The sequence below is a fragment of the Streptococcus sp. V913 genome, assembly GCF_054353455.1.
The window spans coordinates 345364-403034 of the sequence record NZ_JBTHHX010000001.1; the positions used below are offsets into that span (position 1 = coordinate 345364).

Here is a 57671-nt window from a genome sequence, read left to right on the forward strand (position 1 = left end):
TAGCCGCTACTTCATAGGCTTGATCCACAGAACCATTCAGGTAAAGTTCGAGAGCAGATTCAACGAAGTTTTTCACATCGCGCCCCATTTTTTTGATTTCTTCCTCAACGGCAGGGATGCGTTGTTCCCCCTTCATACGAATAGTTGCTTTTGCGATTGACACCGCATGGTCTCCCATACGTTCCAGGTCCGATACTGCCTTGAGAACGGTCAATACAGTACGGAGGTCTTGAGAAACAGGTTGTTGAAGCGCGATCATTTCAAATGATTTCTTTTCAAGTTTCACTTCATATCCATTTACTTCTGCATCTTCCTCAATAACTTCTTTTGCCAAATCACGGTCATGTGTGACAAAGGCACGCACTGTACGATTGATTTGTGAGAGCACTTCTTGTCCCATGGCATAGAACTGGTTGTGCAATTTCTCCAAATCTTCTTCAAATTGAGATCGTAACATCATTCAACTCCTTATCCAAATTTTCCTGTAATATAATCTTCTGTTTCCTTGTTTTGTGGGTCTAGGAACATTTTCTTAGTATCGTTAAACTCGATCAAATCTCCATCTAGGAAAAATCCTGTTTTATCAGAGATACGAGAGGCCTGTTGCATCGAACGCGTTACCAAGAGCATGGTGTATTTATCTTTCAGACCATACAAGGTTTCCTCAATCTTACCAGCCGAGATAGGATCCAAAGCTGAAGTTGGTTCATCCAAGAGAATAATCTTGGGACTGGTTGCTAAGACACGAGCAACACAAACACGTTGTTGTTGTCCACCTGAGAGACCAATGGCTGAATCATGCAAGCGATCTTTGACCTCATCCCAAATAGAAGCGCGTTGCAAGGCCTTTTCCACCGCTTCATCCAAAACATGTTTATCCCTGACTCCATTGATACGTAGGCCGTAGACAACATTTTCATAGATAGACATAGGGAAAGGATTGGGCTGTTGAAAGACCATACCGATTTCCTTACGCAATTCAACCGTATCGGTACGTGGACTGTAGATATTGTGGCCATTATAAATCACTGTTCCAGTTGTTGTCACCTCAGGATTTAGATCGCCCATGCGGTTGATGGCTTTGAGCAGGGTGGACTTTCCTGATCCAGAAGGACCAATCAAGGCTGTTATTTCCTTAGGTTGGAAAGAAAGGGAAACACTATTCAAAGCCTTCTTTTTATTGTAATAAACGGACAGGTCTTTAACCTGCAAAATCGGTTCTGTCATACTGCTTCCTTTCTAACCAAAGTGTCCCGTTACATAGTCATTGGTTGACTGTAACTTTGCATTTTGGAAAATATTGGATGTCTTATCATACTCGATCAAATCGCCCAAGTAGAAAAATCCTGTGTAGTCACTTGCACGCGCTGCCTGCTGCATACTGTGGGTCACGATAATGATGGTAAAGTCCTTCTTCAACTCCAACATGGTTTCTTCCAGCTGGGCTGTCGCAATCGGATCCAAGGCTGACGCTGGCTCATCCATCAAGAGGATGTCTGGCTTGACAGAGATGGCGCGAGCAATACAGAGACGTTGTTGCTGTCCACCAGAGAGCATCAAGGCTGATTTGTGGAGGTCATCTTTGACCTGATCCCAAAGGGCAGCCTGTCGGAGAGAGGTTTCGACAATTTCATCCAAGACTTTCTTATCCTTGACTCCTGCACGTTCATGAGCAAAAGTGATGTTGCGGTAAATAGACTTGGCAAATGGATTTGGACGTTGGAAGACCATTCCGATATGCTTGCGCATCTCATAGACATTGATTTCTGGACGGTTGACGTCAATCCCTTGGTAGAGGATTTGACCTGTGACCTTGGCAATATCAATGGTATCATTCATCCGATTGAGACTGCGAAGGTAGGTAGATTTCCCAGATCCGGAAGGACCAATCAAGGCCGTTATTTTATTTCTTTCAAATTGCATATCGATGCCCTTGATGGATTCATTTTTACCGTAGTAAACATGTAAATCCTTGGTAGAGAGGGCCACTTTTTCTTCAGGGAAGGTGATGATATGCTTTTCATCCCAGTTATATTTTGACATGGCTTCTCCTTTAGGCAGCGGTTAATTTCTTGTGTAGATAGCTTCCGAGTTTGCGTGCTCCAAAGTTAAAAATCAAGATAAAGATGAGGAGCACAGCGGCAGAACCAGCAGATACAATGGTAGCATCAGGAATGGTTCCTTCACTGTTGACCTTCCAAATGTGGACAGCCAAGGTTTCTGCTTGACGGAAGATTGAGATGGGGCTGGTAACACTGAGGATATTCCAGTTAGACCAGTCAAGGGCTGGAGCGGATTGTCCTGCCGTATAGATAAGAGCGGCGGCCTCACCAAAGATACGGCCAGAGGCCAAGACAACACCCGTTACGATGCCTGGAAGAGCTTCTGGAATGACGACATGAACTACAGTCTCCCAACGAGAAATTCCAAGAGCTAAGCCAGCCTCACGTTGTGTATGGTGAACGTGTTTTAAACTGTCTTCAACATTTCGAGTCATCTGAGGGAGGTTAAAGACCGTCAAGGCCAAGGCACCTGAAATGATTGAAAATCCATACTCAAACTGGACTACAAAAATCAAGTAACCAAAGAGACCCACAACGACTGATGGTAGAGAAGACAAAATCTCAATACAGGTTCTGACAAAATTTGTCACAGGACCCTTTTTTGCATATTCAGCTAGGTAAATCCCAGCCCCCATAGACAAAGGTACAGAGATAATCAAGGTAATGACTAAAAGGAAGAAGGAATTGTAGAGCTGAATCCCGATACCCCCACCTGCTTGATAAGAGGATGATTTTCCAATCAAGAAAGACCAAGAGATGTGCGGTAACCCTCTCACCAAGATATAGAGAATCAAGGATGCCAAGATGGCAACGATGATACCAGCGATGGTATAGAGGACAGCTGTTGCAAGTTTATCTAATTTCTTAGCGTGCATAGTTTTTCTTTCCTCTTTCTTTCGTAATCAACTTAATCACACTGTTAAAGGCCAAACTCATCAAGAGCAAGACTAAGGCCAGTGACCAGAGAACGTTATTATCAACCGTTCCCATGACGGTATTTCCAATACCCATAGTCAAAACAGAAGTCAAAGTCGCAGCTGGTGTTGTTAACGAGGTTGGGATAACTGCTGAGTTTCCGACAACCATCTGAATAGCAAGAGCTTCACCGAAGGCACGCGCCATCCCAAAGACCACTGCAGTGAAAATACCTGAACGTGCTGCTTTCAAGGTCACACGCCAGATAGTTTGCCAACGAGTGGCTCCCATAGCCAAACTAGCTTCACGGTAATGACGAGGAACAGCACGCAAGCTGTCTGTTGTCATAAAGGTTACAGTTGGTAGAATCATGACAAAAAGAACGAAAATCCCTGACAAGATTCCAAAACCAGTTCCACCAAAGATGCTACGAACAAAAGGCACCACAACTTGCAAACCGATAAATCCATAGACGACTGAAGGAATACCGACGAGAAGTTCAATGGCTGGTTGCAAGATTTTTGCACCCTTTGGTGATACTTCTGTCATAAAAACTGCTGCTCCAATAGCAAAGGGAGTTGCGATGAGGGCAGATAAAATCGTCACAATAAAGGAACCCAAAATCATCGGAAGGGCACCAAATTGTTTCCCTGAAGGATTCCAAGTTTGGCCAAAGAGGAAATCAAAGATATTAACCCCATTGACAAAGAAGGTCGACAAACCTTTTTGGGCTACAAAAATCAAAATCATCGCTACAATGATGACAATCAAAGAAAGGCAAGTGAAGGTCAAACCTTTACCAAACTTCTCAAGGCGAGAGTTCTTTGAAGGAGAGAGTAATTTTTTCGATAATTCTTCTTGATTCATTATTGACCTCCTTCTACTGCTGTAACGGTACCTGAAGCATCCTTTTGGACTTTCATTTCATTGATGGAAATATAGCCCATCCCTTTAACAATTCCATTTTGGGCTTCATCTGAGAGGACGAAATTCAGGAATTCAGCAGCTAACTCATTTGGCTGACCAAGTGTGTACATATGTTCATAAGACCACAAAGGCCAGTTGTTGGTCGTTACATTCTCAGATGTAGGTTCATACCCATTCAGTTTCATGCTTTTCACGGAGTCATCTACATAGGCAAAGGCTAGATAAGAAATGGCTCCAGGTGTTTGGGATACAATCGACTTGACCATCCCGTTAGAATCCTGCTCTTGGCTCTGCATTGCCGATTGGCCATTCATAACCACCGTATCAAACGTCGCTCGTGAACCAGAACTTGCTGCTCGGTTGATGATTGAAATTGCTAGGTCCTTGCCTCCAACTTCTTTCCAGTTGGTCACTTCACCTGTAAAGATTTTGCGAAGTTGCTCGGTTGTGAGATTTTCGACAGTCACTTCCTTATTTACAATCACTGCAAGACCAGCCACTGCAACCTTGTGGTCCACTAGTGATAAAGCATCGATTCCATCTTTTTCCTCTGCAAAGACGTCAGAGTTCCCGATGTCTACTGCTCCAGACTGGACTTGAGATAGTCCTGTACCCGATCCACCACCTTGAACATTGACTGTTTTTCCGATGTTTCTAGAACCAAATTCATCTGCTGCTGCTTCGACAAGAGGTTGAAGAGCTGTTGAACCAACAGCTGTCATGGATTCTCCACGATCAATCCAGCTAGCACATCCTGCTAGAGAACCTGCCATCAAAAGAGCTGCAAGAGACATGACGAGCTTTTTTCTTTTTTTCACTGTTTTTCTCCTTGAACATAATGATGAATGTTCTGATTTCTTCCGTTTGTCCTGATCATCCAATTATCATCAATGATTGTCCCGCTTTATTTTTTAAACATTCTTAGGGGCGGACAATTCCATCGTATAATATAAGTAATAATAAAAGACTATCAGAAAAAACTCATAACTCCACTATAACATAGAGTAGGCTCTTTGACTAGCTTTTTCACCTGAATCTGAGTCCTTTTGGATAATAATTTTTCAAAACATTTCCTGTTACCTTGGCAAAGCCTAATCCGTTTCCTTGAACCACAACTTGGTACCAGCCATTTGGTCGAGCTTCAGACAATTGAACAGTCTCACCAGCCACATATTTTACAAAATCCTCATCATTGATTTCGACCCTTTGTTTTACTTGACTTGGTTTCAAGGCTAATCCCAGAGCAAAGCTTGGTTCGAAGCGTTTCTTCTTAAACGTCCCCAGATGGAGCCCATTTCGGGCAATTTTGAGCTTCCCTAGATCAGGTAGCATCTCTGGCAAGAGATAGAGCTGATCTCCAAAAGTCTGCAAGATACCAGTTAGATTGACCCGCAAGTGTTTTTGGGCAAAATCATGCCACAAGGCCAGCTGTTCACGACTGAGATTGCTCTTGCTGGCTTTGAATTTAGGTGCTGGATTTTCTCCCTTAAACTGCAGGTGGGCAACAAACTGACCTTCTCCCTTGAAATGATGAGGATACATCCGTGCCGTTTCAGGAAGGCCAATTCCTTCTACCATACCATTCAAATGCTCAACTGGAAGCAGTTCAAAATCATAAGTATCCAGCAACCAGTGGACGATTTCTTCATTTTCCTCAGGTGCCCAAGTACAGGTCGAATAGACTAAACGGCCACCTTCAGCAAGCATAGTCACTGCATCTTCTAAAATTTCTCTTTGGAGACCAGCACATTGGCAAGGATAATCGGTACTCCAATAATCCATGGCATCTGGCTGCTTACGAAACATCCCTTCACCCGAGCAAGGTGCATCAAGGACAATCACATCAAAGTAACCTTTAAAAACCTTGGCTAAGCGGTCAGCAGATTCATTGGTCACGACAACATTTGTCGCTCCAAATCGCTCCATATTTTCCACTAAAATCTTAGCACGCTTGCTTGAAATTTCGTTGGAAACAAGGACTCCTTGATTAGCCAGATAAGCTGCTAGTTGAGTGGATTTTCCACCTGGTGCTGCCGCCAAGTCCAAGACCTTCATGCCAGGACTTGGTTGAGCTACCTGGGCCACCATTTGGGCTGCAGGCTCTTGTGAATAAACGAGACCCGTAACGTGCACTGGAGATTTCCCAGAAACTTTTCCATAGTGCCCCCAAGGTGTACGAGGAATGGCATCAGCAAACGATAGCTGACTTTCTTTTAAGGGATTAACCCGAAAAGCCGAAACCGCTCCCTGCTTAAAAGAGGCAAGAAAATCTCTTGCCTCATCTTCTAGTATCGCTTCATATTTTTCAACAAATCCTTCTGGAAATTGCATTTAGTTCTCTTTCCTTTCGTAGATATAAGACTGAATCTCTTCTTGCATCTCGATTGGCACCATCATGACAGGCTGACGCGTTTTAAAATCAGCGGGCTCACCTGATACTGTAAGAAGTCGATAGCCCAGACTTTCCCCTAGGATACTGGCCGCAGCGTAATCCCATGGCTGCAAGTAGGTAATATAAGTCAGAAGACGACCCGATAAAACCTTAGCAAAACTAATGGCCGCACTGCCGTAGACACGGACTCCCAACGCTGCTCGGCCCAAATCCGCCAAGCCCCACTCATTGGTTTCAAACATACCTGAGTTACCGGCAACTAAAAATTCTTGAAGAGGTTTCTTTTTAAAAGGCGGTAAGGGATCATTATTACGACAAGGAGGAAAGGCACCACCACCATGGTAACAATCACCTTTCATGACATCATAGATGATGCCAAATTTGCCCACACCATCCTCAAAATAAGCCAACATCACGGCAAAATCTTCCTGCTGGGCGACAAAGTTATTGGTACCGTCAATGGGATCAATCACCCAAACGGAACCTTGACCGACTGCAGCACGTAAACAACCCTCTTCCGCGCAAATCAAGTCCTCAGGATAGATGGACTTGATCCGATCAACCAAGAGTTCCTGGACCTCCTTGTCCAAACGTGTAACCAAGTCAGTAGGGGAAGACTTGCGCTCAACCTGCAAATCTTCTTTCATGTGAGCCAAAATATAGTCAGCAGCTTCCTGCACAATCTGTTTGGCAAATTCAAATTTAGTTTCCAAGAGAAATCTTCCCTTCCCCTTTTTCCTTGGCAGCCTGAACTGCTCGGTAAAGCGAATAGCCACTAACTGTTTCAAATTCTCGTCCCAAACGCTTCTCTTCACTCTTGCTTGGCACAACCAATTTGAATTCCTTGTAAGACTCTAGCAGTTTTTTTGCTTCTACCTTATCTTCATAAGCAGCTTCAACATCATTAAAAAAAGAAAGCACTGAAGCAAGTTCTTCAGTGCTCCACGACAAATCTAGTGGGTAACTATACTGTTTGTTCATCTATCCTATACCAGCTCTCAATGTTGCTTCTTTCAATTCTTGTTTACGGTAACTACGAGGGAGAAAAGCACGAATCTCATCTTCATTAAAACCAATTTGCATGCGTTTGGTATCTGTAATAATTGGGCGACGCAAAAGACTAGGATATTGCTCAATCAACTGAAGCAACTCCGATACCGAGATACTCTCTACATCAATATCCAATTTTTGAAAAATTTTTGAACGAGTTGAAATGATGTCATCAGTACCATTTTCGGTCAAGGAAAGAATATGTTGTAATTCTTTTCTTGTTAAAGGACTAGTCATAATATTATGCTCTTGAAAGGGCACTTTATGCGTCTCTAACCAAGCCTTTGCCTTACGACATGATGTACAACTCGGTGATAAAAATAGTGTAATCATGCTTTTCTCTTCTTTTATCTATACTTGCTATTTCTATTATACAAAAAAATAAAGCGCTTGACTAGGTATTTTTAGAAAAAAAGCCTATTTTTTCATAGAAAATAGACTGTTTTCTGCAAAAATCTCCTGCTTTGCAAGTTTATCTTTAGGATAACCTAACAATAAAAATGGAAGCGATTAGATTTCCTCAATTTTTATTAAAAATACAGAATGTTAACAACTATTTCCTTAAAGCTTTGACAAGAAGGAAACCGAACATTCCTTCATACAAGGCAAAAAAAAGTAAAAAAGCATGGAGGAAGAAAGTCTCTGGCAAAATCCAAATAACGGGATCCTTTGCTGGATCAAAAAGCCAGGTATCGTCTCCCACAAAGAGAATCTGATGGAACAGAGTAAAAAATTGCTCAAAACCAATCAACACTCCCACAAGCCCAATGACTAGAGGCAATAGCACTAAAGTCAAGATACTTTTACGATATAGGGGCAAAAAGCCTTTTTTCACAATCTTTCTAACAAAGAAATAAAAATTTGGTAGCGTCACTAGGGCAACTAGCTGAACCAAGTGAAAGAGATTCTTCACCACCGCAAAGTGGTGTAAACCTGCAGCTGATGAGCGGAAATCAGGCATCTGCAAGACCTGATTAAAAGGATTGGTCAGGTAATTCATCAAGATATGAAAGTTGTACTGAATCGTTTCTGGCTTTAGATAGACTCGACCCGCTAAATTCAGCCACTTAATCTCCATGGGATAGAAAACCCATGCCAGATAAATAGTCAGTAGGATAGAAAGGGAGAGGAGAAAGAGCATACTTCCCCAAAAGGTTAGTTTAGTTTTCATCAAAATCCCACTCCGCTAGGCTAGAAAGCACATGAGTCGGGGCGATTGGCAAGTCCGCCACTTCTTCTGCTTTGGTGAAACCTGTCGTCACCAAGAGCGTTGGAATGCCATTGTCAATCCCTGCTCGAATGTCCGTCAGATAGTTGTCCCCGACCATGAGCAAGTCTTCTCGATTCAAGCCCAAGTGCTGAACTGCCTTGTCCATGATGATAGCATTTGGTTTCCCGATATAAACCGGTTTCACTCGTGTTGCTACTTCAAGAAGGGTAATTAGTGAACCAGCACCAGGCAAAAGACCACGTTCCGTCGGGATATTGAGGTCAGGGTTGGTTCCGATAAAGTGAGCCCCCTTTTGAATGGCTAGAGTCGCCGTCGCAAATTTTTCATAGTCGACTTGCCAGTCCAGTCCAACTACCACATAGGCTGGATTTTCCTTGTCTTCGACATAACCGGCTGCCTTGATGGCATCCTTGAGCCCCGCTTCTCCGATGACATAGACTGTCTTTTCCAGTCCCAAGTCGTTCATATAGTCGATGGTTGCCAGAGTTGCCGTGTAGACAGTTGATAGAGGCGTGTCGATATTAAAATTCTGAGCCAACATCTCTTGAACGCTCTCAGGAGTACGAGTTGTATTATTGGTTACAAAGAGATAGGGAATTTCTCGCTTTTGCAACTCATGCACAAAAGCCTCACCTTCCGGAATCCGGTCTTTCCCCTTGTAGATAGTCCCGTCTAAATCAATTAAATAACCTTTATAAGTCATATCGTCCTTTCTAATTCGCTTCAATTTCTTGCCAAGTAATCATAGCTTGGGCATTAATCTCGCTATCACTGATAATCTCATGCTTGCTTTCTAGTCCCTTGAGTTCATAAGTTGAAGCAATCATGCCACCTGGTCGCACTTCTTTTACATATTTGAGATTGATTTTCTTTGGAATATACTTGGTCAAAAAGTCTGCTCCCATGACCTCAAAAATCCAATCCAGGTATTTGCTATTATTGACATGACCATTCATATCCAAGTCGTAAAAACGAACATGGTAGTCTTTGCTGATCGGATCTTCTAGATTTGCATACTTTGGCCCACGGATGAGTTTTTTATCAAACTCAGACTGATAAGGAGCAACAATCTCCGGTTCAACAGCATGAACTTTACGACTATCTCTGTCCATAAGAACAAAGGTTGCTACCATGCGAATGATTTCTTGACCTGCTTCATCATAGATAGTGAAACGGCGGTAGCAAAAAAGACGATTGTAAGTCAATGCTTCTGTTTCAATCGTAATCTCTTCAGCAAAGCAAGGCAAGCGCACCACGTCAATCGCATAGTCTGTAATAATCCAGACCAGATTGTAACGTTCTAACATATCTCTGTCGCTAACTCCCAGCTCAATTGACTGCATACCTGATACTTGCAAGGACAGCAAAATCACATCTGGAAGTTTGATATGACCGTTCATGTCCGCCATATCAAAAGGAATTTTCATTTTCATTTGATAAGTTAAGCCCATTGTTCTACTCCAAAATAAATCGTTCTGCTACAGTGTCTCCCAAGAAGAGACCCCTCTTTGTCATTCGGACACGATCACCGTCGATCTGCATAAGACCTTGTTGAACCAAGTCTCTGATGATTTCGCCATAAAGTCCATCAAAGGACCGTCCGAATTTTTCCTCAAATCGTGTCATGGAAACCCCGGATTTCTTGCGGAGTCCCAGGAACATTTCTTCTTCCATCTGCTCCCTTTGATTCAGGTGTTCTTCTGTAATGCGAGCATTTCCTGCCTCTACCGCATTGAGATAGTGGCGGATAGGACCGTGGTTTTTATAACGAACTCCATCCACATAACCTGACGCACCCGCACCGATACCATAATATTCAGCATTGTCCCAGTACATGAGATTGTGGCGACTTTCAAAACCAGGCTTTGAGAAATTGGAAATCTCATAATGCTCAAAACCAGCTCGCTCCATCTCTGCGATGATGTACTCAAACATCTCAGCTTCTAACTCTTCCTTAGGCAGGGGCAATTTCCCACGTCGCATGCGGTTCATAAAGACCGTATGATTCTCCAAAATCAAGCTATAAAGACTCATATGAGGAATATCAAGCGAGATAGCCTTAGCTACATTGTCCTTGACCTGAACCATAGTTTGACCTGGAAGAGCATAGATTAGATCGATGGAGATATTGTCAAAACCAGCCAGTTTCAGGCGGTCGATATTTTCATAAATATCCTTCTCCAAATGACTACGCCCAATCTTTTTCAGCATTTTGTCATCAAAAGTCTGCACACCCAAGGAAACACGATTGACTGGCGACTGTTTCAAAACCGCAATCTTATCCGCGTCCAAGTCGCCTGGATTGGCTTCAATGGTCAACTCTTCCAAGACAGACAAGTCTAGATTTTTAGTCAAACCATCCAGAAGCACCTCTAATTGCGAAGCGGACAAAGCCGTTGGCGTCCCACCTCCAATGTAGAGAGTTCGTAACTTTTGGATATCATAAAAACGAAACTCCTCTAGCAAATGCTCCAGGTAACTATCTACTGGTTGATTCTTGATAAAGACCTTTGAAAAGTCACAATAATAACAAATCTGTGTGCAAAAGGGAATATGCACATAGGCGGACGTTGGTTTTTTCTGCATAGTACTTATTATACCACAAAGACAGGCTTGCAGATAAAAATCACCATCTCCAAAAACCAGAGATGGTGATGCATTATATTTCAGTAATATCAATGATAATTTCTTCTTGGCTTTCAGCGACGTCTGGAGTTGCTGACTGTTCTTGCTATTGCTCCTTGAGATTGTTAAAGGTTTCCTTTGACGCTTCTGTCGCTTGTCGAGCACAGTTTTTAGCTTGGTCAAGGACACTATCAAAAGTAATTTCACCAAATTCTACTTGTTCCTTTGTTTTCAGCACAAAGTCAGTTGCCTGTTCCTTCACTTCTGTTAGTTTTTCACAAACCTGCTCTCTAGCATATTCTGGATCTTCTCTCAAATCATCTAGAAAATCCTGAGCTTGACTACAAACTTGCTTACCCTTGTCACTTGTCAAAAACAAAGCAAGAGCCGCGCCTGAAACCGTACCTAAAAGGATAGAGGATAGTTTTCCCATAAGATTTCTCCTTTTTTATTTTTTGAAAAATTTACTTGCGACACGAAGAGCGGACAAGCCTGCACCTGTTTTAATGGTCTTTGAACCAGCAGATGAAGCTTTTTTGCCTAAGACACGTGCATGTTGGTTGAGGTCAGATACTGACTCAGACAAGTCCGCCACCGCCGTAAAGAGTGGATCAATAGTCGCAACTTTGTCGTTAATATCGTCTGCTAACACATTAACCTTAGCCAACAATTCATTAGTCTGATGCAAGGTAACGTCCACATCTGAGCTCAATATTTTGATGGTCTTCTCTGTCTCATCAATCATACGACCTGCTTTTTGAATCGTGATTGTCAAATAGACTAAACAGACAATCAAAGCAATCGCAACAAGTATATATGCAACTTCTAACATTTATTTTTCCTCCTCAGTATGATAGAAAGGGGCTTTCTTTCGATTTTGATAAAGTATGATAAAAATACCGAGTCCGATAAGAACAACTGATAACCACTGGGAAACTCGCAGACCAAAGAACATGAGACTATCCGTCCGCATGCCTTCGATAATCATACGACCAAAGCCATACCAAATCAAGTAGAATGCCGTAATATGACCACGTCTGATTCCCTTTAATTTTCGTCTAAAAATCAGAATCAAAGCAAATCCGATCAGATTCCAAACCGACTCATATAAGAAGGTCGGCTGACGGTAGCTGCCATCAATGTACATCTGGTCACGGATAAAGCCTGGCAAATAATCCAGACTATCTACTGCTGCACCGTAGGCTTCTTGGTTAAAGAAGTTCCCCCAGCGTCCTAAACTCTGGGCAACCATGACGCTCGGTGCTGCAATATCTAAGAAATCCCAAGTATTAATCAGCTTTCTATCTGCAAAGATATAAAGGACAATAGCGCCCGCTATCAAACCTCCATAAATGGCCAAACCACCATTCCAGATGGCAATGATTTCACCTGGATTTTGCAGGTAATAATCTAAGCGAAAGAGTACGTAGTATAGTCTAGCACCTAAAATCGCAACTGGAAAAGCAATCAGAATGAAATCCAAAATATCATCTGACAGGATTTTCTTTTTAGGAGCTTCCTTCATGGCAAGGTAGACTGCCAAAACCAAACCAGCCACAATACACAAAGCATACCAACGAATAGAAAAAGGACCGATTTCAAATGCGACTGGATTAATCATTTTTCACCTCATTTTGAGCGATCAGACTTGTCAAGCGTTCTTCAAATAAACGTGTCGCATCAAAGCCCATTTCCTTAGCACGGTAGTTCATGGCAGCCGCCTCAATGACAACAGAAATATTGCGTCCTGTTTTTACTGGGATGCGGATACGTGGAATGGCTACACCAGAAATCTCGATTTCTTCAGCATTATTTCCTAAGCGATCGAAGGTCTTATGCGTATCATAATTTTCCAAATAAACTGCTAGTTGAACTTGTGAAGAATCCTTAACTGCACTTGCTCCGTAGAGACTCATCACATCAATAATCCCCACTCCACGAATCTCAAGTAAATGCCTCAAAATTTCAGCTGGCTCTCCCCAAAGGGTCATTTCGTCTTTTGCAAAAATATCTACACGATCATCTGCCACCAAACGGTGTCCACGTTTCACAAGTTCCAGACCAGTTTCACTCTTACCGATACCGCTATCCCCTTGGATCAAGACACCCATGCCATAAATATCCATCAAGACACCATGAACACTGGTCCGTTCTGCCAAACGAGAATCCAAATAGCTAGATAATTCTCCTGACAGGCGACTAGTAGCTGTTCGACTGGTTAAAATCGCAATCTTACATTCCCTAGCAGCTTTCAACATTTCTTCCGGAACTACTAAACCACGCGCAACAATGACCACTGGCGTTTTCGGTTGAAACATCTTGGTCAACACCTTATAACGGTTGTGAGAAGACATAGCGACCAGATAAGACCATTCCTTCATTCCCAACAGTTGAAGTCGCTCCGGAGTATAGTAATCAAAATAGCCTGTCATTTCAAGACCTGGTCGAGAAATGTCCGCAGTATTGATTTCTTTTTCAAGTAAATCGCCTTCACCGTAAACAATGTCTAATCTGAGCTTTTCAATGACTTCTTTTACTAAAACCGACATAATTTCCTCCTTCAATCGAGTTCTCCCTACTATTATATCAAATTGTGGTAGGAAGTTTCCTTTTTTTGCAGGATTTACAGTATTTATTTGGAAAGAAAAAAGGCTAGACAAGTCTAGCCTTTCATTTCAAATTAGAATTTTTTACGTTTACGAGCTGCTTCTGATTTACGTTTACGTTTTACAGAAGGTTTTTCATAGAATTCACGTTTGCGTGTTTCTTGAAGAGTACCAGCTTTAGTAACCGCACGTTTGAAACGACGAAGTGCATCGTCAAGAGATTCATTCTTACGTACTACTGTTTTAGACATTTTTTTCACTCCCTTCAAGTTCAAGATCTATTCCATTTTACACACAAAGTGAATAATTGTCAAGAGAAAAGCGACCATAAACTTTTATTATTTTTACTTTCTTCTTTTGAAGATGAAATAAATCACTAAGATGCAGAGAATCAATCCTAAAACAGCTGGTTTTACAATCGATATGCCACTTCCTCCACTAAATAAAAGACTATGGGCAACCTTCAGAAACGCTCCAATTACTACCGTTGCTAATAATCCATACCAACGTCTACTCCATGTTAAGGATATAATCGCCGTAAAAAATGCTAGAATTGTTGCCAGAATGATAACTTTTTCAATACTCCATCCGCTCGTAAAATAAGTCTTCTCAAAATTCAAAAACTCAATTACTTTTACATCAACTATTTCCGGCTTTGGGAACCAGAACATACTAGTAAATAGGCAAAATATAGAAAAGAAAATCAGGCTATAGGATTTTTTATAAGCTCCCATTACAACTGGAATAATAAAGAGAGGGCGAATATACCAACTCAGAGTATTCTGGTGTCTAGTAAACGCCCACTCAAAAAAGCTCCTATCTGATAAAAAAACGACAATGATAGCAATCGTTAGAAACAAGAAAACAACCCCGCCTATTTTATCTAACGTTTTTATTTTCATAACTTTTCCCTTCTTGAATTCATAAAATTAATTCATCCATAGCAGATTCCCACCAAGTGAGTTATCAACTTCTAATCGTTTTATTGGTAAAATATTACTGTTCTTCCAACCACGCTTTTATTCTATTGTCAAGATATCTATTTGCTCATCGTTAACGATGATTGCTTGGCGGTTATGAAGTGGTAGCAATTCAAGCTGCTTTTTATAGGTTTCAAAGGTCTTTTTGCTACTATCAGTAAAAGGTTCCTCGCCATAATGTGGAAGGATATAAAAATCCACTTCATCCAATCCTGCTGTATCAGATAACTCTGTCGCTACCGTCTTATCGTCCATGAGTTTATTGTAGTCAATATCCTTGGCTGTAATGATAGCCCCTGCTGATTCTCCCACATAGACCAGTCCATCTCTTATTTGCTCTTTGATGAGAGATAGGAGTTGTTTTTTCTTTAATTCTTGCAATAAATAAAAGGTATTCCCGCCTGAGATATAAAGAATCTTGCTTTGGAAAATCTTTGCCTGAGCAGTTTCTCGATCACAAGAAGCAATATCCAGAACCTCTATCTCAAATCCTAAATCCCTGAATGTTTGCTGAGCCTCATCGATATAGGCAGTATAGTCCTCTTTGTTCCCAGCGGTAGGAATAAATAAAACCTTGTTTTCTAGATTCTTTTCCTTTGCATAATCGCTAAAAAGCTTTTTGACTCCAGCAAAGTATGAACATAAAAATAATTGTTTCATGATTGTACCTCCATTAGTTTTTAACAATTTTATAAAGGATCCATGATCCCTTTCTTTGACTAGTTACGAGCTCAAAGCCTACTGATAACAAAAATCGTCTAAATGCTTCTTCACTTTGGACCTCTGGTAAAAGTAAGACAACTTGTTATATTCACAAGCCAGTAAGAGCATCCCGTCTGATTTGAGTATTCTTCGAAGTTCCATAAAAGAAGCCTCTAAATCCTGCCAATGAAAATGAGTTTGAAAAGCTGTGATTAAATCAACACTTTCATCAGAAAAACCTGCCTCCCTAACATCTCTTCGTTCAAAATTTAGATTAGTCATCTCTATCTGTTTGGCTTGAGCTATTGCAGTATCTGAAATATCAATTCCAGTTATAGTACTTTACGGAAAAGTTTCTTTCAGTAGGATGGTTGAACGGCCATTCCCAACTCCTACATCTAAGATTGCAGGGTAAAATGTCCTATCCAGATGACGAATTGCCCATACAAACATGGGAAGGTAGGCTCTATTCCACAATTTCATCATTCGTTTTCCTAGAAATCCCGAGGGGTTCTTTGATTGCTGAATTAAGTGACTAAATAGTAACATTAAAAGTAAAAAAACAAATAAAACTGAATATATAAATCAAAATCGAGCCTCCTCGTATAGCTATATTATACCACTTTAGCAGGATAGTGAACATTTGAAGTAAAAAGCCACTCACTCCAAAGAGCAAGTGGTTCTTGTAATTTTACTTTTCAAGCAAGCTGAGCGCTTCAGAATCCGCAATAATAGTCACATCAGGGTGGTTTTGGAGGCTACTTGCTGGTAGACTTTCAGTTACTGGGCCTGATACTGTTCCAGCAATGGCTTCTGCTTTTGACTCACCATAAGCAAAGAGAATAATTGACTTGGCATCCAAGATATTTTTTATCCCCATTGAAATGGCTTGAGTTGGGACATCTTCAATCTTGTCAAAGAAGCGAGCATTGGCTTCGATAGTAGATTGATCAAGTTCTACTAGATGCGTTTGACTGTCAAATGGAGTGCCTGGTTCGTTAAAGCCAATATGTCCATTGCGACCGATTCCCAAGATTTGCAAATCAACTGGATGGTCAGCCAAAATTTGGTTGTAGCGTTCTACTTCAGCTTCAGCATTGTCCTTAATCCCACGAGGCAAGAAACTTTCTTTAAATGGTTTTTGGTTGAATAAGTGTTCTTGCATAAAGTGGCGGTAAGACTGAGGATTGTCTCCGTCAAGTCCTACATACTCATCAAGGTTTACACTGGTTAGATTTGAAAAATCAAGGTCACTCTCAACGATTTCCTTGTAAAACTCAAGTGGACTGCTCCCTGTCGCAAGTCCTAATGTTTGAGCACCATTGGCCAATTTTTCCTTCAAAATCTCAAAAGCAACTTTTCCACCTTCAACTTGATTTTCAACTTTAATAACTTTCATCTTTTCATCCTCCGTTTTAATCTATATTCATTATATGGTATAGACCAATTTTTGTCAAGTGAAAACGATTTAATTTCTAAAAAAAGAGCACCCAAACTTTAAACGTGTTATAATGGATAGGATTAGAACTTAGAAAGAATGATGAAAAAATGAATACAGCTGATTTTGATTTCTACTTACCAGAGGAATTAATTGCCCAAACGCCACTTGAAAAACGGGATGCGTCTAAACTCCTTATCGTTAATCGTGAGACGGGAGAAATGCAGGATAAACACTTCCACTCTATTATTGATATGCTGGAACCTGGTGATGCTCTTGTCATGAATGACACCCGTGTTCTCCCTGCCCGCCTCTATGGTCAAAAGGAAGAAACTGGAGGCCATGTGGAGCTTCTCCTACTCAAAAATACCAGTGGAGATGAGTGGGAGGTTCTCGCCAAACCTGCCAAACGCCTCAAGGTCGGAACTCGTGTCAACTTTGGTGATGGTCGCCTCAGCGCTGTCATCACGGAAGAATTGACCCACGGGGGCCGCATTGTCCGCTTTGAATACCAAGGAATTTTTCTAGAAGTCTTGGAAAGTCTCGGTGAAATGCCACTACCGCCCTACATCCACGAAAAACTAGATGACCGTGAACGCTATCAAACGGTCTACGCTAAAGAAAGTGGCTCTGCTGCTGCACCAACTGCTGGCCTCCACTTCACCAAAGAACTGCTAGCAGAAATCCAAGCCAAGGGTGTCCATTTGGTTTATTTGACTCTCCACGTTGGTTTAGGAACTTTTAGACCTGTTTCTGTGGACAATCTGGACGAACACGAAATGCACTCCGAATTCTACCAACTTTCTGAGGAAGCAGCTGCCACCCTTCGCTCTGTTAAGGAAGATGGAGGCCGTATCATCGCTGTCGGAACCACCTCTATCCGCACGTTAGAGACTATTGGTTCCAAGTTTGATGGGCAAATCCAGGCTGATTCTGGCTGGACCAATATCTTTATCAAACCTGGTTACGAATGGAAGGTTGTGGATGCCTTTTCAACCAACTTCCATCTGCCAAAATCAACTCTCGTCATGTTGGTTTCTGCCTTTGCAGGCCGTGAATTAGTCTTAGATGCATACCAGCACGCTATTCAAGAACGCTACCGTTTTTTCAGTTTCGGTGATGCCATGTTTATCTATTAATTTTCATAATCAAAAAACGCATAGAATCAGATTTGATCCTATGCGTTTTGTAATGGATAACTTTATTAGTTAATTTATTGTAAAGGTTGGATCTTTCAAGCTCTGAACACTGGCATTGATAACTGCTCCGATAATCAAAATCTTTGCAATGAGAATAAACCAGAACATCATAACCACCACGATGATGGAACTGAAAAATCGGACATCCACTAGGTGATTGACATAGTTATTAAAATAGACAGAAAAGATATTCAATAAAAAGATAAGAGTTAGCAAGACAAAGACACTTCCTGGTAAAACATAGCGGATTCGTGGTGTTTTTACTTTTGGAAGGAAATAGTAAATCATGACTAGAATGGCAAAGATCAAGGCATAGACTAGAGGGCCTGTAAAATCTTGCAGGTAAGAGAATAGCGGACTGTCTGATTGCCAGTAAGTTTTGAGGAGGTTGAGCAACATACGACCAAACATACTCAAAAACAAGGCTAGGGCAAAAAGAATCTGCAAGCCGAGGCTAACAAGCAAACTCATCAACTGATGGGAGATAATCCCTCGACTTTTGGTCACCCCATAGGCTTTGTTAAAAGCTTTTTGGAGGAAATCCATTGATTTTGAAAAGGTCCAGAGTGCAGATAAAACGGCAAAACTCAGCAAACCAGTCGATGGTTGAGTCAGAACTTCTCGGACAATCTTAGCGATCACATCATACACCGTATCAGGTAAAAATTCCTTGATCGTAAGTAAGAAATTTGAGACCGGAATCTGAAAATAAGGCAAGATATTGACTATTATCATGATCAAAGGAAAGATTGAAATCAACCAATAATAAGCAACTGCGACACTGGTCAACTCGCTATCAGATGCTTGATAATAATGCAAAAAAGCTTTCAATAATGGCCTGTCCATCAACTCTTTCCACCACTTTTTCATATCCCATCCTCCGTCATTTTCTTCATCATCTAAGTTCTTCTGATTAAATCTACCATATCATAAGGCAAGGTATTTGCGGCCTCTTTCAGAGAATAATTCTCTAAATTATTCACATTTTGGCGTAGTTTTTTAGCATACTTGGCTGTCATCAGTTTAGCTTCTTCGTATTCAAAGATTGCCTTACGTTCGAGATAGTAGCCTCGTAGCATTTCATCGATATTGTTTGGCTTGATGCGATTGATAACCCGCTCAACAAAGGCACCACTTCCGATAATGGCCGTCTCGCGTAGACGAGACTCTTGCATAAAGCTAATCAGAGAACTCTTGTAAACGCCTTTGAGGTTTTCCAAACTCTCGATAATCAGCTCTGTATTTTCCAAATACAACTCTGAAATCTGATCATAGTCAACTGCTAGTAGTTTACGAGATTCTTCATTCATCCAACTACGGAAAGTTTTGCCAAAGGTAAACATTTCATGGAGTAGAAAGCGCAGTATCCGTAAGGAAACTAGAAAATAATAAGTCACTCTAGAAGCGAAATTCCGATTGATACTCTGCTCCATGTTTTTTAGGTAACGTTGGTAAACTCGATAGCCACGCTCACTGATTCTATTTTCTTCATAGGCTTGCTCCAAACCATCACTCTCAATACTCAAGATAAGAAGTTTGAGGGACTCCCAGTCCTCTTGGACTCTCTTATTTTCCAGACTAAGGATGAGGTTTTCAACCCGACCATGATAGTTATCAATAGCTGCATAAAGAGGAAGTTTGTTCTTGTGATGGTCCAGCTCTTTTTCTAATTCTGCAGCTACATCATTCAGAATCGCAATATGCATCAAATGATCCTTGCTTTCCTCTTGTTCCTCAGATAAGTGAGGGAGAACCAGTAAACCCGTTAAAAAGCTCAATAGTGTAACGCCTGCTACAAGGAAGAGTAACAGAGGATATTCCTGCTCCAAATGACTTGGTATGAGGAGAATGGTCGCGATAGATACTGTCCCTTTGACACCAGAGAAGGTCAAAAGAAGCATATCTTTCATGTACTTATGAATTTTTTTCTTAAGTCGACGCGTTCTCACAAAGTAAAAACCAGCAATCATGACAAAGCGGATCGCAAAAAGCAAGAAGGTCAGAACGACAACTGAAATCAGCAAAAGAAGGGGATTGTAGAGCGAATTAGACAAAATCGGCTCCACTATCAATTCTAACTCCATTCCCAAGAGAACAAAGACTGATCCATTTAGCATAAAGGTCACGGTGTGCCAGACGGTCTCCGTCACGGTGTCAACTTGAGCCTCAAGGAGCGTAATCTTCTTAAAGCGACTAGCCTTCAAAATACCTGCTACCACTACTGCGATAATCCCTGAAACATGGATTTCTTCAGCTATAAAGAAAGTCATAAGAGGTAAACTTAGCTCTAGCAAGAGTTCACTGGCTATATCTATTGCTCGCACACTCAGTAAAAAGCTATGCAAGAAACGATTGACCATAGCCGTCACAAAACCGACTACAAAACCACCAAGAATAGAAAGTGCTAGGGAAGTTCCTGCTTGGCTGAGAGAAAAAGTTCCTGTTGTCCAAGCAGCCAGAGCCATCTGAAAGGCAACCAAACCAGAAGCGTCATTTAAGAGCCCCTCCCCTTTTAGGATATTGGAAACCCGTTTAGGAAAACGAAAACGTTCAGAAAGAGACGCAAAGGCAACCAAATCTGTTGGCCCAAGTGCCGCTCCAACTGCCAAACAGGCAGCTAACGGAAGAGTCATCCAAAGGAAGTGAGCCATGCCCCCTAAGCTTAAGGTCGATATAAAAATCACAGGAAAAATCAGAAAGACGACAATCCGCCAGTGCTTCAAAATGGACGTAATATCTGCTTCTTCTGCCTCCCGGAAAAGTAAGGGACCAATAACCATGGCTAGAAACAGCTCTGTATTGAGATGAAAGTCCGCATCGGGAACAAATAAGCCAATCCCAATCCCCAAAAGGATTTGCACAAGAGGAAGGGGTAAAAATGGGAGAAGTTTATTGGTCGTAGTTGAAATGATTAAGACAAATAAAAATAAAATCAAGTAAATGAGTAATTCCACACAATTCCTCCTTAATCTTTTTTACAACAAGATTCAAAAATCTCCTTTTGCTCCTGGATTTTCTGATCAATCTTAGAACAGTCTTTGTGCTCAATTTTTTTCTGGCATCGTTCCATTTCAAGAGCCACTAATTTTTTCTTGATTTTAAGCATTTTCTTACTCATATGTGCTTCGTCGAGCACCCCGACTGCTCGCTCGTGATGCGTTGACTCGACAAAATTTTGGCGCATGGCCTCTAATTTCTCACGAAGGTATTGTTTATCCATGTCTATACCTTTCTAATTTTTCAATCATAACTAAAAACGGTGGATTGTTAACTTGGTTGAGTGTCCGGTAAATGGTAGCTGTATACTCTTGTTGGTTCAACTGGCTAACAAAATCCAATACAGCATCCCTCTCGGTATCTCCTCCTTCATGACCATAGTAGACCATGATGGCAATCCGTCCTCCTTTGACAAGCAAATGACACAGCTTTTCTAAAGCTTCGATAGTAGTCTGAGGTTGGGTGATGACGGATTTATCAGCCGACGGCAGATAGCCCAGATTAAAAATCCCTGCCTTAGCTTCTGTCACAAACTGGTCTAGCGTTTCATGGCCTTGCAAGATTAACTGGGCATTTGTCATTCCAGCCTGATCCAAACGCTCTTGGGTTTTCTCCAAAGCCTGCTCCTGGATATCAAAGGCGTAGACTTGCTTGGCTAGCTTGGTTAAAAAAAGGGTATCATGGCCATTGCCCATGGTCGCATCCACTACGATATCCTCTTTTGTCACAACTTCAGCCAAAAAATCATGTGCCATCTCAAGTGGTCTTTTCATTTTTAAACTCCTGTTTTACAGCCTTGCATCCTTGCACACTTCCACGACGGCGCATCTCAGTTTCAATAGCATTTAGCACTTCCCATTTTTTGAGGCTCCACATGGGACCAATCAGCATATCTCTAGGTGCATCTCCTGTAATCCGATGGATGACGATATGCTTGGGAATAATTTCCAGTTGGTCACAGATGACCTTGACATACTCGTCCTGACTCATCAGTTGCAAGCGTCCTTCGTGGTAATCTCGTTGCATACGAGTATTTGTCATGAGGTGAAGCAAGTGCAGCTTAATCCCTTGAATATCGTTATCCGTTACGCAGCGGCGGACATTTTCGACCATCATCTCATGAGTCTCACCGGGCAAACCATTGATCAAATGGGAAACAATCTCAATCTTGGGATATTTCCTCAAGCGTTTTACTGTTTCAACATACAATTCATAGGAATGAGCACGGTTAATCAGGTCAGAGGTTGCTTCAAAGGTGGTCTGTAAGCCCAATTCTACCGTCACATGCATGCGTTCCGATAACTCAGCCAAATATTCGATGGTTTCATCTGGCAGACAGTCTGGCCGCGTTCCAATATTGATTCCTACTACACCTGGCTCGTTGATAGCCTGCTCATAGCGTTCCCGAATCACTTCCACCTTTTCATGGGTGTTGGTAAAGTTTTGAAAATAAACCAGATACTTTTTAACATCTGGCCATTTGCGATGCATAAAGTCAATTTCCTTATAAAATTGCTCGCGGATAGGAGCATCCGGTGCTACGATAGCATCTCCAGAACCTGAAACTGTACAAAAAGTACAGCCCCCATGAGCCACAGTTCCATCCCGATTGGGACAGTCAAATCCCGCATCAATAGGAACTTTGAAAGTCTTTTCTCCAAAAAGTTTTCGATAATAATCATTCAAGGTATTATAAGATTTCATAACTTTCATTATAGCAAAAAACACCCACAATCTCAAAAGCCTGACTTTCCAACAAATTCCCTTGTTTCTCATTTCCTTTAGCTTTTTTTTATGATACAATATGGGTATGATTTTAATGAAAATAGCATCTATTTTATTATTGATATTAACCTTGGTGGTTTGCTTTATTGTCACCAAGCTTTTCGGACTTAGGAAAATAGGATTTAATTTCGCGGATCTAGCTTTTCCACTTTTGGTATTTGAGTACTATCTTATTACTGCTAAAGCCTTTACCCACAACTTTCTACCGCGACTTGGTGTCGCACTTTCTCTCCTAGCAATCCTCCTTGTAATCTTTTTCCTTGTCAAAAAACGAAGTTTTTATTACCCTAAATTCATCAAATTCTTCTGGAGAGCCGGTTTTCTCCTTACCTTAATCATCTATATAGCAATGATTGTCGAATTGATGATGGTAAAATGATCACTAACCCTGTATTTAATTACCGGGTTTTTCTTTTACTCCTTTACCTAAAAAGACCAGAGGTGTACTGACCCCAAAAAGTTAGACAAATAATTTATCCAAAGGATTTAGTTCTGTATTGCACGGGACTAAGTCCTTTTAGTTTTGTCTTAATTCGTTTGTTGTTGTAATAATCAATATAGTCTACAGTGGCTTGTTCCAATTGCTTAAGCGACTGAAACGACTCCTCATAACCATAAAACATCTCCGATTTCAAGATGCCAAAGAAGGACTCCATCATTCCATTACCTGGACTGTTTCCCATTCGTAACATAGATGCTTGAATGTTCTTATTCTCTAGGAACCGATGATAAGAATCGTGTTGGTATTGCCAGCCTTACTCACTTAGAGTGAATTTCCTCAATCCAGTCATTACAATGCTCAAAAAAACCGAAAGTTAGTATTTCCTATCTAACTTTCGGGATATAATTCAATATCTAAGCTTCTCGTTTAGAAGCGAATTGCTTCACGTGTTTTTTCATATGAAGTCACAAAACGATTTGTAACTCCTGGTTCTGCAACTTCCAAGGCTTGAGAAATCTTCTCAAATGATGCCCGATAGTCAAACTCTTTCTCAAAAATTTCAAGTGCTTCGTTGAAAGCCTCTTGGATGCGTTCATCAAATGAACGGTAGCGATTTGAGTATTGAAGAAGTTGCTCTGTCAAAGTTGCATACTGAACAATTTCATATGTTTCTGTCTCAAGTACTACCATATCATTCGTTGCAATTTCAAGAATTCGCTTAACAGATTCAATATTAACCTGCGGTTGTTCTAGCTCCGCCATCAGATCTTCAGTGTTATGACTTGCAGTAAAGAAGAGTTTCAAGAAACTTTGAGGGATTCCTGGTAAGTTTCGCTTCTCCATGTAACGTTTGATAGTGTGCAAACGATTCACATAGACATTTGCTTTTTGGCGAGCATTGAGGTCATCTTTTTCAATTTGCGCAAGTCGTTCGCTCACAGAAATTTGCTCATCTTCAATATCTTTGAGATTGCTTTGAAGCATTTCCAACTGTTCTTCAAGAACAGAATAGGCTTGAGCAGATTCTCTTTGGTCCTCTGTTACTTCTAAAATAGCGGTATCAAGTGCGGCTAATTCTTCTTGAAGTCGGCGGACATGATTCCCATTACTTTCTGGAAGAAGATAAGTTTTATTTAGGCGTTCAAGATCCTGAACAAGCACCTGGTTATTTTCCTTCAAGTGGTTGAGATAGGTTGGAAGTGTTGAGAGGAGATTCTCAACGACTTTTTGAGCCTCAATTTCATGAGTGAAAATATCATAAAGTGCATTGATTTCTTCTTGAATGCGATTATTTTCATACTCTGCATTGTCCAACTCCAACTGACGAATGTTTTCTTGATTATTCTTCAAAGATTCATGCAAAAGTTGGAAACGTGACTCAATATCTGTTTCAATAAAGTGGTATTTGGCATCCAACAGCTTACGATAGCCTTCTTCCAAATCTGCTAATTGGTCTGGTAATTCCTTTGTCAAGGTTTCAACAAGAGCTGGGATCCGATCAACAATATGCGTTAGAGCAAGAATATGATTTTCAGTATCATCTAAGATTGCTGCAGCTTCAACTGGGTCACCTGATGAGTTAAGGGTAACGAATTGAGAGAATTCCGATTGGATATTTTCCAATTGTTTCTCAATCTCAGGAAGAGCTTTCCCATATTTCTCTGAGTCCTCTGCAACCGTATGTTGAAGGGTTTCAAACAAGTCCAAAGCATGTAGGACGCGACCACTGTTCTTAGATTCTTGCTTTTCGAGTTCAGAAAGGGCATTGCGAATAGCTGCAATATCTTCTTCAATCAAACTAATCTGGCTTTCAATTTGATCAATCTTGTGAGCTGCTTTAAAGAAACGGAAAGAATTATTGTAGTTTTCAGCCTCAAAAAGATGATTCTCAATATCAGCAAACGAATTCAGAGATAAATCAACCCATTTTTGGTTCCATTCACGGAAGGTCACCTGACTTTGACCAATCAAGTGCATGTTTTTAACGGCTTCAACCTCATCATTTACAGGAAGATTGTAGAGTTCTTCTTTTCTTTCTTCAAGCGCCGTTAATCTGCTTACATTACGCTTACGTAGAAAAATGGCTGTTACATAAGCTAAAATCAAAATGATCGCAATCGCAACCATTAGATAAATTAGTTGTCCATTAGACATATCAAACTCCTTTTATACTAGAAACAATCGTAATGATTATATCATATTTTTTAAACCAAGGGAACTATTTCCCACATTTTTTAGACGTCAAGTGTACTGTAAACAGCGTTTTCTTCGATAAATTCGCGACGAGGCTCTACCCGATCGCCCATCAACATATCAAAGATTCTATCTGCTTCAGCAGCATCATCTACTGAAACACGCGCCATCAAGCGATGTTCTGGATCCATGGTTGTTTCCCACAATTGGTGGTCATCCATTTCTCCTAATCCCTTATAACGTTGGATAGTTGGCTTTGAGCGCCCTTCACTATGACGTGCTAAGGCTTCTTGGAGTTTAATTTCTTGATCTGTACCCGGCTGGATGTATTCTTTAATCTCACTTCCGACTTTAACCCCATAAATCGGTGGTTGGGCAATATAAACATAACCAGCTTCTAGGATTGGCTTCATGTAGCGGTAAATCAGAGTCAGTAAGAGGGTTCGAATGTGGGCACCATCAACATCGGCATCGGTCATCAAAACGAGTTTTTGGTAACGAGCCTTAGTGACATCAAATTCTGCCCCAAAGCCTGTCCCCATGGCTGTGAAGAGACTCCGAATTTCTTCGTTAGCAAGAATTTTATCCATGCTGGCTTTTTCAACGTTCAAGATCTTACCACGAATTGGCAAGATAGCTTGGAATTCACGGTTACGACCAGATTTAGCTGATCCACCAGCTGAGTCTCCTTCGACGATGAAGAGTTCGGTTTCAGCAGGGTTGTTTGAAGAACAGTCTGCTAGTTTTCCAGGAAGATTGGAAATTTCCAAACCAGATTTTTTACGAGTGACTTCACGCGCACGCTTGGCAGCTACACGAGCCTTGGCAGCCAAAATCCCTTTTTCCACGATACGCTTGGCGATCTGTGGATTTTCCATGAGAAAATCAGAGAAGGCATCGCTGAAGAGGCGATTAGTGATCTTGACCACTTCACTATTGCCCAGTTTGGTCTTGGTTTGTCCTTCAAACTGCGGATTTGGATGCTTAACAGAAATAACTGCAGTCAAGCCTTCACGGACATCTTCCCCTGTTAGGTTGTCTTCATTGTCTTTTAGCAATTTATTTTTGCGGGCATAATCATTGATAACACGTGTCAGCGCTGTACGGAAACCTTGCTCATGCGTTCCGCCTTCATGGGTATGAATGTTATTGGCGAAACTCATGACGTTTTCGTGGTAACCGGTTGTGTACTGCATGGCTACCTCAACTGTGATATCATCCATCTCACCGTCTGTGTAGATTGGTGTATCAAAGATCACATCCTTGTTCTCGTTGATATATTCAACATAGCTAGCAATCCCGCCCTCATAGTGGTAATGTTTAGTCTGTTCGAGACCTTCACGCTTATCTGTGATGGAGATTCGAAGACCTCGGTTCAAAAAGGCTAGTTCTTGAATACGTTTATTTAATTTGTCAAAGTCAAAGGTCGTTGTTTCTGTAAAAATCTCTGGGTCCGGCGTGAAGTGAACTGTTGTTCCGGTTCTATCCGTATCTCCAACCACTTCAAGATCAGCAACGACATTCCCACGGTGGTATTCTTGATAATAAATTTTTCCGTTTTTATGAACCCGAACATCTAGTTGAGTTGAAAGGGCATTTACTACTGATGAACCCACACCGTGCAATCCACCTGATACCTTGTACCCGCCACCGCCGAATTTTCCTCCAGCGTGAAGAACAGTAAAGACGGTCTCAACAGCAGGACGTCCTGTCTTTTCTTGAATGTCAACAGGAATACCACGTCCATCATCCACAACGGTGATGGAATTATCTGGCTCAATAAGGACTTGGATATGGCTGGCAAATCCTGCTAGGGCTTCATCAATTGAATTATCAACGATTTCCCAGACTAGATGGTGAAGGCCTTCTTTTGAAGTCGATCCAATATACATACCTGGACGCATACGAACGGCTTCCAACCCCTCCAAAACTTGAATTTGGCTGGCATCATAATCCTGTGCCTGTTGATTTTTGATTTTTTCTGTCATTTTTTCCCTTTTCTTACATGTCTATTGCTTGTCTCAGTGTCACAACGTTTTTAAAAAGATAGGCATCTAAGCCGGCAGCTTTCCCTGCTTCTACATCAATATTCCTGTCTCCAATGACCAAACCGGATGAGATATGATATTTATCACGTAAATAAATCATAGACTCAGGATCTGGTTTTCGTTTGAAACCGGAACTAGCAGTCACGACTTCTGTGAAATAGTCAGCTATCTGAGTCTTTGCAAGAAGTTCTAGAACTTGGTCATTTCGATGAGAAACTAAGAAATGACGGCCACCCTTGTCAGAAATATCTTTGAGTAGTTCTGGAATTCCCTCAAACAAAACTGGGTATTCTAGCTCACGCGCTTCATTTTCTTTGTAGTTTTCTAAAAAATTCTCGATGGCTGGGGCAAACTTCTCGATAGCAAAAGCTGTCGAAACCTTCAAGGCTTCGTAAACACGGTCGTGTTCTTGCTCTATTCCGTATTGGGCTAAGGTCTCTACAAAGGCTGCTGTAGAAGTCTCATAATTATCCAATAGGGTACCACCTAAATCCCATATATAGTCGTGATATTTCATACCCTTCATTATACCATTTTTTTATGAAAAAAGCGATGATTTCCTAGATTTTTCCAAGCAAAAACGAGAGCCGAACTCTCGTCTTACTGTTGATTTCCAAAGACATCTCGATAGAGCATGCCGTCTCGTAAACTTTCAGCATCTCCTCCCAATTGCTCTACCAACTCATAGGCAAAGGCAAGTGCGGTTGACGGTCCTCGGCTAGTTGTTAGATTGCCATCCACAACCACTGTTTGCTTTCGGTAAATTCCATCACTGATGTTCTCCTGAACACCGTCATAACAGGTGAAGTGCTTGTCTTTCAGGACACCTGCTTGATGAAGAGCGATTGGAGCTGCACAGATGGCTGCAATTTTCTTTCCTGCTTGGTCAAAGCCTTTAATCTGTGAAATAAGGGCTTGATTATCCCGTAGGTGAGCTGAGCCTGGCATACCACCTGGAAGAACGACCAAGTCATAGTCGGACAAATCGCCATCAAAGATATGGTCGGCTTTTACCTGAATGTCATGTGACCCTGTCACCTGCTCTTCAAATCCTACCATATCACAAGAAATGTTTGCTCGACGCAAGACATCGACTACTGTCAAGGCTTCGATTTCTTCAAAACCCTGGGCTAAAATAACTGCTACTTTTGCCATAGTGGCCTCCTTATTTGATTTGTTTTAGGACGACTTTCTTTCGTTTGAATGGAACTTTTCCACTTTTCTCCTCCGCTAGGTTTGTCTGGTAACTCATAGACAAGAGGAGACCGACACCGATGAGGTTGCTAATAATTGCGGAGCCCCCTTGAGAAATGAAAGGCAGAGGAATCCCTGTCAAAGGAAGTAAGCCTGTCACGGCACCGATATTTTCAAAGATATGGAAGAGCAACATCATGATAAACCCAGTCGAAATGTAGGTGTAGAACTGGTTATTTGACCTGATCGTAATCTTCAACATCCGATAAATAAGAAGCAAGTACAGGGCAACGACAAAGACCGAACCAATGAAGCCAAAGTCTTCAGCAATTACGGTGAAAATCATATCACTTTCACGTACTGGAATGAGGAGATTAGACACATTGAAACCCTGTCCAAACAAGCCACCACTTCCAATCGCAATTTGTCCCTGCGCCTGTTGGTAAGTCGTTGTTTGCGCAAAGTCAAAGGGATTGAGCCAGGCCAAAATACGGTTAATCTGGTAGGTTGGCATTCCAATCTGATGCAAGAAGGCACGTCCATCCTTGCTTATAAAGATGGCCATGAAGCCTGCAACTGCAGTCACTCCTGTCGCAAAAACAGGAATGATAATCTTCCACGAAACACCTGAAAGGAGAACCATACCTGCAAAAATAGCTACAAAGACCAAGGCAGTTCCTAAGTCACTTTGTAGGGCTAAGAGGATCAAGACTGGGATGGTAAAGGCAATCATCCAACCAATCAATAGGAAATCCAAGGGAATAGTCCGTTGCCATTCCTTGTGTTTTTGAGTGAATTGTACGATGACTCGAGCCAACATCAAGATATAGGAAATCTTCATGAACTCCGATGGCTGAAAGAGTGTCGTTCCACCAATCGATACCCAGTTCTTGGCACCTGTTGATGCTACAAGATTTGGATTGTAGAAAACAAGAGGGAGGACCATCAAGGCTAGGCCTAAACCATAGAGATAAGGAGTCACCTTCCATAAAAACTCAGTATTGAAGAACATGACCACAAAACCAATGACAAGGCCCAAGGAAATCCAAGCAATTTGCTGGCCTAGTATTGGTAACACATTATTTGGATAGTCATGACTAACTGCTATATAAATGGCCACTACTCCAATCACCAGTAAACAAAACACTGGTAGAAGGAGGCTATAATCGACTCGAGAGTCGAAGGAACGTTTCATATTTTTTACCTTTTCTCTTTCTTGGATTTTTCTTTCATTCTATTGCGACGAGATTGGAGAAAATCAGCTACAGCAGGCTCTAGCTGTTCTCTAGAAAGAACTTGAACAGCCCTTTCTTTTGACAAGGTCTGGGCGATTTGTTTACCATAACGCTTGCTGACGACACGACTGTCTAGGATTACAGCAACCGAACCTTGATCAGGCCGTCTAACAGTACGACCTAATGCTTGTTTTAGCCGAATAATAGCCATCGGCAATTGATAATCATAGAAGGGATTTTTTCCTTCTCGACGTAGTTCTTGGTTTAATTTTTTTGTTAACGGTTCTTGTGGATTTTGGAAAGGCAATCTCGGAATCACTTGGAGTACAAATGGATGGGTTGAAAAATCAACTCCTTCCCAGAAACTACCTGTTCCAAGCAAGATCTGGCGTTCACCTTTTTCAAAACGTTTTTTCAGTTGGCTTGGTTCCCCATTTTTATACTGAGCTAGATGCGGTTGGTCGAGCAGGTCCGAAACTGCCAGCAACATCTCTTTTGAAGTAAACAAGACCAATAAGGGTTCTTGAAAGGCTTGTAACCTTCGAATAACAGAAACCACTTCACTAGCATAGTCAAAAGATGAAACTTCTGTCACAAGAGGAAAGTCATCAATTAGAAAGACTTCTTGTTGCTCCTGCTTTGCTACATCAAGCCTAACAAGCGGAGCATCTGGAAATCCCAATAAATCTGCTAAGGAAACCCGATTGCTGATTTCAAGAGTGGCCGATACTCCTAGGAGCCTGCAATCTTCTGGCAATAGGTCTGCTAGTATAAAGCAGCCTTTTTTGCTTGAACAAATCAAAACATCCTTGCTCGATTTCTCTGCTGGAGCAAGCCAAAATTCACGGTCCGATGTGAAAAAATTTGCAATTTCTCTATACTCTGGGAGAGCTAACTCCGAAAAATGCTGGCGCAACTGTTCAAGAGAATCCAACCACTTTCCATTCTTAAAGCCTGACTGATAGTGCTCTATCAAGTATCGACATTCAAAACCGATACTCTCAAGCAAGCGCTTCTGAACCAAATCTTCCTCTGTCTCCAAGGACTTTTCAATTTGAGTTACAAGCTCCTCAAGGCGATAAGCCTGCTGGGCTAGATTTTCAAGAGCTAGCAGCATTTTTTGAGCTTCATCCAAAATCACCAAACGGTTATCAACAAACTCTGGATTGTCTTCCAAACGAGTGACCAGATAGGCATGATTAGTCAAGAGAACACGACTGGTCTTGGCCTTTTCCTGCCCTCGTTTCCAAAAATCCTCTGTAGCAAATAAACTTTTCTTTGAAAGCTTGCCATCGTGGACTAGTTCTGGCAGAAAATGCTGGTAGCGATAAAGCTGCCCGATTTCGTCCAAGTCACCTGTCTCTGTCTCTGTTAGCCAGATGAGCAGTTGCATTTTAAAGCGTGTGAAGAGGCGATTGGACTCCGTTCGATGGAGAACTCGGTGAAAGGCATCCAATTTCAAGTAATTTTGAGGCCCCTTGAGACTATGAATTTCCAGATGGAAGACCTCTTTTAAGCTCTGACCTTCTTCTTGCATGATTTGATTTTGAAGAATTTTGGTCGGAACGCTCACTAGGATCCCTGCTTGACTCTCCAAGTTCAAAGCTGGGAGGAGATAACCATAAGTCTTGCCCAGTCCCGTTTGGGCTTGGATAAAGGAAGTTTGGTGTTCTTCCAATAATTGCTCAACCTTCTCCGCAAAATCCAGCTGCTGTGGACGTTCCTCCAGCCCCAATAAAGAAATATTTTTAGCAAAATCTTTGGATAACTTTCGTGGGACTAAGCATTTGCTTTCCTTTTTGAGGAAAAGCCCATGAAGCTCCATCAAGTCTGGCGAAGATAAGAGAGATTGTTGCTGATAGACCTCCTCAATGACCAGATAACTTTCATAGAGAAGGTTGTCTGCAAGGTTTAATAAGCTTTCTAGGAGCCCTTTTGGTAACTCAAATAGTTTTTGACGCATGTAAAGCAAGAGTTCAGCTGTTGCCTGAGCATCTGACAGGGCAGTATGGGCATGTTCCAGCTCAATGCCCAACTCTTGACAAAGGATACCTAAGTTATACTTTTCAAACTGAGGATACAAAACTTGGGCAAGCTCAACTGTATCCACCCGCGGTGTGCGCAATTCATATCCTTCAAAAAAGAGAAATTCTGCAAGAAGGTTGGCATCAAACTGTACATTGTGCGCAACAAAAATACCGTCCTTAACCAATTCAAAAATTTTTCCAGCCACCTGAGAAAACTCTGGTGCCGCAGCCAAACGCTGATCGGTCAGACCCGTTAATTCTTTGATATGAGAATCCAAGGATTCGTGGGGATTGACATCGGTCGCATACTGATCGATGATTTCACCATTCTCAATCACCACAATGCCAACTTGAATAATTTTTGCCTTGCTTCCGGTGCTGGTCGCCTCTAAATCAACGACCACATACCGATCATTTCTTGCATTCATCATTAAAAATTATATCAAAAAAAGCATGATTTGACACCCCTCAACTTTGATAACAACCTCGCTTTTCTTTTGAGTTTGAGTAAAAATCAAGACCTTAAAAGTGAGAATTCCTCGTAAGTTCAGCAGTTGATTGCTGGTTCTGAGGTATTTGAAAACCTTATCAACAAACCTACATCAACATAAAAAGACAACCAAGGTATTAACTACCTTTTTGAGATATTTTTTTCATTGTTTTCGGAAGAGCTTTACTAATTTCGGTAGGCAAGACAAGGTAATTTTCTTGAGCTAGTTCTTGCGCGATAGCTGAATGAAGGTGAGCCGCTACCACCACTCTCTCATAGAGACTGACTTGGTCAAACTGACCTGCAAAACCTGCAATCATCCCAGCCAGAGTATCTCCCATCCCACCAGTTGCTTGATAGGGTCCTCCAACCTGTAACTGATAATATTCAGACTGACCAGCTTGCCAGATACGAGTCGCTGGACCTTTCTCGACAAGAATCGTTCCTTGAGGAAAAGCAGAAAGAGCTCTGGCAGTCGCCTCTGTATTTTGATGGTCAAGAACTATACCAGACAGTCTTTCCCATTCCTTTTGGTGGGGAGTTAGGATGAGCTGACTGGAAGGAAATGGTAACTGGCCTTTTGCTAAGATGCCCAAAGCACCACCATCTACAATCAAAATCTGGTCACTTCTGAGGTTGTTAAAAACCCATTTTACGAGTTCTTCTCCGAATGCATCCTCTCGCAAACCCGGACCTAACAAGACAACCTCTGCCTTTTCTAACTGTTCTTTTAACAATTGCTGGTCTTGAAGAGAAAATGCCATGGCCTCAGGTAAATGACTGGGCAGAGCCGGAATGTTCTCCTTATCCGTGCCAACAGTCACCAACCCTGCCCCACTTTTGACAGCTGCAATGGCTGACATGATGATAGCTCCCCCATAAGGATAGGTCCCTCCCAGCAAGAGCAGACGTCCGTAATCTCCCTTATGGCTGTGACGAGAACGTTCAATAATGACTTTTTCTAATAAAGTTTGATCAATCACTTTCATCGTTATTTTCCTCTCACTCTATTATACTACAAAAGGAGGGGCGAACCTCCTTCTATCTATTTCCCCTTAAATTCCGCAAAGGTCTGTAAGATTTTAGCTGCCACTGCTGGAGAAGGTGCTCCTTTTAGCTCTAACGTGTCATCTGCATATGGAGTAAGGCCAGCAAAATCTCCTATCTGAACTGAATAAAGAGATGTCTTAAACAGTTCAATATCGTTTTGGTCATTTCCAAAAGCGATGAAGTTCTCCCCACATAACTTTTCAACAGTTGTTGCCTTATGAGTATCCAAGGGATTAACATAAAGGCACTTTTCATGCGCATGATAGGAGAGATGAGCCTGTCCTAGTCTTTCTAGCTGACCAAGCAGATCATCAAGCAACTCCTCATGGTCGCCCATATAAACGACTACCTTAATCGGAGCCCCCAAGTCCTCGAGTTTCTGATGACAAGCTACCTTCAGGGGATCCACACTGGAAATAAATGGAATCTTCTCCACAATCTGACCACTATAGTCAAAGCAATCATCTACAAAGAAAGGGAGATTATAGGTCTGGCAATAATCCACTAGCGCCTGATAAACTCTAGCATCGAGATTTCTCTCATAGATGGCTTTCCCCAGATAATAGGCTACACCACCATTCAAACCTATAACCAAGCGCTGACTGAGATCGGTACCTAATAAGCCCAAACAATCCCGATATGAGCGAGCTGAGGCAAATACAAGCTCATGCCCATAATCTTCAGCCTTTAAAAGAACCTGCTGAATCTCCTCATCTATGGTCATATAGTCGAAAGACAGCGTCCCATCCAGGTCAAATACGAATTTCATCTTCCTAGTCCTTGTTTAGTGTTCGAAGCGCTGCCTGATAGGTTTGCTCCATCAGCATGGTAATAGTCATAGGACCAACTCCACCAGGTACAGGTGTGATGTGACTAGCAAGTGGTGCAACGGCATCATAATCAACATCTCCACAAAGTTTGCCATTTTCATCTCGGTTCATCCCAACGTCAATGACAACCGCTCCTGGTTTGACAAAGTCAGGAGTCACAAACTTAGCACGACCGATTGCAACCACCAGAATATCTGCCTTAGCAGCCACCTTGGCAAGATGATGGGTGCGTGAGTGAGTCAAGGTCACTGTTGCATTCTTAGCCAAAAGAAGCTGAGCCATTGGTTTCCCAACGATATTGGAACGACCGATAACAACCGCATTTTTACCTTCTAGATCAATCCCATATTCATGAAACATTTCCATAATTCCTGCAGGTGTCGAAGGAATCATAACTGGATGACCAGACCAGAGGCGTCCCATGTTTAGCGGATGAAAACCATCCACATCCTTTTCTGGATCAATGGCAAACAAAACAGCCTCTTCGTCAATATGTTTAGGTAATGGTAACTGAACCAAAATCCCATGCCAAGCTGGATCTTGATTGTATTTGGAAATCAAGTCTAACAATTCCGCTTGGCTAATGGTCTCTGGAACTCGCACGACTTCACTACGGAAGCCAGCAGCGAGAGCTGACCGTTCCTTGTTGCGAACGTAGACTTGGCTGGCAGGATTGTCCCCCACCAAAATCACTACCAATCCTGGAACTAGACCTGTTTCTTCTTTTAGTTTAGCCGTCTTCTCAGCCAACTGTCCTTGTAACTTAGCCGCAAGAGCCTTCCCATCGATAATCTGTGCCATATCTCTTCTCTTTTCTATCAAATATCCTCTATTATATCAAAAAATAACTCGCCATCCTAACACTTCTTGCCTAATGGACCCTATAGTCTGAAACTATAAGAAAAAGCCCTTATCGAGCTTTTATGCCTATTTATACTAGGTAAATTTGTCATGCTTTCTTTTTGACTTTTGGAGCCGGTAAGACTTCATACATATCCTTAATTAATCTCGTTAGAAATGACTTATCTTCAATGTCTTCTATCACAATCATCTCCTTGGCTCCTTCATAAGGACGTTCAAGCCTAATCTGTTCCAATTGATCCATGACCACCTTCACAGGCTTCAGTAACAAACGATTATCATAGATTCCCCCAATAATCTTCCCACGATAATAAAGGATATACTCTCCCATCATTGGACGATAACTCATCTCCTCTAGCTCTGATAGCTGTTCGAGAATAAAATCTAAATATTCTTTACTAGAAGCCATGATGCCTACTCCATTTCTTCTAAAATGAGGTGTTACAAAACCTTACTCAAAAATTCCTTGGTCCGTTGTTCTTTTGTTTGATCGAAAATCTCTTCTGGAGTTCCATCTTCGACAACAACTCCATCTGCCATAAAGATAACACGGTCTGCTACCTCACGCGCAAAGCCCATTTCATGCGTCACAATCACCATGGTCATCCCCGACTTGGCAAGGTCTTGCATAACAGCTAGGACCTCTCCAACCATCTCAGGGTCTAGGGCTGAAGTCGGCTCATCAAAGAGCAAAACGTCTGGCTCCATAGCAAGTCCACGTGCAATGGCAATCCGTTGTTGCTGACCACCTGACAAACTCTGCGGATAGGCCGTTGCCTTATCTGGCAAGCCAACTTTTTCTAGCAGTTCCTGAGCTCTCTTCTCCGCTACTTCCTTGCTTTCTCCTTTGGTTTTAATTGGTGACAAGGTGATGTTTTCCATGACCGTCATATTTGGAAAGAGGTTGAATTGTTGGAATACCATGCCCATCTTTTCACGCATGGCAAAAAGGTCATTTTTCTTATCTGTGATATCAACTCCTTCAAAGATAACCTTACCTTTACTTGCTTCTTCAAGGAGATTCATAGAACGAAGGAGAGTTGACTTCCCGCTCCCGGACGGACCGATAATGACCACAACTTCTCCTCGCTTAATCTCAAGGTTGATGCCCTTTAAAACTTCATTTTTCCCAAAAGACTTATGTAGTTCTTCAATTTTAATCAAGGGTTCTGTCATTATTTCTTGTCTCCTTGTCCAATATGTTTTTCAAATGCTTTCAACGCCACTGTCAAAACAGAGGTCATAATCAAATAGTAAAAGGCTGCAAATAAAAGGGGAGTCAACGGTAAATATGTTGTTGTTGCCACAGTCGTTGCACCATTCCACAACTCCATCACCCCAATTGCCGACAAGAGGGAACTATCCTTGATAATGGTGATAAATTCATTTCCCAGCGCTGGAAGAATATTCTTGATAGCTTGTGGCAAAATGACATAACGCATGGCATTTTTTGGACGAATACCAAGAGAATATGCGGCCTCTAACTGCCCTTTAGGAACCGCATTGATCCCCGCACGAACAGTTTCTGAAACGTAAGCTCCACTGTTCATAGAAATAATCAGAATACCAGGAATCAAACGAGAAAGATCAACTCCTAAAATTCCCACTTGAATAGTCGGAGCATTGATATGCATAAGAGCAAAGGCAATCATAATCTGAACCATCATCGGAGTTCCACGGAAGATCCAAACATACACATTTGCAAACCAAACGAGCGGTTTAAAGCGTGATCGCTGAGCAAAGGCCAGTAACACACCTATAATAGTTCCTAAGCAGACGACAAGAATGGAAATCAATACGGTGATCAGAGCACCATAGTTAAAATATGGTAAATACTTTGGTAAAAAAGAAAAATTCATATTCAATCAACTTTCTATGTGTTGGATTGTATGATTATAACATGAATTGAATTAAAATTCAATCCTTTTTCACCGATTTTAACAATTAACTTGATAGAATGGAGAAATAGAAAGAAATCACAGTTTTTTTCTAGTCAACTACCTCTTGTTTATGGTAAAATAGAAACGATAAGAAATGGAGGAGAATCAAAATGGAATCACATTTGGTTAGAATCATTAACCGCCTAGAAGCAATGACAAAAGATGGTGGAAATCTAAAACGTAATTTTGAACGTGAAGGTGTTGTTGTCGCAGAAGTTGCCTACAGCCACGACGAAGAAAACGGATCACTCTTCACCCTTCGCGATGTAGAGGCTCGTGAAACTTATACCTTTGATAGCATTGATTTGATTGCAATGGAGATCTACGAACTCCTTTACTAATATAAAAACAACGGGCAGTAAGGCCCGATGAATGAGAATCCTTTTTGTCACCGCAAATGGGATTTTTTCTTACCTTCAATGCCGCTTAATCCTCCATAAATCCTTCTTTTAAAAACGACCACTTCCCAATCTTTTTACTTGCTTTACACCTTAATCATGCTATAATGAAAGTATAAAACTTTGACTATTATTGACCTTTTTTCTTAGGCCAAGAATAAGAATGAAATGAGGTAGATGTTATGCTCTGTCAAAACTGTAAAATTAACGACTCAACAATTCATCTGTATACCAATATCAATGGACAGCAAAAGCAAATTGATCTCTGTCAAAATTGCTATAAAATTATCAAAACAGATCCAAATAATACCCTCTTTAAAGGAATGACTGATTTAAACAATCATGACTTTGATCCTTTCGGAGACTTTTTCAATGATTTGAACAATTTCAGGGCTTCTTCAAATAACGTCCCTCCAACTCAATCCGGTGGGGGATACGGAGGCAATGGGGGATACGGACCTCAAAACCGCGGACCTGTTCAAACACCTCCTCCTAGCCAAGAAAGAGGGCTCCTAGAGGAATATGGTATCAACGTGACTGAAATAGCTCGTCGAGGAGATATTGACCCTGTTATCGGCCGAGACGAGGAGATTATCCGCGTTATCGAAATCCTCAACCGTCGAACCAAAAACAATCCTGTCCTTATCGGAGAACCAGGTGTTGGTAAAACAGCTGTTGTTGAAGGTCTAGCTCAGAAGATTGTCGATGGTGATGTTCCCCATAAACTCCAAGGCAAGCAGGTCATCCGTCTGGATGTGGTTAGTCTAGTTCAAGGAACAGGGATTCGAGGCCAATTTGAAGAACGCATGCAAAAACTCATGGAAGAAATTCGCAAACGCGAGGACATCATCCTCTTTATTGACGAAATCCATGAAATTGTTGGTGCAGGATCTGCTGGCGATGGCAATATGGATGCAGGAAATATCCTCAAACCAGCCCTTGCCCGTGGTGAATTGCAACTGGTCGGCGCCACTACTCTCAATGAATACCGTATCATTGAAAAAGATGCTGCCCTCGAACGCCGTATGCAACCTGTCAAAGTTGATGAACCAACTGTCGAAGAAACCATTATCATCCTCAAAGGGGTTCAAAAGAAATACGAAGACTACCATCACGTCAAGTACACAGACGCTGCTATCGAAGCTGCTGCAAATCTTTCCAATCGCTATATCCAAGACCGCTTCTTGCCAGACAAGGCTATTGACCTGTTAGATGAAGCTGGTTCTAAGATGAATCTGACGCTGAACTTTGTTGATCCTAAAGTGATTGATCAGCGTTTAATTGAAGCTGAGAATCTCAAGGCTCAAGCTACACGAGAGGAAGACTTTGAAAAAGCTGCCTACTTCCGTGATCAGATTGCCAAGTACAAGGAAATGCAAAAGAACAAGGTGACCGGTCAGGATACTCCTATCATTAGCGAGAAAACCATTGAGCACATCATCGAGCAGAAAACTAATATCCCTGTTGGGGAGCTAAAAGAAAAAGAACAGTCTCAGCTTATCCATCTAGCAGACGACCTCAAAGCTCATGTCATTGGTCAAGATGAAGCTGTCGATAAGATTGCCAAAGCCATCCGTCGTAATCGTGTTGGACTTGGAACTCCTAACCGCCCAATCGGAAGTTTCCTCTTTGTCGGACCAACTGGTGTCGGTAAGACAGAACTTTCCAAACAACTAGCCATTGAGCTCTTTGGCTCTGCTGACAGCATGATTCGCTTTGATATGAGTGAATACATGGAAAAACACAGTGTGGCTAAATTAGTCGGTGCCCCTCCAGGTTATGTTGGCTACGATGAAGCGGGTCAGTTAACGGAAAAAGTTCGTCGTAATCCATACTCACTCATCCTTCTCGATGAGGTCGAGAAAGCCCATCCAGATGTCATGCACATGTTCCTTCAAGTCTTAGATGATGGCCGTTTGACAGACGGGCAAGGACATACAGTTAGCTTTAAGGATGCCATCATCATCATGACCTCAAATGCCGGTACTGGTAAGGCCGAAGCCAGCGTTGGTTTTGGAGCTGCTCGTGAAGGTCGAACCAACTCTGTTCTCGGTGAACTCGGCAACTTCTTTAGTCCTGAGTTTATGAACCGTTTTGACGGCATTATCGAATTTAAACCTCTCAGCAAGGACAACCTTCTCCAAATCGTCGATCTCATGCTAGCGGATGTCAACAAACGCCTTTCTAGCAACAACATCCATCTCGATGTGACAGACAAGGTCAAGGAAAAGTTGGTTGACTTGGGATATGATCCAAAAATGGGGGCACGGCCACTCCGTCGTACCATTCAAGACCATATTGAGGATGCTATCACAGACTACTACCTTGAAAATCCAAGTGAAAAAGACCTCAAGGCAGTTATGACAAGCAATGGTAAGATTCAAATCAAATCTGCAAAAAAAACTGAAAAAACAGAAGAGGTTACTTCTGAAAGAGAAGATTAGAACTCATAAAAAAGAACAGGGAATCTTGTTTCCTGTTCTTTTTTAATTCTCTTCTTGAACTTGATAGCGAAGGATTGTTTTTAATTTGCTTGGCTCCGTTCGATGAAGATTATTAAGATAAATTTCTCGGTGGACTTCCGAAGTTCTTTTGAGTTTATGAAGTTGACAAAAATGCTCCATCTCTGCAAAAGTCTCATTTTCAGTATCAAAAGGTCCTACATGAAGCATAGCAAGGCTTGGGCCTTCTTCTATCTTTTCAAAACGAACAGCCTCATAGAGAATATTTGGCTTCTTGATTTTCACCTCTTCCAAAGCTTTTTCAAATAGTTCTCTCGTAATAAAATCGGGTTGCCCAATCATAATACTATAAGAAAGCTCACTTTTTACCAGTTCTCCCTCCTTCTCCTTTTTCCATACACCTTCTAAAGGAAAGACAGTAAAATCAGTATAAACCTCATCCAGAGGAGCTTTTTTATACTTCATCTTTATCGCATAGGCTAAGGTATATAAGGCCCCTACGCGTTCTGAAAAATCTTCTTGATTTGGATCGCCTTTACCATCAATCACGATATAGGATTGACCTGGCACCTGCAAGATGCTGGGCCTAGCCTTCACTTGATAAAGAGCTTTTGCTTCTTTTCTCCATTCGTATTTCATTTGGTTCTTCTCCTTTCTGTCTCTAGTATAGCACCAAAACCCTGACATCTTTTGTCAAGGTTTGTAAAGTTTTTGGATTTTTTCTACTCTAGAAAGCAGTTCCTTCTTCACATAATCGGGTTCGAGTATTTCCACTCCATCTAGATAAGACAGGAGGTACGTATACAGACTTTCATGCTCTGGTAGGACTGTCTTGACATAATAACATCCATCTTTCCCCAAGCTAATCTCATCTTCTGAAAAATCTTCATAAACCCGGAAAGCAAGCTTGGGGCTAAACTTCAAGGAAACTTCGATTTGATTTGCCACTTGATCTGAACTATCGACGCAATCCAGCACATTTTTCTGCTTCATAGTTTTAGTTGTTAGGTGATAATTCCTAATTCTGGATAATTTGAAAAAACGCCACTCTTCTTTCAAACAACAGTAGGCATAAAGATACCAATCTCTCTTTTTAAATATGAGTCTAAAGGGCTCGACTGTACGAATCGTTTTCTGACCACACCCACCTAGATAAGTAATCACCAGTTGCCTTTTCTCTAGAATAGCATGTTTGATGTTATCAAATAATTCTTTTTGACCTTCTCGCTTCCTCCAGTCAGTCAAGTCTACTTCTATCCAAGGGCTAGTAGAAACTTGAAAAATAGATTCCAATTTTTCAAGTAACAGGTCTTGCCTATCATCGGTCAGGGCTTGAATTCCTTGCAAAGCTGACAGAAGTTCTAATTTTTCATCCTCCGATACGAGAGTACGATCCAGAACAAAGTCTTTCATTAAAAAGATCCCACCTGCCTTTCCAGGAACTGAATAAAGAGGAATTCCCGCCATACTCAACCGCTCAATATCGCGATAAATCGTTCGTACAGATACTTCAAACAATCGAGCTAATTCAGGAGCCGTTGTACTGCCTTTTTCTAAAAGTAGATATAGGATACGAAATAGTCTTGCTTCTGCCATAAAATCACCTCTCTTTTATTATACCAGTTATAGTGCTAGGGTTGGAAAGTTTAACGAGACAAGGATTGACCAAGACAAAGTAGCTTTTTCTGCACAAGTTCGTTGGTTTATTCTTGACAGCTAGTCCCTCGTCCATTATGATAATAATAAAGATACTAGAGAATGAGGAAAATGCAATGGCAAACCCAACTTTTGGTGAAAAAAAAGAGAATGTGACCTACCAGCCCCGCTATGGAGTTTACGCAGTTATTCCGGATGCGGAGAAAAAACAAATTGTCCTAGTTCAAGCTCCCAATGGGGCTTGGTTCTTGCCAGGTGGAGAGATTGAAGCAGGCGAAGATCATCAAGAAGCACTGAAAAGAGAACTAATCGAAGAACTTGGCTTTACAGCTGAGATTGGAACCTATTATGGGCAAGCTGATGAGTATTTCTACTCTCGCCACCGTGATACCTACTACTACAACCCAGCTTATCTCTATGAAGCTACTTCTTTCCAAGAAGTACAAAAACCATTGGAAGATTTTAATCATATTACTTGGTTTCCTATTGATGAAGCAATTGAAAAACTCAAACGTGGTAGCCATAAATGGGGAATTGAAGCTTGGAAAATCCAGCATGGAATTGACTAAATTGCACGATTTTATCCAAAAAGTGCTATAATAGAGTTAGAAAATCGGAGGAACTGTTATGAAGCTTATCAACACGACTAATTCACACTCGCAACTTGTTAAAAGCCAATTAGAAAGTACTGACGCAACTCTTGTTGAGGTCTATTCGGCCGGAAATACAGATGTGGTTTTCACACAAGCCCCGCTTCACTATGAAATCCTCATTTCGAACAAACACCGTGCTATTCGTGAACCCGAAATTGAAACCATCCAAGACTTCTTCTTGAAACGTAAAATCGACAAAGAAAGTATCGATGAAGCAAATATCAAAACCCTCTATTCGGATAAATTGATTGAGATCTCAATCCCTATAAAATAATAAGACCAGCTTTTAAGCTGGTTTTCACTTGCAAAAAAGATTGGTAGTACACAACTACCAATCTTTTTTATTTTATTTCACAGCTTCTTTCAAAGCCTCTACCTTGTCCAAACGTTCCCATGGAAGGTCAATATCTGTACGTCCCATGTGTCCATAAGCCGCTGTTTGACGGTAAATTGGACGTTTAAGATCCAGCATTTGGATAATTCCTGCAGGGCGAAGATCAAAGGTTTGACGCGCTGCTTTTTCAAGTTTGCTTTCAGCTACTGTTCCTGTACCGAAAGTATCGATACGAACAGAAACAGGCTGTGCCACACCGATGGCATAGGCCAATTGCACTTCTACTTTCTTAGCAAGACCTGCTGCCACGATATTCTTGGCAATGTAGCGAGCTGCATATGACGCAGAACGATCCACCTTAGTCGCATCCTTACCAGAGAAGGCACCGCCACCATGACGAGAATAGCCACCATAGGTATCCACGATGATCTTACGACCAGTCAAACCTGAGTCTCCTTGAGGTCCACCGATTACAAAGCGGCCAGTCGGATTGATGAAGAATTTTGTTTGCTCATCCAAGTAAGAAGCTGGAATAACTTCTTTGATAACCTTGTTAATCACATCTTGATGGATTTGTTCATTAGTAGCTTCTGGATCGTGCTGAGTTGAAATAACGACTGTGTCCACACGTACTGGACGATCATTTTCATCGTACTCAACTGTAACTTGTGATTTGGCATCTGGACGAAGATAACTGATTTCACCAGACTTACGAAGTTCTGCCAAACGACGAACCAACTTGTGGCTGAGTGAGATTGGCAATGGCATGAGTTCTTCTGTCTCATCCACTGCAAATCCAAACATGAGACCTTGGTCACCAGCACCAATCAAGTCAAGCGGATCTTGATCTGCACTTCCACGGACTTCCAAGGCTTCGTTAACACCTTGGGCGATATCCGGCGACTGCTCAACAAGCGATGGATGAACTCCAACTGTTTCCGCAGAAAAACCATATTCTGCATTCGTATAACCAATCTCTGCAATGGTATCACGAACCACACGGTTGATATCCACATAAGCATTTGTAGAAATTTCACCAAAAACATGGACAGAACCAGTGTATACAGCTGTCTCAGCAGCAACGTGCGCCTCTGGATCCTTTGCTAAAATAGCATCCAAAATCGCATCTGAAATTTGGTCTGCAATCTTATCCGGATGCCCCTCAGATACAGATTCAGACGTGAATAATTTACGTTCTGACATAAAAATGTCCCCCCTTAAAAAATATTGTTATAGAGTTACAAAGTACTGATAGAAATTTTCTATTGTCTAAGAGTTACGACGCGAAAGAAATAAAAACGATACTTTTTTATTTCTGAAGCTAGTAAGGCGCATAGGGTGACCGCATGATAGCGGCAACCGTAGAATGACGAGCGACTTTGGAGCCATCATTCTTTGCGAGTTACAAAGTACTGATAGAAATTTCTACCATCTTATCGGGACTATATAACCTTATCATTATACCACTTTTTACTCATTTTTGCATTCTTTTCGAAAATTTATAAAACGAAGGTACAAAAAGGAGCCATTCAGCTCCAATTTTGTTCTTAAAATGTTTGGCGTTTGGCTTTCCGCTCTGCACGGCCACGAGCACGATTTTCAGCACGCTTGGTTTTGCGACGTTTTTCATCCACCGCCCATTTAATCTTCTTCTTGTAGCCTGGTTTGACTTTTTTCTTTTTCTTTTTAACCAAGCCAATCATTTCGATATCAAGCTTGTCCTGCTTCTTTTCACGATTGGCACGACGATCACGGTCATAGGTATCTTGAAACTCTCCGTCTTTGACCATCTTAGGAGTAAACTTGATACCTAATTTTTCCAACTCACGGATATCCGAGTCATCACTAGGCTGGTAAAGGGTAATAGCCGTACCAGGCAGTCCGTTGCGCCCAGTTCGTCCAACACGGTGAACAAAGAAGGACAAGTCTTGCGGAATGGCGTCATTGATAACATGGCTGACACCTTCAATGTCAATTCCACGCGCTGCCAAGTCCGTTGCGACAATATACTCAAAATCTAGATTTTTCACCTGATTCATAATCCGCTTGCGTTCACGAGGGGCAATATCTCCATGAATCTTTGCTACCTTCAATCCTTGAGCAGTCAAATATGCATGCAATTCATCAGCACGCGTTTTAGTGTTAACAAAAATCATTGCCAAATACGGTTGCATCAACTGAGTCAACTGATAAATTTGAGCATTCTTGTCGCGACCCTTGGTCGAAATCAACCAGTTATCAATTGTATCAGAAATGACTGTCTTGGTCTTGATTTTTTCCATGACAGGATTTGACAAGTATTTTTTCAAGAACGGTTGCAATTTTTGTGGAATGGTCGCTGAAAAGACCATGAATTGCAAGTCTTTTGGAAGGCTCCCTGCAATCTTATCGACTGTCTCCAAGAATCCCATATCCAAGGTCATATCGGCTTCATCAACTACAAATGTCTTGGCCTTATGAATGGCTAAATCACCAGATTTGACCAAGTCATAGATGCGACCTGGCGTTCCAATAACGATATGTGGTTGGTTGCTGGCAAGTTTTTCAATCTGACGCGCCTTATCCGTACCACCTACATAATTAACCACACGAACTTCGACATCTGAGTGGGCTGCGATTTGACGGGCTGCTTGGTATATTTGAGTGGCCAACTCACGACTTGGTGCAGTAATGACCGCTTGAACACTATCGCTAGTTTCATCTAATTGCTGAAAAATGGGTAATAAGAAAGTATGAGTCTTTCCTGAACCTGTTTTTGACTCACCGACCAAGTCACGACCTGCCAAGACAATAGGAATCAACTTTTCCTGAACTTCGGTAGGAGTCGTAAACTTCAACTCCTCCAATGCCTTTTCTATATAGTTTTTAAACTGAAATTTCGTAAATGACATATTATCCTCGATTCTATTCATCTAACCATTATACCATATTTTGAACATTTTCAGTAGTCCAGTTCGAGAATCAAAAAATGAAAGGAAGTAATTCCTTTCATTTTTATTTCCAGTTTAAAATAGCATTCAAACCATAGTGGTCACTGACTTGTGGACTATTTTTTCCATCAAAAACTACATGCAAACTTTCTACTTCTAAGTCTTTTGTCGTAAAGACATAGTCGATTCGTAGCGGCTCGGTATTGCCTTTCCAGCCATCAATTTCTGGTGGAACGGTATAGCTACCACTTCTTTCTTTCGCAACTTCAAACGCGTCTTGTAATCCTAATGGACTAGCTAAAATCGCTTGATAGCCTTCCTGACCAGCTGGATTATTAAAATCACCTGCTAAAATCAGAGGTTTGTTCAACTCTTTTAATACAGCCTCAAATCGTGCCCATTCTTCTTGGAAACCTTTATCCCACCAAGAGAGATGGACGCTTGCAAGAGCAAGTTCCTTGCCTTCAACCTCTGTCTCAGCCAAGGCAACACGGCGAGTATGGTAGTCCGTTGGATCATCTACATCTGATACTAAAATCTCACGCGCCTTAATAGGTGTTTTGGATAAGATAGCTACACCTTCATGGTAGCGGTCATAGCCAATATGATTATAAGCCCAAGTCCAGTAGTAGTTTTTCCCTTTCTCAGCCAATTTTTCAACCAGAAGTCGTACATAGTGATCCTGATGAATAGGTTCTGCTGATGGCAAAGCTTGATAGTGATTGTTAACCTCTACCTCCGGCGAAGTCATTTCTTGATTAATTTCTTGAAAACAGATCAAATCATAATCTTTGTCAAGAATATCTTGGAGCAAGAGCTGGAATTTTTCCTCTGCTTCTTTTTCCATCCAACTATGAGTATTGAGTGTTAAAAATTTCATGCTTTTCTCCTAAAACAAGAGGTTGGAAAACAGCTTCCAACCTCGAGTATATTACAATTCTACTTTAGCAACTGCTGTTTTAGCTGCAAGAGAACCTGTTTGTTCTAATTTAACTGATTTGATAGCATCACCATTTGTAAAGACAACCACTGTTGATGTTTCACGACCTGCTGCACGGATAGCATCCAAGTCAGCTGTAACAAGAAGATCACCTGCTGCAACCTTTTGTCCTTCAGAAACGTGAACAGTAAATGGTTTTCCTTCAAGGCTTACAGTATCCAAACCAATATGAACAAGTACTTCAAGACCTGATTCAGTAACAAGTCCAAGTGCATGTTTTGTTGGGAAGATACTTGATACAGTACCTGTAACTGGAGATACAATGTTTCCATTTGCTGGTTCTACTGCAAAACCATCACCCATCATTTTTTGAGCAAAGACTGGATCTTTCACTTGTTCCAAGGCAATAACTTGACCGTCAGCTACTGAGTAAACTTCCTCAGTTACACCTTTAAAATGTACAGTATTTTTTTGAGCTTCTGTCATTTGGCTTGGAAGAGTTTCAGGAATTACTTCACCTGAGTCAAGGATGTCTTGGATATCAGATTTCAATACGTCAGCTTTTGGTCCGTAGATAGCTTGGACACCTTGTCCTTTCATGACAAGACCCATAGCGCCTTCTGCTTTCCATTGTTCCTCAGTACCAACACGATCTGCATCCTTAACAGTTACACGAAGACGAGTCATACATGCATCTACATCTACGATGTTTGCACGACCACCAAGAAGGTTAATGATATTTACAGCTTGAGAAGCTGCTGCAACTTTTGTTTCTCCTGGAGTTGCATCTTCTGATGCTCCTTCAGCAGTTTCATAGTTTCCGTTACGTCCTGGAGTTGCATAGTTGAATTTCTTAATCATGAAGTTGGCAATGAAGTACATGATGACTGCAAAGAGGACAGTTACCCAGATAAAGTTAATGATATCCATACCAAGACCAGCGTTGATAGCTAGCGGAGTACGAGTCAAGAATTCAATTGAACCGAATGAGTGCACACGAAGGTGAACAATATCAGCCATAGCGAAGGCAGCACCTTGAACAACAGAATATACAAGATAAAGAGGTGTTGCAACAAACATGAACATGTATTCGATTGGTTCAGTAACCCCTGTCAAGAAAGTTGCAAGAGCTGTTGCAATCATCATTCCTTTGTATTGGTGTTTCTTGTCTGCTTCAACATTGCGGTAGATAGCAACGATGACACCCATCAAGATACCGAATGAACCGATCATTTGACCAACTTTGAAACGAGCTGGGTGAACAGTATCTAACAAGTGTTGGTATTGACTAGCATCAGTACCTTTAAGGTTTACAAGGTCTGTTACCCATGCAAGCCATAGTGGGTCTTGACCGAATACTTGAGTACCTTTAGCTGCACCAGTTAAAATGTCATAAGTACCACCAAGAGCTGTATAGTTCATTGGGATAGTCAACATGTGGTGAAGACCAAATGGCAAGAGCAAACGTTCCAAAGTACCATACAAGAATGGTGCAAGAACAGGTGCTGTTTCTTGTGAATTGGCAATCCAGATACCAAAGTTGTTGATACCTGTTTGAACAACTGGCCAGAAAGCTGCAAGTACAATTGCTGCAATAGCTGAACGAAGGATGACAACGAATGGTACGAAGCGTTTCCCATTGAAGAATGAAAGCGCATCAGGAAGTTTACGGTAGTTGTAGTATTTGTTAAAGGCAGTTGCCCCTACAAAACCAGAGATAATCCCTACAAAAACACCCATGTTCAATGCTGGTGCTTCAAGAACACTGATGAAGTAATCAGAAACTTTGATTGAGCCTCCAAAGAGGGTAGTGACCATAGCCTCAGGGTTTTTCAGCATATCACTTGTAACTCCAAAGATAGTACCAGTGATACGGTTGATTAAGATAAAGGCAAGTCCTGCTGCAAATGCACCGCCTGCACGTTCTTTAGCCCAGCTACCACCGATAGCAAGAGCAAACAAAATATGAAGGTTACCGATAACTCCCCAACCGATTTGCTCAAGAATTCCACCTGTAATAACAAGTGGGGCAAGATTTGGGTCAATCAATGCAAGCGACTTACCGATTGAAATCATCAATCCAGCCGCTGGCATAACAGCGATAACCACCATCAATGCCTTACCGAATTTTTGCCAAAATTCGAAAGACAAGACATTTTTGAATGTATCTTTCATCATTCAAATCTCCTTTATATTTTTTAGGCAAACGTTTTACGAAAACGTTTGCACTTATTTATAATTCAATTATACCACTTTATTTTTTTTTGTAAAGGCTTTTATAAAAAAATTGTCTACTTTTTTTAATTTTTAGAAGAAAAAAGAGAAGTTTACGAAAACTTCTCTTTTAAAAATGTATCATTTTTCTGATTTGTTCTGCAATTTGCATTTATATCCAATTAGATTTTCAAGAATCGACGCATCGAAATTCCTGAACCAATTGAACCAATGAAAATTCCGATTACAAATAGTAGAACTGTCATCAAAGGGACAAACACATCTGGCGTAATCATTGATAAGTTTTGACCTACCAAGGATTTATTGACCGATTGATAAACGATATTGTAAACAAAGAATACAAGAACTGAGGGAATCGCTGCGCCAAGCAAGCCAATAAAAGCACCTTCTAGCAAGAATGGGCCACGGATATAACCATTTCTCGCTCCAACAAGACGCATGATCTGAATCTCACGACTACGTGAAATAATGGTAATACGGATGGTATTGGAAATGAGGAAGACTGCGATAAAAATCAAGAGTCCTGCAATAACCAATCCCCAAACACGGATAAAGGAAGCCAGTTCGAAAAGTCGTTGAGTGTTGGCTCCACCATCTTGAACTTCTGATACTCCCTCAATTTTCTTCGCTTCTTCAGCTACTGTTTTAACATCACTTGGAGAATTTGTATCGACGATATAGGCATCATAGAGAGGATTTGCATCCCCTTCAAAGACCTTCCAATCGTCACCCATGGTTTCCGTCAGTTTCTCGTATTGTTCTTCTTTACTTGAGAAGGTAACACTTTTTACAGCAGGCATCGCCTTCAAAGCATCATAGACCTTGTGGTAGTCATTATTGGTAACTGTCTGACCTTCTTTTTCAATCGTTTCACTGTTATCTGCTACATCCTTACGAATGTAGACCATAACACGAACGTTGTTTTCAATATCGGTAGCCAGTTTTGCTGTATTAAAAATTACAGATGCAAACAAGGCAACGAGTGTTAAGGTAATCATAACCGAACTTACTGCTGCTACTGTCATCCAGCCATTTCGTTTTAAACTCTTTAATGATTCAAATAAATGGCGAAAAAATCTACTAATCATCGTATCCATATTCTCCTTTAGCTTCGTCACGAACGACACGGCCGTTTTCAATGGCAATGACACGGTGGCGCAAGGTATTTACGATCTGGCTGTTGTGGGTCGCCATCAAAACAGTTGTACCTTGAAGATTGATGCGTTCCAACAGATTCATAATTTCCCACGAATTATCTGGGTCCAAGTTTCCTGTTGGTTCATCAGCAATCAATACTTTAGGATTGTTGACAATCGCACGGGCAATCGCAATCCGTTGCTGTTCTCCACCTGAGAGTTCATTCGGGAAAGAACGAACCTTGTGTTTTAAACCTACTAGGTCCAATACTTCCATAACACGTTTTTTGATGTTACGGCGATTCTCTCCGATAACTTCCATTGCGTAGGCAATATTCTCATAAACCGTTTTCTTAGGCAAGAGTTTGTAATCTTGAAAGACAACCCCAACACTACGACGTAGAAGCGGGATATCTTTCTTCTTAATTTTAACTAGATTAAAGCCTGCAACTGATAGGCTTCCTTTTTCGATCTTTACTTCTCGGTATAAAGCTCGAATAAAGGTTGACTTACCTGCCCCAGAAGGTCCTACGATATAGGCAAACTCTCCTGGTTCAATGGTGACAGAGACACCACGCAGGGCAGTCGTTCCATTGTCATACTTTTTGACAACATCTCTCATTTCAATGATTGACATATGAGTTCCTTTCTATCTTAGCTGATTCGCCACTTGAGGTAGGCATCGATGAAACCATCAAGGTCTCCATCCATCACCTTATCTACCTGAGCAACTTCAAAGCTTGTACGGTGATCTTTTACCATAGTATAAGGTGTGAAGACATATGAACGGATCTGACTTCCCCATGTGATTTCTTTTTTCTCACCTTTGAGAGAATCAACTTCCGCAGCTTTCTTTTCTTGCTCCATCTGATAGAGCTTAGCCTGCAACATCTTCATGGCACGATCTCTATTTCCATACTGGGTACGATCGACCGTTGATTGGACGACAGTCCCTGTAGGAATGTGTGTCAAACGCACACCTGTTGAAACTTTATTGACGTTTTGTCCACCAGCACCACCTGAACGGAAGGTATCCATTTTGATATCATCTTCACGAATCTCCACTTCGATAGTATCATCCAGTTCAGGCATAACCTCTACGGATGTAAATGAAGTATGGCGACGTTTGGCAGAGTCAAATGGTGAAATACGGACCAAACGGTGAACACCCATTTCTGATTTAAGTAGGCCATAAGCATTCGGTCCTTCAAAAGACAAGGTCACAGACTTGATACCTGCTTCATCACCTGCCTGGTAATCCAAAACTTCTACTTTAAAGCCTTTTGCATTTCCATAACGAGTGTACATACGGAGCAACATATCCCCCCAGTCCTGAGCCTCAGTACCACCAGATCCTGGATGAATTTCCAAGATGGCATTATTATGGTCATAAGGTTCTGACAAGAGAAGGGTCATCTCGTAGTTGGCCATCATCTTATCCAACTCGGTTAGCTGCTCGACCAGTTCATCATGGACTGACTCGTCTTCTGCTAAAAAGTCCAACAAAATCTCAACTTCATCCTGCAACTCTTCCATTTTACGGAAGGTATTGTAGGTATTTTTTAATTCATTTAATTCTTGCGACGTTTTTTGGGCCGCGATATTATCGTTCCAAAAATCAGGTTCTGTCATCTTGTTTTCCAAGATGGCAATCTCTTCCTCTAAGCCTTCGAGGTCAAAGAGACCCCCTAAAAGAAGCTAATTTTTCACGATTTGCGTCAATTTTTTGACGAATTTCTGAAATGTCCATAGATACTCCTTTTCATATCGTTTTATTATACCATAATCTCTTATTTCTTTCCATATTTTGCTTTTCATCGCTTTTTGTGGCAGAAGAAAAGAGGCCCGAAAGCCTCTGGTTTAAAGGACTTTGGCAGAGGTCTGAGTGATTTCCTCCACTTGAATTCCTTCTTTTTCAAACTTATCCTTTAATGAAGTCAAATCGATTTTTCCATCAATTTGAACTTCGATGACTACCTTCCCATCCTTACGTGGAATGTTAACTGTGTGCGAGATATTTAGATTTTCTTCTACGATTAGAGCTACAATTTTTCCCAGTACACCGACTTCATTTTCTGTGATAAAACGAACGCGGATCCCCTCTTCTCCGTATCCAGCGATTTCCAAGAAAGCCTGAAAAACATCGCGGTCTGTAATGACGCCGTAGACCTGATGATTGTCTAAGACTGGTAATATCCCAATTTTATTTTTCAGCATCAGGTAGGTCGCATCTTCTAGACTAGCATAGCCAGAAACCGTCACGACATCTCGAATCATTACATCTTTTACTTTGGTTTTATTCAGAAGATAATTCATCTCATAGATAGAGAGACTGGTTGCTTTAGATGGGCTGGCTTCCGCAATGGTTCCTTCTGTTACCAATCCGACTAATTGATCGTTTTCGATAACAGGTAAACGGTGCAAACCTTGCTCGCGCATCAAATCTGCTGCGTGTGCTACAGTCGTATCTGGACTAATATAAACTACCTTGCGTGTCATAAAATCTTTAACTGCCATGAGACTTCTCCTTCTCTATTTCTACTTTCATTATACACTTTCTTACACAATCAATCAAACGCTGTCAGATCTTTTAAAGATTCTAAAAAAGCTAACCTCTTACAAAAAAGAGCTCTGATTTCGAGCTCTGTGAATGAGGCTTTAATAATCCTCATTCGGTTTTATTTCATCACTTAGGAAATTGCTACGCAATCTTTATCCGCCGACTAAAACAATCTACTGGTTCTGATGATTGCTACGCAATCTCTATCTGCTGACTAAAAAGGTCCCCTGGACGTTAGGGGAATTGCTTTTGCAATTCTCATCCGCCGACTAAAACAATCCACTGGACTATAATGATGATTACTTCGTAATCTCCATCTGCAACCTAAACTAGTCTCCCAGACTAGTTTAGCCACCTAGGTATGCTTTTCTGACTTCATCTGATGCTGCGAGTTCTTTTCCTGTTCCTGATAGGACAATCTTTCCTGTTTCAAGGACATAACCACGGTCAGAGATAGCGAGGGCCTTGTTAGCGTTCTGTTCAATTAGAAGAACTGTTGTTCCTTGCTTCTGAATATCTTGAATGATATCAAAAATTTCTTGTATAAAGATAGGGGCAAGTCCCATTGACGGCTCATCCAAGAGGAGGAGCTTAGGTGTAGACATGAGAGCGCGTCCCATAGCCAGCATCTGCTGTTCACCGCCTGAAAGAGTTGCCGCATCTTGGTTTTTGCGTTCTTCCAGACGAGGGAAACGTGAAAAGACTTTTTTCAAGTTGGCTTGATTTTCTTCACGATTTTTCTTTAAAAAGGCTCCCATTTCCAAGTTTTCCATAACACTCAAACCCGGAAAAACATGGCGTCCCTCAGGAACTTGTGAAAGGCCACCTGCCACGATTTTTTGCGCTGGCAACTTTTGGATTTCTTTTCCTAAAAACTGAATTTTACCAGCACTTGGACGAACCAAACCTGAAAGGGTGCGAAGAATGGTTGTTTTACCAGCGCCATTGGCACCGATAAGGGAAACAACTTCACCTTCATTAACCTCGAAACTTACATCACGAACTGCTTGGATCATACCGTAATGCACAGAGAGGTTTTCAACTTTTAACATAGACATTAGGCTTCACCTCCTAGATAAGCTTCGATAACACGTTTATTCGTCTTAATTTCGTCAGGAGTTCCCTGAGCAATCAATCGACCATATTCAAGAACATAGATACGCTCAGTGACTTCCATAACTAAATTCATGTCGTGTTCGATGAGCATGATGGTAATTTTAAATTCATCTTTGATACGACGGATCAATTCTGTCAATTCAGCTGTTTCTTGTGGATTCATCCCAGCTGCAGGTTCATCCAAAAAGAGGATCTTAGGTTCTGTTGCTAGAGCACGAACGATTTCTAATCGACGTTGTTGACCATAGGCTAGATTTTTAGCAAGTGTATCTGCATCGCCATCCAAATCAAAGATTTTCAGCAAGTCCAACGCTTTACTTTTTAATTCTTCCTCATTCTTATAGAAAGCAGGCAAGCGTAGAAAGCTCGCGAGGACATGTTGTTTATGATGATTGCTAAATGCAATCAAAACATTTTCCAAAACTGTCAGATCCTTGAACAAACGAATATTTTGGAAAGTACGACTGAGTCCAAGTGAAGCAATCTTATAGGGAGTTTTCCCATTTAGGAGGTGACCGTCTAGTGTCACAGTACCTTCGCTTGGTTCATAAACACCGGTCAAGAGATTGAAAAGGGTTGTTTTACCAGCCCCGTTTGGTCCAATCAGACCAACCAATTCTCCCTCGTTCAATTCAAGAGTGACATCTCCAACAGCTGTTAGACCGCCAAAATGTTTGGTTAATTGTTTAACTTCAAGTAGTGCCATTAGTTTTGTCCCTCCTTCTTCGATTTTTTAAAGAAACGTGATAGACTCAATTCCCATGTCCCAAGAAGTCCACCTGGTCTGAAAATCATGACCAATACAAGAGCCAAAGCGTAGATAATCATACGTACACTAGCTACATCTTGAAGGAGCATATTTAAAATTCCTAAAACAATCGCTGAAACGATGGTACCAGTAATAGATCCAAGTCCACCAAATACAACGATAATCAACACGTTGATGGAATTAATAAAGGTGTAATCTTTTGGTACAACAGATCCGATAAAACCAGCCTGAAGTGAACCAGCAATACTTGCTGTAATAGCTCCAAAGACAAAAGCGATAATCTTGATCTTTGTAGTGTTTACCCCAACGGACTCTGCAGCAATCTCATCCTCACGCACAGATAGAGTAGAGCGTCCGATTGGACTACGTAGGAAGTTGAGGGTTGCAATAGTTGTGATAATTACAAAAAGATAAACCATTTGCCAGTTGGTAAAGTTTGGAATACCCAAGATACCAGCAGCACCGTTGGTCAAACTTCCACCATTAATGATAAAGATACGAATGATTTCTGAAACACCTAGTGTTGCAACAGCCAGGTAGTCCCCCTTCAAGCGTAGTGTTGGAATCCCAACGAGCAAAGCGACTGCACCAGAAATCAAGGAACCCAAGACCATTGCTCCAAAGAAGGCACCATAGGTTGGTGATTTTGAACCAATAATCGCTGCTGCATAAGCCCCAATCGCCATAAAACCTGCATGACCGAGTGAAAATTGTCCTGAAAAACCAACGATTAAGTTCAGACCTACTGCAAGGATGATATTAATCCCAATTTGTTCTAAAATTTGAACATGGAATAGATTGAGAACACCAGCAGAAACCAGCACGCTAATCAATCCATAACCCGCTAACAGAAGGAATAACCAGAGAATATTTACTTTAAGATTTGTCTTCATTGTTTACACCTTCTCTTTCACATTCTTACCAAGGATACCCGCAGGTCGAACAATCAGAATCAGAAGCAAGATTCCATAAACGATGGCATCACGGAAATCAGACATACCAAAGGCAGTTGCAAAAGTTTCCAACAAGCCAATCACAAATCCCCCTAGAGCTGCACCAGGAATAATCCCGATACCACCGAGTACGGCCGCAACGAATGATTTCAGACCTGGAGTCACACCCATCAAAGGTTCAAGAGAGTTGTAGTAAAGGGCAATAAGGACACCTGCCGCACCAGCAAGGGCTGAACCCAAAGCAAAGGTAAAGCTGATTGTACGATTTACATTAATTCCCATCAATTGAGCTGCGTCGCTATCAACTGATACCGCACGCATGGCTTTCCCCATTTTTGTTTTTTGAACGATCAATTGCAATAAAACCATCAAGAGTACAGAAACTGCTAAAATCATCAATTGAACATTTGTCAAGCTAATTGGCCCGAAATCAAAACGGACGGTTTCAATTGCTTGAGGGAAGGCACGAGTATTGGCGCCCACGAGATAAACCATTCCGTATTCCAGTAGGAAAGACACCCCGATGGCAGTAATCAATACAGCAATGCGTGTAGAGTGTCGCAAAGGACGGTAGGCAAGAAATTCAATCACAACACCAAGTAGTGCGGTTCCTGCCATTGAAATAATCAAAGCTAAAAAGAAATCCATTTGGAAGGAATTAATCAAAAAGTAACCAATAAAGGCACCTATCATATAAATATCACCGTGGGCGAAGTTGATGAGTTTGATAATTCCATAAACCATGGTATAACCCAAGGCCAAAAGTGCATAAACACTACCCAGAATTAAACCATTCACAAGTTGTTGGAGCATAGCATTCACTCTTTTCTATCGTTATTTTTTAGAAAATTTTCATCATTTTCACAAGTTCATAAACACCGAAACAGGGAGTGAGTCAAAGGCTCATTCCCTATTTCAACTACTATTCTAATGTTATGGTTTTACAACTTCTGCTGCTTCTACTTTACCATTGTTCATAGTCATCATGTAAGCAGTTTTCACTGTATTGTGGTCAGCATCAAAGCTTGTTTGACCAGTTACACCATCAAAATCTTTGGTTTTAGCAAGGTTGTCCTTGATTTCACCTGAGTTTTTAGCACCTTTTGCAGCATTTGCTACTAGGTAAACTGAGTCATAGGCCAAGGCTGAGAAGGTTGAAGGCTCTTCATTGTATTTAGCACGGTATGCTTCAAGGAAGGCTTTAGCTTTTTCAGAAACATCAACTGTAGTTGAGAATCCTGAGATGAAGTAAATGTTTGATGCTTTTTCAGCTGTTGCTTGTTGAACAAATTCTTCACCGTTAAATCCATCACCACCAACGATTGGTTTATCAATTCCCATACCACGGGCTTGATTTACGATTTTACCTGCTTCTGTGTAGTAGCCTGGGACAACGATAGCGTCAAACTCTTTCCCTTTCATTTTAGTAAGGGCTGCTTGGAAGTCTGTATCACCTGCTACAAACGTTTCATCTGCTACAATCTCACCCTTGTAGGTTTCACGGAAAGATTTAGCAATACCTTTAGCATAGTCACTAGCATTGTCAGTATAAAGAACAACCTTCTTAGCATTCAATTTGTTTGTCACATAGTTTGAAATAATCTTCCCTTGGAAGCTATCTTGGAATGTTCCGATAAATAGGTAATCTTGACCTTTAGTCAATCCATCTTGAGTAGCACTTGGTGAGATCAATGGCACTCCTGCTTTGGTAGCGTTAGCTACAGCTGCAGCAGTTGCACCAGATGTCGCAGGTCCTACAATAGCTGCCACCTTTGATTGGGTTACAAGGTTCGTTGTAACAGAAGCTGCTTCAGCAGTTTCTGACTTGTTGTCTTTGTCTACAACTTCGATTTGTTTTCCATCGATACCACCTGCAGCATTGATTTCATCAACAGCAAGTTGAGCACCTTTTTGTTCAGAAGTACCATAGGCAGCTACAGCACCTGTTTCTTCAAAGTTAAAACCGATTTTGATAGTCTTTTCGTCTACTGGGTTACCAGTTGTATTTGACGCTCCTGACTTGACCTCTCCACAGGCAGCGAGAAGAGCTACGCTAGCAAGAGCCACAAAAGATAGGGCAAATTTTTTCTTCATTTTTAATCTCCTTATAGTTGTTTCAAAAATAGTATGTTAAGAATATACCGAATTATCAGAAAATTGTCAACCTTTTTATTCACTTTTTTAAATGATAACGTTTTCTTCATTTCGATAGAGATTCCCAACAAAAGGAGTTTCTAACTCTTGAATGTGACACCGTCTAATTTTCTTGATGTATCTTTCCTTACCTAATCTCTCAACTAAGTCATCTA

At 41.3% G+C, this 57671-nt stretch carries 60 protein-coding genes and 3 pseudogenes (2 of these 63 only partly in view); 6 read left to right on the top strand and 57 right to left on the bottom strand.

Annotation, left to right across the window (positions count from 1 at the left end; translation table 11 throughout):
* The 23 genes and pseudogenes from phoU to ACXYSL_RS01800 all read right to left on the bottom strand — a co-directional run.
* Positions 1 to 457 carry the 5' portion of a phosphate signaling complex protein PhoU gene (gene phoU / locus ACXYSL_RS01690; protein ID WP_000946477.1) on the bottom strand. It extends 197 nt beyond the left edge of the window, so the window shows 457 of its 654 coding nt (coding positions 1–457); it begins with the start codon at positions 455 to 457; the stop codon falls past the left edge of the window.
* Positions 458 to 468: 11 nt separating this feature from the next.
* Positions 469 to 1227, bottom strand: coding sequence for a phosphate ABC transporter ATP-binding protein PstB (gene pstB / locus ACXYSL_RS01695; protein ID WP_000138671.1), 759 nt, complete (start codon positions 1225 to 1227; stop codon positions 469 to 471).
* Positions 1228 to 1239: 12 nt separating this feature from the next.
* Positions 1240 to 2043, bottom strand: a complete 804-nt coding sequence (gene pstB / locus ACXYSL_RS01700) for a phosphate ABC transporter ATP-binding protein PstB (protein WP_009730331.1) — start codon at positions 2041 to 2043, stop codon at positions 1240 to 1242.
* A gap of 10 nt (positions 2044 to 2053) precedes the next feature.
* Positions 2054 to 2938, bottom strand: coding sequence for a phosphate ABC transporter permease PstA (gene pstA, locus ACXYSL_RS01705; protein ID WP_458623795.1), 885 nt, complete (start codon positions 2936 to 2938; stop codon positions 2054 to 2056).
* A complete protein-coding gene (pstC, locus tag ACXYSL_RS01710) occupies positions 2928 to 3845 on the bottom strand; it encodes a phosphate ABC transporter permease subunit PstC (protein WP_001070950.1) in 918 nt (305 codons plus the stop codon). Before pstC ends, pstA begins: the two co-directional genes overlap by 11 nt.
* Positions 3845 to 4723: a phosphate ABC transporter substrate-binding protein PstS gene (locus ACXYSL_RS01715; protein ID WP_458623796.1), complete on the bottom strand. Its 879-nt coding sequence runs from the start codon at positions 4721 to 4723 to the stop codon at positions 3845 to 3847. Before ACXYSL_RS01715 ends, pstC begins: the two co-directional genes overlap by 1 nt.
* A gap of 208 nt (positions 4724 to 4931) precedes the next feature.
* Positions 4932 to 6236, bottom strand: a complete 1305-nt coding sequence (locus ACXYSL_RS01720) for an RsmF rRNA methyltransferase first C-terminal domain-containing protein (protein ID WP_458623797.1) — start codon at positions 6234 to 6236, stop codon at positions 4932 to 4934.
* Positions 6237 to 7010: an inositol monophosphatase family protein gene (locus ACXYSL_RS01725; RefSeq protein ID WP_458623798.1), complete on the bottom strand. Its 774-nt coding sequence runs from the start codon at positions 7008 to 7010 to the stop codon at positions 6237 to 6239. It lies immediately after the preceding gene.
* Positions 7000 to 7278: a UPF0223 family protein gene (locus tag ACXYSL_RS01730; protein WP_093585762.1), complete on the bottom strand. Its 279-nt coding sequence runs from the start codon at positions 7276 to 7278 to the stop codon at positions 7000 to 7002. Before ACXYSL_RS01730 ends, ACXYSL_RS01725 begins: the two co-directional genes overlap by 11 nt.
* Positions 7279 to 7680 (bottom strand): Spx/MgsR family RNA polymerase-binding regulatory protein, encoded by a 402-nt coding sequence (locus ACXYSL_RS01735; RefSeq protein WP_002875821.1) that lies wholly within the window; start codon positions 7678 to 7680, stop codon positions 7279 to 7281.
* A gap of 220 nt (positions 7681 to 7900) precedes the next feature.
* Positions 7901 to 8518, bottom strand: a complete 618-nt coding sequence (locus ACXYSL_RS01740; protein ID WP_458623799.1) for a TIGR01906 family membrane protein — start codon at positions 8516 to 8518, stop codon at positions 7901 to 7903.
* Complete coding sequence (locus ACXYSL_RS01745; RefSeq protein ID WP_096421951.1) at positions 8508 to 9281, bottom strand: TIGR01457 family HAD-type hydrolase; 774 nt, start codon at positions 9279 to 9281, stop codon at positions 8508 to 8510. Before ACXYSL_RS01745 ends, ACXYSL_RS01740 begins: the two co-directional genes overlap by 11 nt.
* A 10-nt stretch (positions 9282 to 9291) precedes the next feature.
* Positions 9292 to 10029 carry an acyl-[acyl-carrier-protein] thioesterase gene (locus tag ACXYSL_RS01750; protein WP_096421949.1) on the bottom strand — a complete coding sequence of 246 codons (738 nt, stop codon included), beginning with the start codon at positions 10027 to 10029 and terminating at the stop codon, positions 9292 to 9294.
* A gap of 4 nt (positions 10030 to 10033) precedes the next feature.
* A complete protein-coding gene (gene hemW, locus ACXYSL_RS01755) occupies positions 10034 to 11164 on the bottom strand; it encodes a radical SAM family heme chaperone HemW (protein ID WP_458623800.1) in 1131 nt (376 codons plus the stop codon).
* Positions 11165 to 11237: 73 nt separating this feature from the next.
* Positions 11238 to 11636, bottom strand: a pseudogene (locus ACXYSL_RS01760) (YtxH domain-containing protein).
* 15 nt (positions 11637 to 11651) lie between these two features.
* Complete coding sequence (locus ACXYSL_RS01765; protein ID WP_096421947.1) at positions 11652 to 12035, bottom strand: DUF948 domain-containing protein; 384 nt, start codon at positions 12033 to 12035, stop codon at positions 11652 to 11654.
* Positions 12036 to 12824, bottom strand: a complete 789-nt coding sequence (gene lgt / locus ACXYSL_RS01770) for a prolipoprotein diacylglyceryl transferase (protein ID WP_045617417.1) — start codon at positions 12822 to 12824, stop codon at positions 12036 to 12038.
* A complete protein-coding gene (gene hprK / locus ACXYSL_RS01775; protein WP_458623801.1) occupies positions 12817 to 13752 on the bottom strand; it encodes an HPr(Ser) kinase/phosphatase in 936 nt (311 codons plus the stop codon). The genes lgt and hprK overlap by 8 nt, the downstream gene beginning before the upstream one ends.
* 131 nt (positions 13753 to 13883) lie before the next feature.
* Positions 13884 to 14060, bottom strand: coding sequence for a 30S ribosomal protein S21 (rpsU, locus tag ACXYSL_RS01780; protein ID WP_000048054.1), 177 nt, complete (start codon positions 14058 to 14060; stop codon positions 13884 to 13886).
* A 93-nt stretch (positions 14061 to 14153) separates the two neighbouring features.
* The gene (locus ACXYSL_RS01785; RefSeq protein WP_458623802.1) at positions 14154 to 14711 is read right to left on the bottom strand and encodes a hypothetical protein; all 558 of its coding nucleotides are present in this window, start codon (positions 14709 to 14711) and stop codon (positions 14154 to 14156) included.
* A 117-nt stretch (positions 14712 to 14828) separates the two neighbouring features.
* Complete coding sequence (locus ACXYSL_RS01790; protein ID WP_458623803.1) at positions 14829 to 15449, bottom strand: Type 1 glutamine amidotransferase-like domain-containing protein; 621 nt, start codon at positions 15447 to 15449, stop codon at positions 14829 to 14831.
* A 13-nt stretch (positions 15450 to 15462) separates the two neighbouring features.
* A pseudogene (locus ACXYSL_RS01795) lies at positions 15463 to 15977 on the bottom strand (class I SAM-dependent methyltransferase).
* A gap of 205 nt (positions 15978 to 16182) precedes the next feature.
* Positions 16183 to 16890: a glucosamine-6-phosphate deaminase gene (locus tag ACXYSL_RS01800; protein WP_458623804.1), complete on the bottom strand. Its 708-nt coding sequence runs from the start codon at positions 16888 to 16890 to the stop codon at positions 16183 to 16185.
* A 149-nt stretch (positions 16891 to 17039) separates the two neighbouring features.
* Here ACXYSL_RS01800 and queA point away from each other — a divergent pair, with 149 nt between their 5' ends.
* Positions 17040 to 18068, top strand: a complete 1029-nt coding sequence (queA, locus tag ACXYSL_RS01805; RefSeq protein WP_458623805.1) for a tRNA preQ1(34) S-adenosylmethionine ribosyltransferase-isomerase QueA — start codon at positions 17040 to 17042, stop codon at positions 18066 to 18068.
* Between the two features lie 69 nt (positions 18069 to 18137).
* On the opposite strand, the gene ACXYSL_RS01810 is transcribed toward queA, so the two are convergent.
* Genes ACXYSL_RS01810 through ACXYSL_RS01830 form a run of 5 tightly spaced genes read right to left on the bottom strand, consistent with a single transcriptional unit; the run spans position 18138 to position 22838 of the window.
* Complete coding sequence (locus ACXYSL_RS01810; RefSeq protein ID WP_458623806.1) at positions 18138 to 18998, bottom strand: YihY/virulence factor BrkB family protein; 861 nt, start codon at positions 18996 to 18998, stop codon at positions 18138 to 18140.
* Positions 18999 to 19027: 29 nt separating this feature from the next.
* Positions 19028 to 21082, bottom strand: coding sequence for a cation:proton antiporter (locus ACXYSL_RS01815; RefSeq protein ID WP_458623807.1), 2055 nt, complete (start codon positions 21080 to 21082; stop codon positions 19028 to 19030).
* An 11-nt stretch (positions 21083 to 21093) separates the two neighbouring features.
* Entirely contained in the window at positions 21094 to 21348 is a 255-nt protein-coding gene (locus ACXYSL_RS01820; protein ID WP_000361094.1) for a hypothetical protein, read from the bottom strand.
* On the bottom strand, positions 21341 to 21898 hold the full coding sequence (locus ACXYSL_RS01825) for a tRNA (mnm(5)s(2)U34)-methyltransferase (RefSeq protein ID WP_458623808.1): 558 nt from the start codon (positions 21896 to 21898) through the stop codon (positions 21341 to 21343). The genes ACXYSL_RS01820 and ACXYSL_RS01825 overlap by 8 nt, the downstream gene beginning before the upstream one ends.
* Positions 21882 to 22838, bottom strand: coding sequence for a TIGR01212 family radical SAM protein (locus ACXYSL_RS01830; protein ID WP_084911461.1), 957 nt, complete (start codon positions 22836 to 22838; stop codon positions 21882 to 21884). Before ACXYSL_RS01830 ends, ACXYSL_RS01825 begins: the two co-directional genes overlap by 17 nt.
* Before the next feature lie 91 nt (positions 22839 to 22929).
* Between ACXYSL_RS01830 and ACXYSL_RS01835 the strand changes: the two genes are divergently transcribed.
* Entirely contained in the window at positions 22930 to 23289 is a 360-nt protein-coding gene (locus ACXYSL_RS01835) for a DUF3397 domain-containing protein (protein WP_033585581.1), read from the top strand.
* Positions 23290 to 23383: 94 nt separating this feature from the next.
* Here the strand turns inward: ACXYSL_RS01835 and ACXYSL_RS01840 are convergent.
* The 13 genes and pseudogenes from ACXYSL_RS01840 to ACXYSL_RS01900 all read right to left on the bottom strand — a co-directional run.
* Positions 23384 to 23665 (bottom strand): annotated as a pseudogene (locus tag ACXYSL_RS01840) (transposase); the annotation flags it as partial.
* 113 nt (positions 23666 to 23778) lie between these two features.
* Positions 23779 to 25506, bottom strand: coding sequence for a septation ring formation regulator EzrA (ezrA, locus tag ACXYSL_RS01845; protein ID WP_458623809.1), 1728 nt, complete (start codon positions 25504 to 25506; stop codon positions 23779 to 23781).
* Positions 25507 to 25586: 80 nt separating this feature from the next.
* Complete coding sequence (gene gyrB / locus ACXYSL_RS01850) at positions 25587 to 27533, bottom strand: DNA topoisomerase (ATP-hydrolyzing) subunit B (RefSeq protein ID WP_096421925.1); 1947 nt, start codon at positions 27531 to 27533, stop codon at positions 25587 to 25589.
* 13 nt (positions 27534 to 27546) lie between these two features.
* Positions 27547 to 28110 (bottom strand): HAD-IA family hydrolase, encoded by a 564-nt coding sequence (locus tag ACXYSL_RS01855; protein ID WP_295589604.1) that lies wholly within the window; start codon positions 28108 to 28110, stop codon positions 27547 to 27549.
* Positions 28111 to 28193: 83 nt separating this feature from the next.
* Positions 28194 to 28748, bottom strand: a complete 555-nt coding sequence (locus tag ACXYSL_RS01860) for a DJ-1 family glyoxalase III (protein WP_295589555.1) — start codon at positions 28746 to 28748, stop codon at positions 28194 to 28196.
* A 10-nt stretch (positions 28749 to 28758) separates the two neighbouring features.
* Complete coding sequence (locus tag ACXYSL_RS01865) at positions 28759 to 29982, bottom strand: FtsW/RodA/SpoVE family cell cycle protein (RefSeq protein ID WP_195215499.1); 1224 nt, start codon at positions 29980 to 29982, stop codon at positions 28759 to 28761.
* A gap of 5 nt (positions 29983 to 29987) precedes the next feature.
* Complete coding sequence (locus tag ACXYSL_RS01870; RefSeq protein WP_458624008.1) at positions 29988 to 32477, bottom strand: bifunctional DnaQ family exonuclease/ATP-dependent helicase; 2490 nt, start codon at positions 32475 to 32477, stop codon at positions 29988 to 29990.
* Positions 32478 to 32676: 199 nt separating this feature from the next.
* Positions 32677 to 33528: an NAD(P)H-hydrate dehydratase gene (locus ACXYSL_RS01875; protein WP_458623810.1), complete on the bottom strand. Its 852-nt coding sequence runs from the start codon at positions 33526 to 33528 to the stop codon at positions 32677 to 32679.
* A 56-nt stretch (positions 33529 to 33584) separates the two neighbouring features.
* The gene (locus ACXYSL_RS01880; protein ID WP_061597834.1) at positions 33585 to 34358 is read right to left on the bottom strand and encodes an HAD hydrolase family protein; all 774 of its coding nucleotides are present in this window, start codon (positions 34356 to 34358) and stop codon (positions 33585 to 33587) included.
* A 4-nt stretch (positions 34359 to 34362) separates the two neighbouring features.
* Positions 34363 to 35220: a bifunctional methylenetetrahydrofolate dehydrogenase/methenyltetrahydrofolate cyclohydrolase gene (locus tag ACXYSL_RS01885; protein ID WP_458623811.1), complete on the bottom strand. Its 858-nt coding sequence runs from the start codon at positions 35218 to 35220 to the stop codon at positions 34363 to 34365.
* Between the two features lie 148 nt (positions 35221 to 35368).
* Positions 35369 to 35689: a TfoX/Sxy family protein gene (locus ACXYSL_RS01890; RefSeq protein ID WP_458623812.1), complete on the bottom strand. Its 321-nt coding sequence runs from the start codon at positions 35687 to 35689 to the stop codon at positions 35369 to 35371.
* A 32-nt stretch (positions 35690 to 35721) separates the two neighbouring features.
* Entirely contained in the window at positions 35722 to 36456 is a 735-nt protein-coding gene (locus ACXYSL_RS01895) for an amino acid ABC transporter ATP-binding protein (RefSeq protein WP_458623813.1), read from the bottom strand.
* Positions 36456 to 37139, bottom strand: a complete 684-nt coding sequence (locus ACXYSL_RS01900) for an amino acid ABC transporter permease (RefSeq protein ID WP_001011622.1) — start codon at positions 37137 to 37139, stop codon at positions 36456 to 36458. Before ACXYSL_RS01900 ends, ACXYSL_RS01895 begins: the two co-directional genes overlap by 1 nt.
* Positions 37140 to 37330: 191 nt before the next feature.
* Here ACXYSL_RS01900 and ACXYSL_RS01905 point away from each other — a divergent pair, with 191 nt between their 5' ends.
* Together ACXYSL_RS01905 and ACXYSL_RS01910 are read left to right on the top strand one after the other, a co-directional pair.
* Positions 37331 to 37561, top strand: a complete 231-nt coding sequence (locus ACXYSL_RS01905) for a DUF1797 family protein (RefSeq protein WP_000443577.1) — start codon at positions 37331 to 37333, stop codon at positions 37559 to 37561.
* A 239-nt stretch (positions 37562 to 37800) separates the two neighbouring features.
* A complete protein-coding gene (locus tag ACXYSL_RS01910; protein WP_458623814.1) occupies positions 37801 to 40062 on the top strand; it encodes an ATP-dependent Clp protease ATP-binding subunit in 2262 nt (753 codons plus the stop codon).
* 42 nt (positions 40063 to 40104) lie between these two features.
* Here the strand turns inward: ACXYSL_RS01910 and ACXYSL_RS01915 are convergent, their stop codons facing one another.
* Complete coding sequence (locus tag ACXYSL_RS01915; RefSeq protein WP_458623815.1) at positions 40105 to 40719, bottom strand: GyrI-like domain-containing protein; 615 nt, start codon at positions 40717 to 40719, stop codon at positions 40105 to 40107.
* Positions 40720 to 40773: 54 nt separating this feature from the next.
* Positions 40774 to 41676 (bottom strand): helix-turn-helix transcriptional regulator, encoded by a 903-nt coding sequence (locus tag ACXYSL_RS01920; protein ID WP_458623816.1) that lies wholly within the window; start codon positions 41674 to 41676, stop codon positions 40774 to 40776.
* Between the two features lie 176 nt (positions 41677 to 41852).
* Between ACXYSL_RS01920 and ACXYSL_RS01925 the strand changes: the two genes are divergently transcribed.
* Positions 41853 to 42305: an NUDIX hydrolase gene (locus ACXYSL_RS01925; protein WP_458623817.1), complete on the top strand. Its 453-nt coding sequence runs from the start codon at positions 41853 to 41855 to the stop codon at positions 42303 to 42305.
* Between the two features lie 58 nt (positions 42306 to 42363).
* A complete protein-coding gene (locus ACXYSL_RS01930; RefSeq protein WP_000767203.1) occupies positions 42364 to 42663 on the top strand; it encodes a DUF1827 family protein in 300 nt (99 codons plus the stop codon).
* A 72-nt stretch (positions 42664 to 42735) separates the two neighbouring features.
* On the opposite strand, the gene metK is transcribed toward ACXYSL_RS01930, so the two are convergent.
* The 14 genes from metK to ACXYSL_RS02000 all read right to left on the bottom strand — a co-directional run.
* Positions 42736 to 43926, bottom strand: coding sequence for a methionine adenosyltransferase (metK, locus tag ACXYSL_RS01935; protein ID WP_000003926.1), 1191 nt, complete (start codon positions 43924 to 43926; stop codon positions 42736 to 42738).
* Between the two features lie 344 nt (positions 43927 to 44270).
* The gene (locus tag ACXYSL_RS01940; protein ID WP_061418111.1) at positions 44271 to 45614 is read right to left on the bottom strand and encodes a DEAD/DEAH box helicase; all 1344 of its coding nucleotides are present in this window, start codon (positions 45612 to 45614) and stop codon (positions 44271 to 44273) included.
* A gap of 103 nt (positions 45615 to 45717) precedes the next feature.
* Complete coding sequence (locus tag ACXYSL_RS01945) at positions 45718 to 46533, bottom strand: endonuclease/exonuclease/phosphatase family protein (protein ID WP_220107057.1); 816 nt, start codon at positions 46531 to 46533, stop codon at positions 45718 to 45720.
* A gap of 51 nt (positions 46534 to 46584) precedes the next feature.
* Complete coding sequence (locus tag ACXYSL_RS01950) at positions 46585 to 48771, bottom strand: PTS transporter subunit IIBC (protein ID WP_000974084.1); 2187 nt, start codon at positions 48769 to 48771, stop codon at positions 46585 to 46587.
* Between the two features lie 218 nt (positions 48772 to 48989).
* On the bottom strand, positions 48990 to 49916 hold the full coding sequence (gene ftsX / locus ACXYSL_RS01955) for a permease-like cell division protein FtsX (RefSeq protein ID WP_000625557.1): 927 nt from the start codon (positions 49914 to 49916) through the stop codon (positions 48990 to 48992).
* Positions 49909 to 50601: a cell division ATP-binding protein FtsE gene (gene ftsE, locus ACXYSL_RS01960; protein ID WP_000022271.1), complete on the bottom strand. Its 693-nt coding sequence runs from the start codon at positions 50599 to 50601 to the stop codon at positions 49909 to 49911. Before ftsE ends, ftsX begins: the two co-directional genes overlap by 8 nt.
* A 17-nt stretch (positions 50602 to 50618) precedes the next feature.
* A protein-coding gene (prfB, locus tag ACXYSL_RS01965) for a peptide chain release factor 2 (protein WP_142357779.1) occupies positions 50619 to 51714 on the bottom strand; the annotation gives its coding sequence in 2 pieces (ribosomal slippage) (positions 50619 to 51641 and positions 51643 to 51714; 1095 coding nt in all).
* A gap of 110 nt (positions 51715 to 51824) precedes the next feature.
* A complete protein-coding gene (locus ACXYSL_RS01970; RefSeq protein ID WP_084868468.1) occupies positions 51825 to 52481 on the bottom strand; it encodes a CBS domain-containing protein in 657 nt (218 codons plus the stop codon).
* A 390-nt stretch (positions 52482 to 52871) separates the two neighbouring features.
* On the bottom strand, positions 52872 to 53582 hold the full coding sequence (locus tag ACXYSL_RS01975) for an ABC transporter ATP-binding protein (protein ID WP_458623818.1): 711 nt from the start codon (positions 53580 to 53582) through the stop codon (positions 52872 to 52874).
* Positions 53582 to 54346 carry an ABC transporter ATP-binding protein gene (locus ACXYSL_RS01980; RefSeq protein ID WP_001186016.1) on the bottom strand — a complete coding sequence of 255 codons (765 nt, stop codon included), beginning with the start codon at positions 54344 to 54346 and terminating at the stop codon, positions 53582 to 53584. Before ACXYSL_RS01980 ends, ACXYSL_RS01975 begins: the two co-directional genes overlap by 1 nt.
* Positions 54346 to 55302, bottom strand: coding sequence for a branched-chain amino acid ABC transporter permease (locus ACXYSL_RS01985; RefSeq protein WP_458623819.1), 957 nt, complete (start codon positions 55300 to 55302; stop codon positions 54346 to 54348). The genes ACXYSL_RS01980 and ACXYSL_RS01985 overlap by 1 nt, the downstream gene beginning before the upstream one ends.
* A gap of 3 nt (positions 55303 to 55305) precedes the next feature.
* Complete coding sequence (locus ACXYSL_RS01990) at positions 55306 to 56175, bottom strand: branched-chain amino acid ABC transporter permease (RefSeq protein ID WP_000941407.1); 870 nt, start codon at positions 56173 to 56175, stop codon at positions 55306 to 55308.
* A 120-nt stretch (positions 56176 to 56295) separates the two neighbouring features.
* Positions 56296 to 57456 carry an ABC transporter substrate-binding protein gene (locus tag ACXYSL_RS01995; RefSeq protein ID WP_061597843.1) on the bottom strand — a complete coding sequence of 387 codons (1161 nt, stop codon included), beginning with the start codon at positions 57454 to 57456 and terminating at the stop codon, positions 56296 to 56298.
* An 87-nt stretch (positions 57457 to 57543) separates the two neighbouring features.
* Positions 57544 to 57671, bottom strand: the final stretch of a protein-coding gene (locus ACXYSL_RS02000) for a YlbG family protein (RefSeq protein ID WP_061597844.1). Its footprint extends 142 nt past the window's final position; the window shows 128 of its 270 coding nt (coding positions 143–270); the start codon falls outside the window, past its right edge — the gene reads right to left on this strand; its stop codon occupies positions 57544 to 57546.

Bases quoted from the DNA above. Each gene is read 5' to 3' on its own strand.
- pstB (WP_000138671.1), bottom strand. From the start codon at position 1,227: ATGACAGAACCGATTTTGCAGGTTAAAGACCTGTCCGTTTATTACAAT.
- pstB (WP_009730331.1), bottom strand. From the start codon at position 2,043: ATGTCAAAATATAACTGGGATGAAAAGCATATCATCACCTTCCCTGAA.
- pstA (WP_458623795.1), bottom strand. From the start codon at position 2,938: ATGCACGCTAAGAAATTAGATAAACTTGCAACAGCTGTCCTCTATACC.
- pstC (WP_001070950.1), bottom strand. From the start codon at position 3,845: ATGAATCAAGAAGAATTATCGAAAAAATTACTCTCTCCTTCAAAGAAC.
- ACXYSL_RS01720 (WP_458623797.1), bottom strand. From the start codon at position 6,236: ATGCAATTTCCAGAAGGATTTGTTGAAAAATATGAAGCGATACTAGAA.
- ACXYSL_RS01730 (WP_093585762.1), bottom strand. From the start codon at position 7,278: ATGAACAAACAGTATAGTTACCCACTAGATTTGTCGTGGAGCACTGAA.
- ACXYSL_RS01735 (WP_002875821.1), bottom strand. From the start codon at position 7,680: ATGATTACACTATTTTTATCACCGAGTTGTACATCATGTCGTAAGGCA.
- ACXYSL_RS01740 (WP_458623799.1), bottom strand. From the start codon at position 8,518: ATGAAAACTAAACTAACCTTTTGGGGAAGTATGCTCTTTCTCCTCTCC.
- ACXYSL_RS01745 (WP_096421951.1), bottom strand. From the start codon at position 9,281: ATGACTTATAAAGGTTATTTAATTGATTTAGACGGGACTATCTACAAG.
- ACXYSL_RS01750 (WP_096421949.1), bottom strand. From the start codon at position 10,029: ATGGGCTTAACTTATCAAATGAAAATGAAAATTCCTTTTGATATGGCG.
- hemW (WP_458623800.1), bottom strand. From the start codon at position 11,164: ATGCAGAAAAAACCAACGTCCGCCTATGTGCATATTCCCTTTTGCACA.
- ACXYSL_RS01765 (WP_096421947.1), bottom strand. From the start codon at position 12,035: ATGTTAGAAGTTGCATATATACTTGTTGCGATTGCTTTGATTGTCTGT.
- lgt (WP_045617417.1), bottom strand. From the start codon at position 12,824: ATGATTAATCCAGTCGCATTTGAAATCGGTCCTTTTTCTATTCGTTGG.
- hprK (WP_458623801.1), bottom strand. From the start codon at position 13,752: ATGTCGGTTTTAGTAAAAGAAGTCATTGAAAAGCTCAGATTAGACATT.
- rpsU (WP_000048054.1), bottom strand. From the start codon at position 14,060: ATGTCTAAAACAGTAGTACGTAAGAATGAATCTCTTGACGATGCACTT.
- ACXYSL_RS01785 (WP_458623802.1), bottom strand. From the start codon at position 14,711: ATGAAAATAAAAACGTTAGATAAAATAGGCGGGGTTGTTTTCTTGTTT.
- ACXYSL_RS01790 (WP_458623803.1), bottom strand. From the start codon at position 15,449: ATGAAACAATTATTTTTATGTTCATACTTTGCTGGAGTCAAAAAGCTT.
- ACXYSL_RS01800 (WP_458623804.1), bottom strand. From the start codon at position 16,890: ATGAAAGTTATTAAAGTTGAAAATCAAGTTGAAGGTGGAAAAGTTGCT.
- queA (WP_458623805.1), top strand. From the start codon at position 17,040: ATGAATACAGCTGATTTTGATTTCTACTTACCAGAGGAATTAATTGCC.
- ACXYSL_RS01810 (WP_458623806.1), bottom strand. From the start codon at position 18,998: ATGAAAAAGTGGTGGAAAGAGTTGATGGACAGGCCATTATTGAAAGCT.
- ACXYSL_RS01820 (WP_000361094.1), bottom strand. From the start codon at position 21,348: ATGGATAAACAATACCTTCGTGAGAAATTAGAGGCCATGCGCCAAAAT.
- ACXYSL_RS01825 (WP_458623808.1), bottom strand. From the start codon at position 21,898: ATGAAAAGACCACTTGAGATGGCACATGATTTTTTGGCTGAAGTTGTG.
- ACXYSL_RS01830 (WP_084911461.1), bottom strand. From the start codon at position 22,838: ATGAAAGTTATGAAATCTTATAATACCTTGAATGATTATTATCGAAAA.
- ACXYSL_RS01835 (WP_033585581.1), top strand. From the start codon at position 22,930: ATGGGTATGATTTTAATGAAAATAGCATCTATTTTATTATTGATATTA.
- ezrA (WP_458623809.1), bottom strand. From the start codon at position 25,506: ATGTCTAATGGACAACTAATTTATCTAATGGTTGCGATTGCGATCATT.
- gyrB (WP_096421925.1), bottom strand. From the start codon at position 27,533: ATGACAGAAAAAATCAAAAATCAACAGGCACAGGATTATGATGCCAGC.
- ACXYSL_RS01855 (WP_295589604.1), bottom strand. From the start codon at position 28,110: ATGAAATATCACGACTATATATGGGATTTAGGTGGTACCCTATTGGAT.
- ACXYSL_RS01860 (WP_295589555.1), bottom strand. From the start codon at position 28,748: ATGGCAAAAGTAGCAGTTATTTTAGCCCAGGGTTTTGAAGAAATCGAA.
- ACXYSL_RS01865 (WP_195215499.1), bottom strand. From the start codon at position 29,982: ATGAAACGTTCCTTCGACTCTCGAGTCGATTATAGCCTCCTTCTACCA.
- ACXYSL_RS01870 (WP_458624008.1), bottom strand. From the start codon at position 32,477: ATGAATGCAAGAAATGATCGGTATGTGGTCGTTGATTTAGAGGCGACC.
- ACXYSL_RS01875 (WP_458623810.1), bottom strand. From the start codon at position 33,528: ATGAAAGTGATTGATCAAACTTTATTAGAAAAAGTCATTATTGAACGT.
- ACXYSL_RS01880 (WP_061597834.1), bottom strand. From the start codon at position 34,358: ATGAAATTCGTATTTGACCTGGATGGGACGCTGTCTTTCGACTATATG.
- ACXYSL_RS01885 (WP_458623811.1), bottom strand. From the start codon at position 35,220: ATGGCACAGATTATCGATGGGAAGGCTCTTGCGGCTAAGTTACAAGGA.
- ACXYSL_RS01890 (WP_458623812.1), bottom strand. From the start codon at position 35,689: ATGGCTTCTAGTAAAGAATATTTAGATTTTATTCTCGAACAGCTATCA.
- ACXYSL_RS01895 (WP_458623813.1), bottom strand. From the start codon at position 36,456: ATGACAGAACCCTTGATTAAAATTGAAGAACTACATAAGTCTTTTGGG.
- ACXYSL_RS01900 (WP_001011622.1), bottom strand. From the start codon at position 37,139: ATGAATTTTTCTTTTTTACCAAAGTATTTACCATATTTTAACTATGGT.
- ACXYSL_RS01905 (WP_000443577.1), top strand. From the start codon at position 37,331: ATGGAATCACATTTGGTTAGAATCATTAACCGCCTAGAAGCAATGACA.
- ACXYSL_RS01910 (WP_458623814.1), top strand. From the start codon at position 37,801: ATGCTCTGTCAAAACTGTAAAATTAACGACTCAACAATTCATCTGTAT.
- ACXYSL_RS01915 (WP_458623815.1), bottom strand. From the start codon at position 40,719: ATGAAATACGAATGGAGAAAAGAAGCAAAAGCTCTTTATCAAGTGAAG.
- ACXYSL_RS01920 (WP_458623816.1), bottom strand. From the start codon at position 41,676: ATGGCAGAAGCAAGACTATTTCGTATCCTATATCTACTTTTAGAAAAA.
- ACXYSL_RS01925 (WP_458623817.1), top strand. From the start codon at position 41,853: ATGGCAAACCCAACTTTTGGTGAAAAAAAAGAGAATGTGACCTACCAG.
- ACXYSL_RS01930 (WP_000767203.1), top strand. From the start codon at position 42,364: ATGAAGCTTATCAACACGACTAATTCACACTCGCAACTTGTTAAAAGC.
- metK (WP_000003926.1), bottom strand. From the start codon at position 43,926: ATGTCAGAACGTAAATTATTCACGTCTGAATCTGTATCTGAGGGGCAT.
- ACXYSL_RS01940 (WP_061418111.1), bottom strand. From the start codon at position 45,614: ATGTCATTTACGAAATTTCAGTTTAAAAACTATATAGAAAAGGCATTG.
- ACXYSL_RS01945 (WP_220107057.1), bottom strand. From the start codon at position 46,533: ATGAAATTTTTAACACTCAATACTCATAGTTGGATGGAAAAAGAAGCA.
- ACXYSL_RS01950 (WP_000974084.1), bottom strand. From the start codon at position 48,771: ATGATGAAAGATACATTCAAAAATGTCTTGTCTTTCGAATTTTGGCAA.
- ftsX (WP_000625557.1), bottom strand. From the start codon at position 49,916: ATGATTAGTAGATTTTTTCGCCATTTATTTGAATCATTAAAGAGTTTA.
- ftsE (WP_000022271.1), bottom strand. From the start codon at position 50,601: ATGTCAATCATTGAAATGAGAGATGTTGTCAAAAAGTATGACAATGGA.
- ACXYSL_RS01970 (WP_084868468.1), bottom strand. From the start codon at position 52,481: ATGGCAGTTAAAGATTTTATGACACGCAAGGTAGTTTATATTAGTCCA.
- ACXYSL_RS01975 (WP_458623818.1), bottom strand. From the start codon at position 53,582: ATGTCTATGTTAAAAGTTGAAAACCTCTCTGTGCATTACGGTATGATC.
- ACXYSL_RS01980 (WP_001186016.1), bottom strand. From the start codon at position 54,346: ATGGCACTACTTGAAGTTAAACAATTAACCAAACATTTTGGCGGTCTA.
- ACXYSL_RS01985 (WP_458623819.1), bottom strand. From the start codon at position 55,302: ATGAAGACAAATCTTAAAGTAAATATTCTCTGGTTATTCCTTCTGTTA.
- ACXYSL_RS01990 (WP_000941407.1), bottom strand. From the start codon at position 56,175: ATGCTCCAACAACTTGTGAATGGTTTAATTCTGGGTAGTGTTTATGCA.
- ACXYSL_RS01995 (WP_061597843.1), bottom strand. From the start codon at position 57,456: ATGAAGAAAAAATTTGCCCTATCTTTTGTGGCTCTTGCTAGCGTAGCT.